Annotated in this window: 48 protein-coding genes (1 of these 48 cut by a window edge); 26 read left to right on the top strand and 22 right to left on the bottom strand. The window is 73.9% G+C overall.

What is annotated here, in order from left to right:
- Together ACFIF2_RS24970 and ACFIF2_RS24965 are read right to left on the bottom strand one after the other, a co-directional pair.
- A protein-coding gene (locus ACFIF2_RS24970) for an AAA family ATPase (RefSeq protein ID WP_395575472.1) crosses the window boundary here: on the bottom strand, positions 1–304 show its 5' portion. Its footprint begins 1562 nt before the window's first position; the window shows 304 of its 1866 coding nt (coding positions 1–304); the start codon lies at positions 302–304; its stop codon lies beyond the left edge, outside the window.
- Positions 305–734: 430 nt separating this feature from the next.
- Complete coding sequence (locus ACFIF2_RS24965) at positions 735–1355, bottom strand: uridine kinase (protein WP_395575471.1); 621 nt, start codon at positions 1353–1355, stop codon at positions 735–737.
- Between the two features lie 290 nt (positions 1356–1645).
- On the opposite strand from ACFIF2_RS24965, the gene ACFIF2_RS24960 reads away from it, so the two are divergent.
- From ACFIF2_RS24960 to ACFIF2_RS24945, 4 genes are all read left to right on the top strand, one after another.
- On the top strand, positions 1646–3025 hold the full coding sequence (locus ACFIF2_RS24960; RefSeq protein ID WP_395575470.1) for a peptidase C39 family protein: 1380 nt from the start codon (positions 1646–1648) through the stop codon (positions 3023–3025).
- A 176-nt stretch (positions 3026–3201) separates the two neighbouring features.
- Positions 3202–3342, top strand: a complete 141-nt coding sequence (locus ACFIF2_RS24955; protein ID WP_395575469.1) for an SCO1431 family membrane protein — start codon at positions 3202–3204, stop codon at positions 3340–3342.
- Between the two features lie 82 nt (positions 3343–3424).
- The gene (locus ACFIF2_RS24950) at positions 3425–4084 is read left to right on the top strand and encodes a TetR/AcrR family transcriptional regulator (RefSeq protein WP_395575468.1); all 660 of its coding nucleotides are present in this window, start codon (positions 3425–3427) and stop codon (positions 4082–4084) included.
- A gap of 333 nt (positions 4085–4417) precedes the next feature.
- A complete protein-coding gene (locus ACFIF2_RS24945) occupies positions 4418–5590 on the top strand; it encodes an acyl-CoA dehydrogenase family protein (protein WP_395575467.1) in 1173 nt (390 codons plus the stop codon).
- On the opposite strand, the gene ACFIF2_RS24940 is transcribed toward ACFIF2_RS24945, so the two are convergent.
- Positions 5553–5834, bottom strand: a complete 282-nt coding sequence (locus ACFIF2_RS24940; RefSeq protein ID WP_395575466.1) for a hypothetical protein — start codon at positions 5832–5834, stop codon at positions 5553–5555. The genes ACFIF2_RS24945 and ACFIF2_RS24940 overlap by 38 nt on opposite strands.
- Positions 5835–6083: 249 nt before the next feature.
- The gene (locus tag ACFIF2_RS24935; protein ID WP_395575465.1) at positions 6084–6521 is read right to left on the bottom strand and encodes a hypothetical protein; all 438 of its coding nucleotides are present in this window, start codon (positions 6519–6521) and stop codon (positions 6084–6086) included.
- A 315-nt stretch (positions 6522–6836) separates the two neighbouring features.
- Here ACFIF2_RS24935 and ACFIF2_RS24930 point away from each other — a divergent pair, with 315 nt between their 5' ends.
- From ACFIF2_RS24930 to fxsA, 4 genes are all read left to right on the top strand, one after another.
- The gene (locus tag ACFIF2_RS24930) at positions 6837–7277 is read left to right on the top strand and encodes an Lrp/AsnC family transcriptional regulator (protein ID WP_030867874.1); all 441 of its coding nucleotides are present in this window, start codon (positions 6837–6839) and stop codon (positions 7275–7277) included.
- A gap of 78 nt (positions 7278–7355) precedes the next feature.
- Positions 7356–8966: an amidohydrolase gene (locus ACFIF2_RS24925; protein WP_395575464.1), complete on the top strand. Its 1611-nt coding sequence runs from the start codon at positions 7356–7358 to the stop codon at positions 8964–8966.
- A 527-nt stretch (positions 8967–9493) separates the two neighbouring features.
- Positions 9494–10357: a polyprenol monophosphomannose synthase gene (locus ACFIF2_RS24920; RefSeq protein WP_395575463.1), complete on the top strand. Its 864-nt coding sequence runs from the start codon at positions 9494–9496 to the stop codon at positions 10355–10357.
- A 46-nt stretch (positions 10358–10403) separates the two neighbouring features.
- A complete protein-coding gene (fxsA, locus tag ACFIF2_RS24915; RefSeq protein WP_395575462.1) occupies positions 10404–10976 on the top strand; it encodes an FxsA family membrane protein in 573 nt (190 codons plus the stop codon).
- A gap of 100 nt (positions 10977–11076) precedes the next feature.
- Here the strand turns inward: fxsA and ACFIF2_RS24910 are convergent, their stop codons facing one another.
- The 4 genes from ACFIF2_RS24910 to ACFIF2_RS24895 all read right to left on the bottom strand — a co-directional run bounded on the left by ACFIF2_RS24910 (position 11077) and on the right by ACFIF2_RS24895 (position 14574).
- On the bottom strand, positions 11077–11451 hold the full coding sequence (locus ACFIF2_RS24910; protein WP_003977404.1) for an RNA polymerase-binding protein RbpA: 375 nt from the start codon (positions 11449–11451) through the stop codon (positions 11077–11079).
- A 277-nt stretch (positions 11452–11728) separates the two neighbouring features.
- Positions 11729–13075, bottom strand: a complete 1347-nt coding sequence (locus ACFIF2_RS24905; protein WP_395575461.1) for an MFS transporter — start codon at positions 13073–13075, stop codon at positions 11729–11731.
- A gap of 72 nt (positions 13076–13147) precedes the next feature.
- On the bottom strand, positions 13148–13915 hold the full coding sequence (locus ACFIF2_RS24900; RefSeq protein ID WP_395575460.1) for a glycerophosphodiester phosphodiesterase: 768 nt from the start codon (positions 13913–13915) through the stop codon (positions 13148–13150).
- Positions 13912–14574, bottom strand: coding sequence for a YitT family protein (locus tag ACFIF2_RS24895; RefSeq protein WP_395575459.1), 663 nt, complete (start codon positions 14572–14574; stop codon positions 13912–13914). The genes ACFIF2_RS24900 and ACFIF2_RS24895 overlap by 4 nt, the downstream gene beginning before the upstream one ends.
- Before the next feature lie 101 nt (positions 14575–14675).
- Here ACFIF2_RS24895 and ACFIF2_RS24890 point away from each other — a divergent pair, with 101 nt between their 5' ends.
- Positions 14676–16175: a PLP-dependent aminotransferase family protein gene (locus tag ACFIF2_RS24890; protein WP_395575458.1), complete on the top strand. Its 1500-nt coding sequence runs from the start codon at positions 14676–14678 to the stop codon at positions 16173–16175.
- Between the two features lie 105 nt (positions 16176–16280).
- Here the strand turns inward: ACFIF2_RS24890 and ACFIF2_RS24885 are convergent, their stop codons facing one another.
- Positions 16281–18119, bottom strand: a complete 1839-nt coding sequence (locus ACFIF2_RS24885; protein ID WP_395575457.1) for a hypothetical protein — start codon at positions 18117–18119, stop codon at positions 16281–16283.
- Between the two features lie 49 nt (positions 18120–18168).
- A complete protein-coding gene (locus ACFIF2_RS24880) occupies positions 18169–18363 on the bottom strand; it encodes a hypothetical protein (RefSeq protein WP_003977410.1) in 195 nt (64 codons plus the stop codon).
- 321 nt (positions 18364–18684) lie between these two features.
- Here ACFIF2_RS24880 and ACFIF2_RS24875 point away from each other — a divergent pair, with 321 nt between their 5' ends.
- From ACFIF2_RS24875 to ACFIF2_RS24855, 5 genes are all read left to right on the top strand, one after another.
- On the top strand, positions 18685–19077 hold the full coding sequence (locus ACFIF2_RS24875; RefSeq protein ID WP_395575456.1) for an ankyrin repeat domain-containing protein: 393 nt from the start codon (positions 18685–18687) through the stop codon (positions 19075–19077).
- Between the two features lie 333 nt (positions 19078–19410).
- Complete coding sequence (locus tag ACFIF2_RS24870; protein WP_395575455.1) at positions 19411–20835, top strand: HEAT repeat domain-containing protein; 1425 nt, start codon at positions 19411–19413, stop codon at positions 20833–20835.
- Positions 20836–21162: 327 nt separating this feature from the next.
- Positions 21163–22290, top strand: a complete 1128-nt coding sequence (locus tag ACFIF2_RS24865) for a glycosyltransferase family 4 protein (protein ID WP_395575454.1) — start codon at positions 21163–21165, stop codon at positions 22288–22290.
- A complete protein-coding gene (locus tag ACFIF2_RS24860; RefSeq protein ID WP_395575453.1) occupies positions 22287–23444 on the top strand; it encodes a glycosyltransferase in 1158 nt (385 codons plus the stop codon). Before ACFIF2_RS24865 ends, ACFIF2_RS24860 begins: the two co-directional genes overlap by 4 nt.
- On the top strand, positions 23441–24289 hold the full coding sequence (locus tag ACFIF2_RS24855) for an SGNH/GDSL hydrolase family protein (RefSeq protein WP_395575452.1): 849 nt from the start codon (positions 23441–23443) through the stop codon (positions 24287–24289). The genes ACFIF2_RS24860 and ACFIF2_RS24855 overlap by 4 nt, the downstream gene beginning before the upstream one ends.
- 166 nt (positions 24290–24455) lie before the next feature.
- Here ACFIF2_RS24855 and ACFIF2_RS24850 read toward each other — a convergent pair whose 3' ends face one another.
- The 5 genes from ACFIF2_RS24850 to ACFIF2_RS24830 are packed head-to-tail and all read right to left on the bottom strand — an operon-like array spanning position 24456 to position 28909.
- Positions 24456–25325, bottom strand: coding sequence for a biotin-dependent carboxyltransferase family protein (locus tag ACFIF2_RS24850; protein ID WP_395575451.1), 870 nt, complete (start codon positions 25323–25325; stop codon positions 24456–24458).
- On the bottom strand, positions 25322–25960 hold the full coding sequence (gene pxpB / locus ACFIF2_RS24845; protein WP_395575450.1) for a 5-oxoprolinase subunit PxpB: 639 nt from the start codon (positions 25958–25960) through the stop codon (positions 25322–25324). The genes ACFIF2_RS24850 and pxpB overlap by 4 nt, the downstream gene beginning before the upstream one ends.
- Positions 25957–26715 (bottom strand): LamB/YcsF family protein, encoded by a 759-nt coding sequence (locus ACFIF2_RS24840; protein ID WP_395575449.1) that lies wholly within the window; start codon positions 26713–26715, stop codon positions 25957–25959. The genes pxpB and ACFIF2_RS24840 overlap by 4 nt, the downstream gene beginning before the upstream one ends.
- 44 nt (positions 26716–26759) lie before the next feature.
- On the bottom strand, positions 26760–27593 hold the full coding sequence (locus ACFIF2_RS24835) for a putative hydro-lyase (protein WP_395575448.1): 834 nt from the start codon (positions 27591–27593) through the stop codon (positions 26760–26762).
- Positions 27590–28909 carry an MFS transporter gene (locus ACFIF2_RS24830; RefSeq protein WP_395575447.1) on the bottom strand — a complete coding sequence of 440 codons (1320 nt, stop codon included), beginning with the start codon at positions 28907–28909 and terminating at the stop codon, positions 27590–27592. The genes ACFIF2_RS24835 and ACFIF2_RS24830 overlap by 4 nt, the downstream gene beginning before the upstream one ends.
- A 174-nt stretch (positions 28910–29083) precedes the next feature.
- On the opposite strand from ACFIF2_RS24830, the gene ACFIF2_RS24825 reads away from it, so the two are divergent.
- The 4 genes from ACFIF2_RS24825 (at position 29084) to ACFIF2_RS24810 (ending at position 37392) form a co-directional block, all read left to right on the top strand.
- The gene (locus tag ACFIF2_RS24825; protein ID WP_395575446.1) at positions 29084–29779 is read left to right on the top strand and encodes a GntR family transcriptional regulator; all 696 of its coding nucleotides are present in this window, start codon (positions 29084–29086) and stop codon (positions 29777–29779) included.
- Between the two features lie 255 nt (positions 29780–30034).
- The gene (locus tag ACFIF2_RS24820; RefSeq protein ID WP_395575445.1) at positions 30035–31561 is read left to right on the top strand and encodes a hypothetical protein; all 1527 of its coding nucleotides are present in this window, start codon (positions 30035–30037) and stop codon (positions 31559–31561) included.
- Positions 31562–31787: 226 nt separating this feature from the next.
- Positions 31788–32669, top strand: coding sequence for a hypothetical protein (locus ACFIF2_RS24815; RefSeq protein WP_395575444.1), 882 nt, complete (start codon positions 31788–31790; stop codon positions 32667–32669).
- Positions 32670–32715: 46 nt separating this feature from the next.
- The gene (locus ACFIF2_RS24810; RefSeq protein WP_395575443.1) at positions 32716–37392 is read left to right on the top strand and encodes a hypothetical protein; all 4677 of its coding nucleotides are present in this window, start codon (positions 32716–32718) and stop codon (positions 37390–37392) included.
- Positions 37393–37474: 82 nt separating this feature from the next.
- Here ACFIF2_RS24810 and ACFIF2_RS24805 read toward each other — a convergent pair whose 3' ends face one another.
- A complete protein-coding gene (locus ACFIF2_RS24805; RefSeq protein WP_395575442.1) occupies positions 37475–38059 on the bottom strand; it encodes a hypothetical protein in 585 nt (194 codons plus the stop codon).
- Positions 38060–38483: 424 nt separating this feature from the next.
- On the opposite strand from ACFIF2_RS24805, the gene ACFIF2_RS24800 reads away from it, so the two are divergent.
- From ACFIF2_RS24800 to ACFIF2_RS24785, 4 genes are all read left to right on the top strand, one after another.
- On the top strand, positions 38484–41402 hold the full coding sequence (locus ACFIF2_RS24800) for a nitrate- and nitrite sensing domain-containing protein (RefSeq protein WP_395575441.1): 2919 nt from the start codon (positions 38484–38486) through the stop codon (positions 41400–41402).
- The gene (locus tag ACFIF2_RS24795; RefSeq protein ID WP_395575440.1) at positions 41399–41833 is read left to right on the top strand and encodes a roadblock/LC7 domain-containing protein; all 435 of its coding nucleotides are present in this window, start codon (positions 41399–41401) and stop codon (positions 41831–41833) included. The genes ACFIF2_RS24800 and ACFIF2_RS24795 overlap by 4 nt, the downstream gene beginning before the upstream one ends.
- A 10-nt stretch (positions 41834–41843) precedes the next feature.
- Entirely contained in the window at positions 41844–42239 is a 396-nt protein-coding gene (locus ACFIF2_RS24790) for a DUF742 domain-containing protein (RefSeq protein WP_395575439.1), read from the top strand.
- 85 nt (positions 42240–42324) lie between these two features.
- Positions 42325–42930 (top strand): GTP-binding protein, encoded by a 606-nt coding sequence (locus ACFIF2_RS24785; RefSeq protein ID WP_395575438.1) that lies wholly within the window; start codon positions 42325–42327, stop codon positions 42928–42930.
- Positions 42931–43024: 94 nt separating this feature from the next.
- Here ACFIF2_RS24785 and glpK read toward each other — a convergent pair whose 3' ends face one another.
- The 3 genes from glpK to ACFIF2_RS24770 form a co-directional block, all read right to left on the bottom strand.
- Positions 43025–44557 carry a glycerol kinase GlpK gene (gene glpK, locus ACFIF2_RS24780; RefSeq protein WP_395575437.1) on the bottom strand — a complete coding sequence of 511 codons (1533 nt, stop codon included), beginning with the start codon at positions 44555–44557 and terminating at the stop codon, positions 43025–43027.
- 72 nt (positions 44558–44629) lie between these two features.
- Positions 44630–45379 (bottom strand): MIP/aquaporin family protein, encoded by a 750-nt coding sequence (locus tag ACFIF2_RS24775; RefSeq protein WP_395575436.1) that lies wholly within the window; start codon positions 45377–45379, stop codon positions 44630–44632.
- Between the two features lie 356 nt (positions 45380–45735).
- Positions 45736–47358, bottom strand: coding sequence for a GGDEF domain-containing protein (locus tag ACFIF2_RS24770; protein ID WP_395575435.1), 1623 nt, complete (start codon positions 47356–47358; stop codon positions 45736–45738).
- Between the two features lie 149 nt (positions 47359–47507).
- On the opposite strand from ACFIF2_RS24770, the gene ACFIF2_RS24765 reads away from it, so the two are divergent.
- Both ACFIF2_RS24765 and ACFIF2_RS24760 read left to right on the top strand, forming a co-directional pair.
- On the top strand, positions 47508–48320 hold the full coding sequence (locus ACFIF2_RS24765; RefSeq protein WP_395575434.1) for a M15 family metallopeptidase: 813 nt from the start codon (positions 47508–47510) through the stop codon (positions 48318–48320).
- A gap of 47 nt (positions 48321–48367) precedes the next feature.
- On the top strand, positions 48368–48904 hold the full coding sequence (locus ACFIF2_RS24760; RefSeq protein ID WP_395575433.1) for an NUDIX domain-containing protein: 537 nt from the start codon (positions 48368–48370) through the stop codon (positions 48902–48904).
- On the opposite strand, the gene ACFIF2_RS24755 is transcribed toward ACFIF2_RS24760, so the two are convergent.
- Positions 48895–51273, bottom strand: a complete 2379-nt coding sequence (locus tag ACFIF2_RS24755; protein ID WP_395575432.1) for a glycoside hydrolase family 31 protein — start codon at positions 51271–51273, stop codon at positions 48895–48897. The genes ACFIF2_RS24760 and ACFIF2_RS24755 overlap by 10 nt on opposite strands.
- Before the next feature lie 213 nt (positions 51274–51486).
- Here ACFIF2_RS24755 and ACFIF2_RS24750 point away from each other — a divergent pair, with 213 nt between their 5' ends.
- Positions 51487–53454 (top strand): acetoacetate--CoA ligase, encoded by a 1968-nt coding sequence (locus ACFIF2_RS24750; protein WP_395575431.1) that lies wholly within the window; start codon positions 51487–51489, stop codon positions 53452–53454.
- 121 nt (positions 53455–53575) lie between these two features.
- Positions 53576–54466: a hypothetical protein gene (locus ACFIF2_RS24745; RefSeq protein ID WP_395575430.1), complete on the top strand. Its 891-nt coding sequence runs from the start codon at positions 53576–53578 to the stop codon at positions 54464–54466.
- An 80-nt stretch (positions 54467–54546) separates the two neighbouring features.
- On the opposite strand, the gene ptsP is transcribed toward ACFIF2_RS24745, so the two are convergent.
- Positions 54547–56217, bottom strand: a complete 1671-nt coding sequence (gene ptsP, locus ACFIF2_RS24740) for a phosphoenolpyruvate--protein phosphotransferase (protein ID WP_395575429.1) — start codon at positions 56215–56217, stop codon at positions 54547–54549.
- A 76-nt stretch (positions 56218–56293) separates the two neighbouring features.
- Positions 56294–56743: a PTS glucose transporter subunit IIA gene (locus ACFIF2_RS24735; protein ID WP_395575428.1), complete on the bottom strand. Its 450-nt coding sequence runs from the start codon at positions 56741–56743 to the stop codon at positions 56294–56296.
- Positions 56744–57064 lie beyond the last annotated feature (321 nt).

Raw genomic sequence — 57064 nt, 5'->3', positions numbered from 1 at the left:
GCGGGTTCTCCAGCACGGGCTGCACCCACCAGCCCAGCCAGTACCAGGAGTTGAGGGTGCGTCGATGCCGGGCGCGCTGCTCGCCGAAGCGCTCCCGGTGCCGGAACATCCTCAGCAGCGCGTTCGTGGTGTCCACGCGCAGCGCGTGCAGCCCCAGCCAGCCGTCGGCCATCGTGGGATCGATGCGCACCGCCGCCCGGAACTCCTCCTCGGCCTGCGGATAGGCCCCCATGGTGTAGGCGTCCACGCCGCGCAGCCAGGCGAGGTCGGCCGGGGCCTGTGGGCCCTGCGTGCCGAAGTCCATCCCGTCCCCCACGTACCGTGCCCCCGTCGGTATGCCGCCGAGCCGTCGCCCGCCGGCCGCCTCGGTCAACGGCTGCGCCGCGGACCGGAGTTGCAAGGTGCGCGGCCATCGCCCGTAGGTCGCACCGAGGGGCATCGTACCCGCGGCGGTCTTTCCTCCGAAGGGTGCCGGGGCATGCCGTTGGAGGCGTCGGGGGCAGGCGGGGGCGCACACCGGACGGTGACCGAGGGTGAGCGGACAGCCCCGCGGAGCAGCCGCAAAACGGGATCGGGGCAGAACGAAGCCCCCGATCACGGGGGAACAACCGGGGGCTTCGCGTCTGCGGGCGGCTCCGAACGGCCGCACATTCAGAACGTAAGACCTGTACGACCCCTGGGTCAAGCGGAGTTGAGGCACTCCAGCCGTGTGCCGGGCGGCGATCTTCACGGGATCAACACATTGCGGAAGGGTCGTCACCCTGCGTGAGGAAAGAGGCCGGGAAGGTGCTTCCCGCGGGCCCCGGAAGCACCTCGTACCCCTTCTCCCTCTGCCGCACCAGAAGATGCGCGAAGGGGCGCGAAGGGTCGGCGGCGAAGTGCGCGCGCTCGGCCGGGACCCATCCGTCCCAGAACGCCCGCTGCTCCGCTCCGTCGCGCGCCCGTCCACGCGCCCACGCCTCCTCGCGCGGCAACTCCATCCAGAGCAGCCGGGCCAGGTGCGGGCGCAGCGCCTCGCGGCCCGCGCCGACGCCCTCCAACAGGACCACCGGGGCGGGCGGCAGCGCGCGGCGGGCGCCGAAGCGCCGGGTCCGCCAGTCGTAGGGGGCGTAGCGCGCGGTGGCGCCGCGCCGCAGGGGCTCGATCACCTCGCTCAGCAGCCGCCCGGTCCAGTCGAACAGCTCGTCGTGGCTGGCGATGTCGTCGAGGTGCAGGACCGGCGCACCGTCCAGCTCGGCGGCCAACCGCCCCGCGAACGTGGACTTCCCGGAGCCGGCGTGCCCGTCGACCCCGATCAGCCGCACGGGCCCGCAGGAGGGCGGAAGGCGGCGGAGCCGGGCTGCGAGGTCGCGCATGACGGGTCCTGGGCGGCGTGGAGGGGCGGACAACCGGACAACGGTGGGAGAGGGTGGCCAGGATGCGATGGAGTTCACCGGCCGGGCGGACATCTTTCGCATCGCACTCTAACCGTGCCCGCGCGTACCCCGGCGCCCCGGCCGTCCCACCCGGCCCGCCACTGGTCGACACCAATATTCATGGCGTGGCGTGCGCAGAAGTGCTGGCAGGAGCGGGCACCTACGGCCATAGTTGGCGCACAACCGTGCAACGGACCCGCCCGACTCGGACACCTGGGGGTCTTCCGCCCATGAGCAGAGCCGAACAGCCCTCCCGCAGAACCGTCCTGGCCGCCGCCGTCGTCGCGGCCGTGGCCGGCGGCGCGATCCCGGCCACCGCCGAAGCCACGCCCGGTGCGGGCGGACGGGCGGCGGGCCCGGGCCGCGCCCCCGCCCGGCAGGTCGACTACCGCGCCTGGACCACGTTCCGCGACTGGCGGAGCGGGACCGCGCAGGGGGCCCGCCCCGTCGCGGGCGCCCGGCCCGGTGTGGCCATCGGTGCCCCGGCCGGCACCGCCGACTACACCGACCCGCACACCGGCAGGACCTCCGCCTGGGAGTACGCGGTCTGGACCTCGCCCGTCCACCGGCTCGCGGTGCCCTCCACGGAGGTCATCGCCTCGTGGAACGCGCACACCCCGAGCGGCACCTGGATCCAGGTGGAGCTGAAGGGCACCTACTCCGACGGCACGGACACGCCCTGGTACGTGCTGGGCCGCTGGACGTCCGGCGACGGCGACCAGGACATCCGGCGCACCTCGGTCGATGACCAGGGCGACGGCAGGAGCAGCGTGTGGACGGACACGTTCGCCATCGACGACGCCTCCACCGGCCTGCGGCTGACCTCCTACCGGCTCAGGCTCACCCTCCACCGCCGTCCCGGCACGCGGGCCACGCCCACCGTCTGGCGGCTCGGCGCGATGGGCTCCGACGTCCCCGACCGCTTCACGGTCCCGGCCTCCACCCCGGGCCTCGCCCAGGAACTGCGCGTCCCGCGCTATTCCCAGGAGATCCACAAGGGCCAGTACCCGGAGTACGACAACGGCGGCGAGGCCTGGTGCAGCCCCACCTCCTCGCAGATGATCATCGAGTACTGGGGCGGCCGGCTCACCGAGGAGCAACTCGCCTGGGTCGACCCGTCCTACGCCGACCCGCAGGTCTGCCACGCGGCCCGCTACACGTACGACTACCAGTACGCCGGCTGCGGCAACTGGCCCTTCAACGCGGCCTACGCGGCCACCTTCAAGGGCCTCCAGGGCGTGGTCACCCGTCTCGGCTCCCTGACCGAGCTGGAGACGCTGATCGCGGCCGGCATCCCGGCCATAACGTCCCAGTCCTTCCTGGAGAAGGAGCTGACCGGCGCCGGTTACGGCACCTCGGGCCACCTGATGACGGTGATCGGCTTCACCGCCGACGGCGACGTGATCGCCAACGACCCGGCCTCGGACGACAACGAGGCCGTGCGCCGTGTCTACAAGCGGCGCGAGTGGGAGAACATCTGGCTCAGGACCAAGCGGTACAACGCGAGCGGCAAGGTCGTCTCCGGCACCGGCGGCGTCTGCTATCTGTACTTCCCGGCCCACCCGAGCCCGCGCCAGCGCATGGCCTTGGCGGCGGTGGGCGTGCGCTGACCCCGCCCAGCACCCCGCCCAGCCCGGCACCACGACGGCCCCCGGTATCTCCCGGGGGCCGTCGCTGTGAGCAAGGTCTCGGCCGCACCCGCCGCTCACGGTGGCATGGTGGACAGGGTCACCGGGCGGGGGAGCCCGCGGGGGAGTCCACCCGACGTCGAGACCAGCGAGAAGCCATGACCGCACACACCGCCACCGCCGCCCGGGTCCGTACCGGCGGCCCCAAGGACGACGGCCCCGAGATCCTCGAGCACATCATGGGCTGGACCCTCGTCGTAGTGATCGCGATGCTCGTGGTGCAGCTGGGCCTGATGTGACGTGACCCTCGTGTGACCTGGCCCACGAACCGACCTGCCATACTGCGGATGTCCCGCCGCCCGTAGGAGACCAGGGTCGAAATTGAATATCAGTCAACAGCGTGCCGACGCCCGTCCCCGGGCGCGCGGCACCGAGCGCTCGCTGGCACGCCGCGCCGAACTCATCGCCATCGGGCGGAGGTTGTTCGCCGACACGTCCTACGACGCGCTCTCGATGGACGACATCGCGCGCCAGGCGCATGTCGCCAAGGGACTGATCTACTACTACTTCCAGTCCAAACGGGGCTACTACCTGGCCATCATCCAGGACTCCGTCGCGGGCCTGGTCACCACGGCGGCGGGCGGCACCGAACTGCCGCAGGTCGACCGGGTCCACCGCACCATCGACGGCTATCTGCGCTACGCCGAGCACAACCAGGCCGCCTATCGAGCGATCGTCAGCGGAGGCGTCGGCTTCGACGCCGAGGTGCACGCCATCCGGGACGGGGTGCGCGAGGCGATCGTCGCCACCATCGCCGAAGGGGCGTACGGCCGCCGTGACATCGGCCCGCTGGCCCGGATGGGCCTGCTCTCCTGGGTGTGCGGCGTCGAGGGCGCCACCCTGGACTGGATCGGCGGCTCCGGACTGCCCCGCGAGACCATGCGCGACCTGCTGGTGAAGTCGCTCGGTGGCACCCTGCGCGCCATCGAGGAACTGGACCCCGCCTGCCCGGCCCCGGCTCCCGCCCGCCGGGACCTCTGAGGTCTGACATCTGACATCTGACGTCGGACGACGGACGTCCGACGTCCGACGGCGAGAAGGAGCGGCGCGGGTCCGAGCCGGCCCCCGCCCCTGTGCCCCTCCCGTGCGGCCGTGTCCGGACAGCGCGGACCGGCTCGGGACCTTTCTTGAAGTAAGCGGTCGTTAACTGGTGACTCCATGCGTCCGATCGGGCATACTCACTGCGCACAGCCGCTGGTCAGGCGCTTCCGCGACCCGGAAGTGCGAGCATCGGCCAGGCCGAGAGACCCGGCGGACCGCCTCCACCCAGGGCGCGCATCCGCCGATGTGCCCGACAGGGAGGAGAGCGTCGCCATGCCCGACCGCGCCCCGCAGCCGGTGGACCGGCAACTGCCCACGGACGAGGCACGGGATCTGATCTCGCTCGTCCGCGACATCGCGCAGCGTGAGATCGTCCCGAGCGCGGCCGAGGAGGAGGACGCCGGGCGCTTCCCGCGCGAAGTGTTCGCCCTGCTCTCCGAGTCCGGCCTGCTCGGCCTGCCCTACGACGCCGAGTACGGCGGCGGCGAGCAGCCCTACGAGGTGTACCTCCAGGTCCTCGAGGAACTGGCCGCGGCCCGGCTCACCGTCGGCCTCGGCGTCAGCGTGCACACCCTCGCGTCCTACGCGCTGGCCGCCCACGGCACCAAGGAGCAGCGGGCCGAGCACCTGCCCGCGATGCTCGGCGGCGGCCTGCTCGGCGCCTACTGCCTCTCCGAACCGGCCTCCGGCTCGGACGCCGCCTCCCTGCGCACCAAGGCCGTGCGCGACGGCGACGACTGGGTGATCACCGGCACCAAGGCCTGGATCACGCACGGTGGCCTCGCCGACTTCTACACCGTCATGGCGCGTACGGGCCAGGAGGGTCCACGCGGCATCACCGCCTTCCTGGTGCCCGGCGACGCCGCGGGGCTGAGCGCCGCGGTGCCGGAGAAGAAGATGGGGCTCAAGGGCTCGCCCACCGCGCAGATCCACCTCGACGGCGTCCGGGTCTCCGACGCCCGGCGCCTCGGCGACGAGGGCGAGGGCTTCGCGATCGCCCTGTCCGCGCTCGACTCCGGACGGCTCGGCATCGCCGCCTGCGCGATCGGTGTGGCCCGGGCGGCACTGGACGAGGCGGTGTCCTACGCGGCCGAGCGGCGGCAGTTCGGCAAGCGGATCGCAGACTTCCAGGGGCTGCGGTTCCTGCTCGCCGACATGGCGACCCAGGTCGAGGCCGGGCGCGCGCTGTACCTCACGGCGGCACGGCTGCGCGACGCCGGACTGCCGTTCGCCAAGCAGGCGGCCATGGCGAAGCTGTACTGCACCGACGCGGCGATGCGGGTCACCACCGACGCCGTGCAGGTCCTCGGCGGGTACGGCTACACCGCGGACTTCCCGGCCGAGCGCTACATGCGCGAGGCGAAGGTGCTGCAGATCGTCGAGGGCACCAACCAGATCCAGCGGATGGTCATCGCCCGTCACCTCGCGGGTCCCGAGGAACGGTGAAGTCGCCGGTGGCGAGGAAGTCACCGGTGGCGAAGAAATCCCCGAGTCCGCGCGGGGGTGCCGCGAGCCGGGCCCACTCCGGGTCGTCGCGCCCCGGCAGGGTGCGGCCCCGGTCGGCCCAGATCCGCATCAGCTCACGGTAGATCGGCGGGTCCGGGAGCTGCGGGGCCGGCGGAACCGGTCCCGCGGGCACCGGGACGAACACGCGGCGCCGAGGCCCGGTCGCCGAGTACGTGGGGGTCATACCCCCGCAACGCGGCGAAGTACGGACAGGTCACCGCCGCGCACAATAGAGCGTGAGTTCGCGGGCGTCCGCCACCGGGCCGCCGTTGCCGCACGAGGCTCGACACGCCGCCGGCCCCCCTGCCCCACCTGCCCAGGAGCACGCACTCCGACCCGCGCCACGGCGGTCCGGATGCCGTGACGCGGGTCGGTGGGAGCGATGCCGGTGTGCCGGGGCGCGACGGCCCCGGACCGGGTGGTGACGGGCGGCTCAGGCGGCCTCGCGCCGCATCGTCGGCACGCGCATCGGGCGGGAGCCCGGGCCGCCCACGTGGGAGAAGGGCTGGGTCCGCCAGTCGAGGCCGTGCGGCAGCGTCAACAGCAGGGCGGTGTCCTGCTCGTGGGGCTCGAAGGACTCGTCCGCGGGACGGGCGTCGCCGGCCCTGCGGCCGGTGCCGGCGCAGACCGTGAGCCCGAAGGGGTTCCACGGCGAGGCGCACAGCGCGTGCTCCGGGAGCACCTCCTCGTCCGCCAGCAGGGCGATGGGCTGCGCGCAGTCCGGGCAGATCACCCGGTACATCTCGAAGGTGTCGTAGGCGTCGAGTTCCTCGTCGTCGAAGGCGTCGGGTTCGACGCCCTCCGGCACGGGCTCGACGACCGGCTGCTGCCGCTTGGGCGCGGTACGACCAGGGCGCTTAAGACTCTGCATGGGATTCTCCCCCTCGGGCTGGGCCGTGACGGCACTGCGGCCTCGACCACAGCAAGCACTTCCCGTCCCCCCTCCGGGGTAATCACGGGACCATCACAGGAAGTGGCCGAGGGGTGTGGTCTTCGTCACATGCCGCTCGCAGGTGCCCTGTGTGGCGGATTTTGTCCCCCGCTCGCTCCCCGCTCGGCCCCCCTCCCGCCGCCCGCCGGCTCCCCGCGACACCGGCCGGCGCCCCGGCCGTCACATCACGAACCGGGCATGACCTGGGCCGCTCGGGTATCCCGGGAGATCAAGCGCACTGTAGGTTCTTGCGCCATGGAGGAGCTGGACCGACAGATCGTGCAGCTGCTCGTCAAGGACGGGCGGATGAGCTACACAGACCTGGGCAAGGCCACGGGCCTGTCCACGTCGGCCGTGCACCAGCGGGTGCGGCGGCTGGAACAGCGTGGCGTCATCCGCGGGTACGCCGCGGTCGTCGACCCGGAGGCCGTCGGGCTGCCGATGACCGCCTTCATCTCGGTGAAACCCTTCGACCCCAGCGCCCCCGACGACATCGCCGACCGCCTCGCCGGCGTCCCGGAGATCGAGGCCTGCCACAGCGTGGCGGGCGACGAGAACTACATCCTCAAGGTGCGCGTGTCCACACCGCACGAGCTGGAGGAACTCCTCGCCCGGGTGCGCTCCCTCGCCGGCGTGTCGACCCGGACCACCGTGGTGCTCTCCACGCCGTACGAGGCCCGTCCGCCGCGGATCTGACCGGCCGGGACGCCCGCGCTCCCGCGCGGCGCCGACCTGCGTGCCGGACCGCCCGCGCGAGGGGCGAGACTGGTGTCCATGAGCGAGCCGTTGTCCCCCGCCCCGTCCACGACCGTCCTGCTGCGCCGCGGTGAGGTCCACAGTCCCGCCGACCCCTTCGCGACCGCCATGGTCGTCGAACGCGGTCAGGTCGCCTGGGTCGGCTCCGAGGGCGCGGCGGACGCCTTCGCGGACGGGGTGGACGAGGTGATCGACCTGGACGGCGCCCTGGTGACCCCCGCGTTCACCGACGCACACGTGCACACCACGTCCACCGGACTCGCCCTCACCGGCCTCGACCTGTCCGGCGCCCCCACCCGGGAGGCGGCCCTCGCCCTCGTACGGGACTTCGCCGCCGCCCGTCCCGGCGACCGGGTCCTGCTCGGTCACGGCTGGGACGCCTCCCGCTGGCCCGACGGCCTGCCCCCGACGCGCGCCGAGCTGGACGCGGCCACCGGCGGCCGGCCCCTCTACCTCAGCCGTATCGACGTCCACTCGGCCGTCGTCACCACCGCCCTGCTCGACCTGGTCACCGGTGACGTCCCCCGCGCGGACGGCCCGCTCACCGCCGACGCCCACCACGCCGTGCGCGCCGCCGCCCTCGGTGCCGTAGCCCCCGCCCAGCGCACCGAGGCGCAGCGCGCCGCCCTCGCGCACGCCGCGTCCCTCGGCATCGGCACCGTTCACGAGTGCGCAGGCCCGGAGATCTCCTCCGAGGACGACCTCACCGGCCTGCTGCGGCTGGCGGCCGAGGAGCACGGGCCGCGCGTGGTCGGCTACTGGGCGGAACAGGACGTGGACAAGGCGAGGGAGCTGGGCGCGGTCGGCGCCGCCGGCGACCTCTTCGTCGACGGCGCCCTCGGCTCCCACACCGCCTGCCTGCACCAGCCCTACACCGACGCCGCCCACACCGGCACCGCCTACCTGGACGCGTCCGACGTCGCCGCCCACGTCGTCGCCTGCACCGAGGCCGGTCTCCAGGCGGGCTTCCACGCCATCGGCGACGCCGCCGTCACCGCCGTGGTGGAGGGCATGCGCGCCGCCGCCGACAAGCTCGGCCTCGCCCGCCTCCGCGCCGCCCGCCACCGCGTCGAGCACGCCGAGATGCTCACCCCCGAGACCGTCGCGGCCTTCGCCGAGCTGGGCCTGACCGCCTCGGTGCAGCCCGCCTTCGACGCGCTGTGGGGCGGCGAGGACGGCATGTACGCCCAGCGCCTGGGGACCGAGCGGGCCCGCACCCTCAACCCCTTCGCGGCCCTGCTGCGCGCCGGCGTCCCGCTCGCCTTCGGCTCGGACAGCCCGGTCACGCCCCTCGACCCGTGGGGGACCGTCCGGGCCGCCGCCTTCCACCGCACCCCGGAGCACCGCGTCTCGGTGCGCGCCGCCTTCACGGCCCACACCCGGGGCGGCTGGCGGGCGATCGGGCGGGACGACGCGGGCGTGCTGGTGCCGGGCGCGCCCGCCGACTACGCCGTGTGGCGTACCGGTGACCTGGTGGTCCAGGCCCCCGACGACCGGGTGGCGCGCTGGTCGACCGACCCGCGCTCCGGCACCCCCGGCCTGCCCGACCTGACCCCGGGCCGTGACCTGCCCATCTGCCTGCGCACGGTGGTGGGCGGACGCAGCGTCTTCGTACGGCCGGGCGAGTGATCTCCACGGCCGACGGGGCGATGATCTTCTCCCGCGTACGACCTGCGCATCCTCCGCGCTGACCTGGGCATTGGCGCGGAAGACGCAGGTGGAACGACTGTTGACAGGCGACGGCGGGGGGCCGGTAGGTTCGGCGGAGTCCACCACCGGACGCCCGACCGGGGAACCTTCCGCGCACGCGTCGCGGCGCCGCTGGGTCAGGGACGGTGTGCCGCACCGGGGCACCGCCACTGGGAGCCAGGCTCAGCGCTCGCGCCGCGACGAGGGAACGTTCCGGAGGTCGGGAGGTGTGACCCGGGTGGGGCCCGGGCGCTCAGTAGACAACGGCTCAGGCCGACCCGCAGCCGGCGGGTCCCGGGCCGGCCCGAAGGGCGCCGGGCCCCCATCCGCAGCGCGGAAACGGTCGCCGAACGCGCATCCTTACCCCGCTCCAGGGGAATCGACACCACGTAACGAACGTCCTGACACGTCACCGCAGGCCGCGGCCATTATGGTGGTCCTCTGCGTACGGACATGAAGGGGCAGCGGTGAACGACGGCGAGGGGACGCCCGCAGCGGCGGGACAGGGGAGGCGGTTCGGGCCCCTGGGCACGGCCTTGGTGATCATCCCGACCTACAACGAGGCGGAGAACATCAAGGCGATCGTCGGCCGCGTGCGCGAGGCGGTCCCCGAGGCGCACGTCCTCGTGGCCGACGACAACAGCCCCGACGGCACCGGCAAGCTCGCCGACGAACTGGCCGCGGAGGACGACCACGTCCAGGTCCTGCACCGCAAGGGCAAGGAGGGGCTGGGCGCCGCTTACCTCGCGGGCTTCCGCTGGGGCCTGGAGCGCGGCTACGGCGTGCTGATCGAGATGGACGCCGACGGCTCCCACCAGCCCGAGGAACTGCCCCGCCTGCTGACCGCCCTCAAGGGCGCCGACCTCGTGCTCGGCTCCCGCTGGGTGCCCGGCGGCCGGGTGGTGAACTGGCCGAAGTCCCGCGAGATCATCTCCCGCGGCGGCAGCATGTACTCGCGCGTCGCGCTCGACCTGCCGCTGCGCGACATCACGGGCGGCTACCGCGCCTTCCGCCGCGAGACCCTGGAGGGGCTCGGCCTCGACGAGGTGGCCTCGCAGGGGTACTGCTTCCAGGTCGACCTCGCCCGCCGGGCGATCAAGGCCGGGTACCACGTCGTCGAGGTGCCGATCACGTTCGTCGAGCGCGAACACGGCGACTCCAAGATGAGCCGCGACATCCTGGTGGAGGCCCTCTGGCGGGTCACCACGTGGGGCGTGGGGGAGCGGGTCGGCAAGGTCCTGGGCCGCGACCGGCAGCCCGGCCCGGCGGCCGGCGACGCGACCGGCGCCCGCACGGCGCCGGACGCGAAGGCACCCGACGAGAAGGCGTGATCGTCCCCTTATGCCGCGCTGAGCCGGGGCCAGGCACACTGGGGGTATGACGACTGGTGCTCAGACCCCCAGTTCCCCCGCCCGGCCCCGGCGCTCCCGGCTGCGCACGTTCCTGCCGCTGGGCGTCGCCGCATGGCTCGTCCTGGAGATCTGGCTGCTGACCGTGGTCGCGGGCGCCGCCGGAGGCTTCCTGGTCTTCCTGCTCCTCGTCGCGGGCGTGGTCCTCGGCTCCGTGGTCATCAAGGCGGCGGGCCGCCGCGCCTTCCGGAACCTGACGGAGACGCTGCAACAGCAGCAGTCCGGCGCACCGCCCGAGACCCGCGCCAACAGCGAGGGCAACGGCCTGATGATGCTGGGCGGGCTGCTCCTGATACTCCCCGGTCTGATATCGGACGCGCTCGGCCTGCTGATGCTGCTGCCCCCGGTGCAGAAGACCGTCAGCCGGTACACGCAGCGAACGGTGGAGCGCAAGCTCCGCGAGGCCGGCCCGGGCACGCTGGGCGACGCCTTCCGCCAGGCCCGCATGCACCAGCCGGACGGCAAGGTCGTCCAGGGCGAGGTCGTCCGGGACCACCCGGACGACGCGCCGCGGGAGCCGCGCCCGCCGCTGGCCCGCTGAGCGACCGGGCCCGGACACACCGAAACCGCGGGTGCCGTACGTGAGACTCACGTACGGCACCCGCGGTTTTTTGTTCGGTTGTGCTGTCTACCGTTTCCGGCTACGCACTCTTGCGGCTGTCTCGCGGATGTACCGCGATGTTCATCGCGCCGGAGCGCAGAACGGCCAGCCGCTCCTCGAGGACCTCTTCGAGTTCCTCGCGGGTGCGCCGCTCCATCAGCATGTCCCAGTGCGTACGCGCGGGCTTGGCCTTCTTCTCCTCAGGGCCGTCGCCGTCAACCAGGAGTGCCTGGGCCCCGCAGACCTTGCACTCCCACTCCGGCGGGATCTCCGCCTCGACCGAGAAGGGCATCTCGAACCGATGCCCCTTCTCGCATGCGTACTCCACGGCCTGGCGCGGGGCCAGGTCGATGCCGCGGTCCGTCTCGTAGCTGGTCACCACGAGGCGCGTGCCGCGAAGAGCTCGCTCACTCATGAATCGTGCCTCCCGGGCTTGTCGCCCACAGGACAGGTGTCGCTGTCGTCGTCATCCGGTCAACGTCCGGGCGGCGGTAAAGATTCCCGTCCCGACTCCCGATCCGGGCCCTGCGTCGCCGTCGCAGCCGCAGCCTTGCAACCAGTGCAGTACCCGCCGACGTCCGGTTTGTCACCTCTGCTAGCAGATGCGACATAGCGTTTCGGCGCCATTGACGCGCAGTAACGGTACGCCTGGCAGGCCAAACGCGTACACTACAGCCCTTTCGCGTCGAGTGCTAAATCCTTTCGGGTACGGGATTGCCCGCGTCGCGGATCGCCCGTCCCACCGGTACCCGCGCGAGCAGCGCGAAACCCAGGACGAAGAAGACCACCAGCGAGATGATCGCGTCCCGGTAGCTCCCGGTGAGCTGGTAGGTGAGGCCGAAGAGCAGGGGCCCGAGCCAGCTCATCCCGCGGTCGCTCAGCTCGTACGCCGAGAAGTACTCGGCCTCCTTGCCGGGCGGGACCAGGTGGGAGAACAGGGACCGGGACAGCGCCTGGCTGCCGCCGAGGACCAGCCCGATCCCGGCGGCCAGCACGAAGAACCACACCGGCTCCCCGGCGGGCAGGAAGTACCCGGCCGCGAGCGTGACCGTCCAGGCGACCAGCGACCCGAGGATCGTGCGCTTGGCCCCGTACGCGCGGGCCAGCCGGCCCAGGGCCAGCGCGCCCGCCACCGCCAGCAGCTGGACCAGCAGGACGGCCACGATGAGCGTGGACTGGCCGAGGCCCAGCTCCTCCGAGCCGTACACCGACGCCTGGGAGATCACCGTCTGGATGCCGTCGTTGTAGACGAGGTACGCCAGCAGGAACGCGAGGGTCAGGGGGCGGCGCCGCATGTCGCGGACGGTCGCCGCGAGCTGCCGGAAGCCGGGGAGGGCCGCCTCCCGCGCGGGGGTGCGGCGGTCGCGCAGGCGGCGCAGCGGGATGAGCGCGAACGCGCCCCACCACAGGCCGGCCGAGGCCAGGCAGACGCGGACCGCCGCGCTCTCGGTCAGCCCGAAGGAGTCGTGGGCGGTGTAGAGGATCAGGTTCGCGACCAGGACCAGGGCCCCGGCCGCGTACCCGAAGGCCCAGCCGCGCGAGGAGACCGCGTCGCGCTCCTCGGGCGGGGCGATCTGGGGCAGGTAGGAGTTGTAAAGCATCATCGCGACGGACTGCGCGGCGTTGGCGACGACCAGGAGCAGACCGCCCAGGAGGTAGCGGTCCCCGTCGAGGAAGAACATGGCGGTCGTGGCCGCGGCCCCGGTGTAGGCGGCGGCGGCCAGCAGCGGCTTCTTGTGTCCGGAGCGGTCGGCCGCGGCACCCACCAGGGGCATCACCAGAACCGCCACGATCACCGACAGGGACACCGAGTACGCGAAGAACGACCCGGCCCGCACGGGTATGCCCAGCGGGTGGACGTAGCCGTCCGGGTCCGCCGCCGACTCGGCGACCGACGTCAGATAGGGGCCCAGGAACACGGTGAGCACGCTCGTCGAGTAGACGGAGCACGCCCAGTCGTAGAAGTACCAGCCGCGCTGCTCGCGACGCCGGTCCTCGGACCCGTCGGCCGCGTCCGTCCGCAGGGTGTCGGTGCCCACCCGTGCCCTCGCTTCCCCGTGCGCGCGCGCCGCCCCGGGTCCGGCCTCGGGGGCCCGGCGGCCCGGACGGGCTCAGACCCAGACGCCGCGGTCCTCCATGACCTTGCGCAGTGTGTCGATGTGATCGGTCATGATGCCATCCACTCCCAGGTCCAGGAGCCGGTGCATGCGATCGGGGTCGTTCACGGTCCAGACGTGCACCTGGAGTCCGCGGGCGTGGGCCGCGCGCAGGAAGCGGTGATCGACCACCTGGATGCCCGACTGGACCTCGGGGACCTGCGCGGCCACCGCCGAGCGGCGCAGCGCGGCCGGGACGCCCCAGGAGCGCAGCCGCAGATTGAGCACGCCCCGGGTGCCGTACGAGGTGGCCAGGCGCGGGCCGGCCAGCCGCTGGGCACGGATCACGCGCGCCTCGGAGAACGAGCCGACGCAGACGCGGTCCCAGGCGTTCGTCCGCTCGATCAGCTCCAGGAGCGGCGTCACCGCGGGTTCGGCCTTCACGTCGATGTTCCAGCGCACCTCGGGGAAGGTCTCCAGGAGTTCCTCGAACAGCGGCACCGGTTCCTCGCCCGCCACGCGCGCGCGGCGCACCTTCTCCCAGGACAGGTCGGCGATCCGGCCGGACCCGTCCGTCACCCGGTCCAGGGTCGGGTCGTGAAAGGCGACGAGCCGCCCGTCCCGCGTGGCGTGTACGTCGGTCTCGATGTACCGGTAGCCCGCCTCGACCGCGCGCCGGAACTGCCGCAGCGTGTTCTCCAGGCCGTCCGCCGCCCCGCCCCGGTGGGCGAAGGCGATGGGGCCGGGGTGGTCGAGGTAGGGGTGGCGTATCCGGGTGCTCACCGACGCAGTATCGCGCGCCGGGGTTGACCGGCGGCAACCACGGTGCTGCCGCCCGGTGCCGGGGGGACGGCGAACACGCGCAGGAACACCTGGGCGAGCGGGCCGATCGACACGGCGTACAGCAGGGTGCCGATCCCGACCGTGCCGCCGAGCGCGAAGCCCGTCGCCACGACGGTGACCTCGACGGCCGTGCGCACCAGGCGCACGGAGAGCCCCGTGCGCTCGTTGAGCCCGGTCATCAGGCCGTCGCGCGGGCCCGGACCGAACCGCGCGGCGATGTAGAGCCCGGTCGCCGCGCCGTTCAGGACGATGCCCGTCACCATCATGGCGATGCGCGGCGTCCAGCCGTGGGCGTCGGGCAGGACGGCCAGCGCCGCGTCCATGGCGGCGCCGATGACCAGCACGTTGGAGACCGTGCCGAGGCCCGGCCGCTGGCGCAGCGGTATCCACAGCAGCAGCACGGCGGCGCCGACGACGGTCAGGACCAGGCCCATCGACAGGCCCGTGCGCTCGGCGAGGCCCTGGTGCAGCACGTTCCACGGCTCCAGACCGAGCCCGGACCTGACCAGCATCGCGGAGCTCACGCCGTAGAGCACGAGACCGCCGTAGAGCTGGGTCAGCCGTCGTGTGAGATGCCGGTGTCCGGTCCGACGGGACAAGATGGGCCCCCTGTGTGGTCGTAGTGGCCTGCCACATGACACCCTGTGGCGGGAGAAGCAGAGCCAACCAGGGCCAATTCGGGGAAGGTGGACTGATTTCCATGGCGCAGTGGACTTCTGCCGTGGGGGCGGGCCAGCTCGCCCGGCTGCTCGGCTCCCAGCAGGACCGCCCGGCCGGGCCAGGCACCCGCCGCCCGCCCGCCTACCGCGCGCTCGCCGACGGCATCCGCCTGCTGGTGCTCGAAGGGCGCGTACCGGTCGCCGCCCGGCTGCCCGCGGAACGGGAGCTGGCCATGGCCCTCACCGTCAGCCGCACGACGGTCGCCGCCGCCTACGAGGCTCTGCGCGCCGAGGGTTTCCTGGAGTCCCGGCGCGGCGCGGGCAGCTGGACCGCCGTACCGGCCGGGAACCCCTTGCCGGCGCGGGGTCTGGAGCCGCTGCCGCCCGAGGCCCTCGGCTCGATGATCGACCTCGGCTGCGCGGCGCTGCCCGCCCCCGAACCGTGGCTCACCCGGGCCGTACAGGGCGCCCTGGAGGAGCTTCCCCCCTACGCGCACACCCACGGCGACTATCCCGCCGGGCTGCCCGCGCTGCGCGCGATGATCGCCGAGCGCTACACCGCGCGGGGGATACCGACCATGCCCGAGCAGATCATGGTGACCACGGGCGCGATGGGCGCGATCGACGCCATCTGCCACCTCTTCGGGGGCCGCGGCGAGCGCATCGCCGTCGAGTCGCCCTCGTACGCCAACATCCTCCAGCTCATGCGCGAGGCCGGGGCCCGGCTGGTCCCCGTGGCGATGGCCGAGGGGCTCACCGGCTGGGACGTGGAGCGCTGGCGCCAGGTGCTGCGCGAGGCCGCCCCCCGCATCGCGTACGTCGTCGCCGACTTCCACAACCCCACCGGCGCGCTCGCCGACGACGACCAGCGGCGACGCCTGGTGGACGCGGCGCGCTCGGCGGGGACGGTGCTCGTGGCCGACGAGACGATGAGCGAGCTGTGGCTGGACGACGGGGTCGAGATGCCGCGCCCCGTGTGCGCCTTCGACCCGGCCGGGTCCACGGTCGTCACCGTCGGCTCCGCCAGCAAGGCTTTCTGGGCCGGGATGCGCATCGGCTGGGTCCGCGCCGCGCCCGACGTGATCCGCAGCCTGGTCGCCGCGCGCGCGTACGCCGACCTGGGCACGCCCGTCCTGGAGCAGCTGGCCGTGAACTGGCTGTTCAGCACCGGCGGCTGGGAGCAGGCCGTCCAGGTGCGGCGCGAGCAGGCCCGCCAGAACCGGGACGAGCTGGTGGCCGCGGTGCGCAGGGAACTGCCCGACTGGGAGTTCGAGGTGCCGCGCGGCGGGCTGACCCTGTGGGTGCGGACCGGGGGCCTGTCGGGCTCGCGGCTGGCCGAGGCGGGGGAGCGCGTGGGCGTACGGGTCCCGTCCGGGCCGCGCTTCGGGGTGGACGGGGCGTTCGAGGGGTATGTCCGGCTGCCGTTCACCGTGGGCGGCGCGGTGGCCGAGGAGGCGGCGGTGCGACTGGCCGCGGCGGCGCGGCTGGTGGAGAAGGGGGGCGTCGGGGGCGGCGAGGCGCCGCGGACGTTCGTGGCGTAGCGGGGACCGGGGACCCGGGGGGCGTGGAGGGGGCGCGGGCCGGAGGTCCGCGGGGTGGCGGTGCCGCCGTCACGGGCCCCTGGCACCGCCACCCCGGTCGAGGTCTCAGGAGGTCTCCGCCGCGACCGCGTCGGCGGTGGGAACGGTCTCCGCGGGGGCCTTGGGTGCCGCGGTCAGCGTCCGCGCCGACCCCAGCACCACGTGCGTCGGCTCGGAGCCGGCCTCGGGCCTCTCCGGTCGCGGCTCGTCCGGTTCCGGCTCGTCCGGCCGCGGCTCGTCCGGATCCGGCTTCCCGGTGTCCTCTTCGCTCGGGTCCTCCGTCTGGGTGCCGGTCTTCCGGGCGTCCGTCTTCCGCGCGTCCGCCTTCTTCACCATGGAGACCTTCCGCTCCACCTCCGCCCCCGGGGGGACGGGCGCCTGCTCGCCGTCCGCGGGTGTCGTGCGCGGCGGGAGCAGGTCGAGGACGGCCTGCCGGTGGGCGTCGCTCGTGGCGTCGTCGTAGGGGTCCGGGGTGGCCGGGACCTGGAGGCGGTGCACGGGACCGGTGCCCAGACGGGCGTAGCCCCGGCCGGGCGGGACCTGGTCGACGGGGGTGGTGTGCGGGGGAGCGCCCAGCACGGCCGTCAGTTCGTCCGTCGTCGCCGGGCCGAGGACGACACGCGCGCGCGTGTGCTGCCGTACGGCGTCGCTGAGGCCGTCCAGGGCGTCCAGCTGGTCGGCGACGACCACCGTCACGTTGGCGGCCCGACCGTGCCGCAGCGGGACCTGGAGCAGGGACTGCGGGTCCCTGCGGCCGTCCGCCGCCGCCAGGTGCGCGAACGCGCTCGGCCGGTCCACGAAGACCCACAGCGGCCGCCTGGTGTCGTCCGGCGGCGCCTGGCCCTCCTGCCGGGCGCGGTTGACGGCGATCAGCCGCCGCTCCGTCTCGGCGGCGGCCCACTCCAGGCTGGTCACGGCCCCCGTGAGGCCGCACTCGACGGCCAGGACCCCGTCCCGGCCGACCAGGCACGCGTACTCGCCGGTGCCGCCGCCGTCGACGATCAGCAGGTCCCCGTGGTGCAGGGCCTGCAGCGCCACCGAGCGCAGCAGGGTGGACGTGCCGGTGCCGGGCCGGCCCAGGACCAGCAGATGCGGCTCGGTCGAGCGGATGCCGGTGCGCCAGACGACCGGCGGCACGTCCCGTCGCTCCTCGCCGTGGGTGAGCGGGAGGGTGCGCTGGACCCGGGTGGGGTCGGTGAAGCCGAGGACGGTCTCGCCGGGCGCGGTCACGAAACGCTGGGCGGCGATGTCGGTGGGCAGCGCCGCGAGCGCGTCGACGGAGAGGTGGTTGGCCTCCTCGTTCCACACGAAGTGGTACTCCCGGCCCCGCCCGGCCTTGGCGGTGACCAGGTGCTCGATCCGGGCCCGGGACTCCGCCTCGCCGTCGGTGAAGTACGCGGGGTAGCGGATCACCAGATGGGAGAAGCGGCCGGTGTCGTCGAACTCGTACGCCGGGAACGCCTTCTCCCACGTGCCGCCGTGGGCGTACAGGGGATCGGGGTCCTCGGCGTTCGAGAAGTACGGGACCAGCGCCTCGTAGAGCGACTGCAGACGCGTGGTCTGGGAGTCGTCCGGCCCCTGCGGCGCCGGCGGGGTGCGGTCCCTGCCCTGCCAGGCCGCCGCCGCCATCAGGGCGACGACGGCGAGCAGAGGTCCGTACGGCACGAGTGCCACGACCAGGACGACCGAGGCCACCAGGAAGAGCAGCGCGCCGCGCCGGTCCTTGGGCGTCTCGGTCCATCTGCGCCGGCCGGCCGCGGCCAGTCGGCGCAGGCCGCGGGCGATCGTGATCAGCGGCTGGAGGACGTCGGTGGCGCTGTCGGCCGCCGTCCGGGCCAGCTCCCGGCTCCGGGCGAGCTGGGCGCCGCCGTTGCTCAGAATGCGGGGGAGGGGCCGCCGGGCCACTGCTGCCTCCTGGGAGTCCGTACGAGGGGGTGGGGGGAGGGGAGGGCCGTCAGAACTTGATTCCGCCGAGCAGGCCCGCCAGGCTCTCGCCGCCCGCCTTGATGCTGGGGGCGATGGCCGTGCTCGCGAGATAGAACCCGAACAGGACCGCGACCAGCGCGTGCGAGGCCTTGAGGCCGTCCTTGCGGAAGAAGATGAAGACGACGATGCCGAGCAGGACCACGCCTGAGATCGAGAGGATCATGTGAGTTCTCCTGGTTCGCGGGGACAGTCACCATGAGTACTTCCAGGCTCACAGGATGTATCCATACGATAAAAGGTGCAAATGGGGGAAATTCGGCGAATTTGCCCCAGGTGGCGGAGTGTCGGCGGGGCCGGTTGAGCAGCGCGGTTGCGCCCGGCCGGGTTGGTGCCGATCTTCGCCTCGGGCACGTCGGCCCGGGTGCGGCGCGAGCCAGTACCCTGGCGATTCACTCGTACGGCCGCACCGCTCGCGGCCGTGCGCACCCGCAGTCCCCAACGTTCGTCACGCGCGAAGCGTTCGTAGTGAGAGGTGGTCCGGCCGATGAGTGAAGCCCCCGACCCCGAGGTCGTGGAGCTGGCGACCAAGATCTTCGATCTGGCCCGGCAGGGGCGGACCGAGGAACTGGCGGCCTATGTGGACGCCGGCGTCCCGGCCAACCTCACCAACGACCGCGGCGACTCGCTCGTCATGCTCGCCGCCTACCACGGCCACGCCGACGCGGTCCGCGCCCTGCTGGCACGCGGCGCCGAGGCCGACCGCGTCAACGACCGGGGTCAGACGCCACTCGCCGGTGCCGCCTTCAAGGGTGAGACGGAAGTGACGAGGGCGCTCCTGGAGGCCGGCGCGGACCCCTCCGCGGGTACTCCGTCGGCCGTCGAGACGGCGCGGATGTTCGCCCGGACCGAGCTGCTGGAGCTGTTCGGCGCCCGGTGACCGGACGCCGGTCCGGAGCGGCTCCGCGCCGGCGTCGTCCTTTCTGACCAGCGAAAACATCAATAACGGGGGAGGCGGTATCCGGCCGCCGAAATTTCGGTCGCGGCAGATGTGACCGCCGGGTCATCATGACGACGTGGTTCACGGACGTGATGGCTGGGCAGATCTTGCCGCACCGCGCGGGCCGTGACACGGCCCGCAAGGGCCACCGACGAGAGGCAGAGAACATGGTCTTCGGCAAGCAAGAGACGGCGGGCGCTCCGACGTGTTGGCGCACGGCCAGGTAACGCGTGCTCCCCGGTTGCGTCGACGCTTGATGTGAGGCTGTTTCCCATGTTCGATCCGGTCATAGCGCCCAGCGGTACGCTGCTCGGCCTGCTTCAGCGGGGTCGCGGCGACGGCACGCTGCACGCGCTCACCGCTCCACGCCCCGAAGCGCTCGCGGCACTGAACCACTGTGTGCTGCACGACCCCCGCCACGACTGGCAGGTCGAGAACCGCTCCCTCTACTACGCCCGCCTCTACCTCGACCTGAACGGCGAACTGGACGCGATCGAGGCCCACCTCTTCGACCCCGAGGACGTCCTGGACGCCGACGAGTCGCGCACGGGCCTGGCACTGGCGGTCCTCGGCCACCTCGCCTCCTACGGCAGACTCGACGCGCTCGCCCTGTTGCGCAGGTACGCCGCCCACGGCGTCAACTGGGCCTGGGCCCTGGACGAGCTGGCGCTGCGCGACGACGACTCCGGTCTGCGCGCCCTGGCCGCGCCGGTCCTGGCCCGCTTCCCCCGCGATGCCGAGGGCGACGCCGAGCTGGCCGTGGCCGTGCGGGACGCCTTCGAGCCCCGGCCCTGGCGCCTGTGGGCCGACGATCCGCGCGAGTCGATCGCCACGCGGGTGCGTGCCGCCCGGGAAAGGGGCTGCTTCGACCGCTGGCAGCGGCAGATGAACCCCACCGGGCCGCGTCCCGGCTGGAGCGTGCGTGCCGTCTTCGAGTGGGCCGAGCAGGGCGTCGAGCGCGGCGCCGCGCTCCACGTGCCCGCCGCGCGGTGCCTCACCGCCGTCGCCGGACCCGAGGACCGGGCCGAGATCGTCGAGGCGGCGCGGTCCGGCGCCGAGGGCGCCCGCTGCACCGCCCTGCGCTATCTCGCCGACAGCGACGACCCGTACGCCCTCGACCTGATCGAGGGTGCCGTGGCCACCGGCTCGACGCCGGTGGTGGAGGCCGCGGTCGCCTCCTTCGAGCGCATGCGCTCCGTCGCCGCGGTCGACCGCGCGCGCGCCTGGGTCCACCGGCCCGACGCCCTCGGCGCCGCCGCCGGCCGTGTACTGGCCTGCCGGGGCGGAGCGCGGGACCGCGACCTCGTCCTCGCCGCGCTGCGGGAGGCGGTCCGCGGCGAAGGGCCCGACGCGCCGACGCTGTGGACCCTCGTCGACGGCACCGGACGGCTCGGCATCGCCTGCGCGGCCCCCGTACTGCGGCACGTCTACCGCGAGACCGCCTCCTCCCACCTGCGTGGCCGGGCCGCCCGCGCGCTGGCCGCCACCGACCCCTCCTTCGCAGCCGGGTTCGCCATCGAGTGCCTGTGGGACTGCGAGGAGACCACCCGCGAGATCGCCGCCCGCCACGCCGAGACCGGTGACAACCGCGTCGTCGAACGGCTGCGCAGGCTCGCCGCCGACCCGGCCGAGGAGGACGAGGTCCAGACGGCCGTACGCAGCCGGTTCGGGCCGGACGCGGACGCGCCCGCCGTGTGAACCGAGGGACCACCGCGCCGACGTGCCGGGCCCGGCCCCGCGGCGGGCACGGTGATTGCGCGGGGGCGGACGGGGGCCCGCCGTCGTCCGAGCGGGCGAGCCGGTGTCCGAGGCCCGTGCCGCCGCACCAGGACCCCTCCCCGCGCGGCGCGCGACCCCGCTTCACCGCCCAAAACCCCTCCGCGTGAACGACGCGTGGCCCGCGGGCACGGCGGGTGTGGCCGGGGGCTGACCCGCTCGGGTGGGCGGGTCAACGCTCATGGGACGTTCCCCGGCCGGAAAGATCGACGTTGACGCGAGCACGTCCAGTCCGGCGACAACACCGGTATGCGTGTCGTCATCGTGACCGAATCCTTTCCCCCCGATGTGAACGGCGTGGCCCACTGCGCGCTCCAGACCGCCCGGCACCTCGTCGATCGCGGTCACGACTGCGTCGTCGTCGCCCCGGCCGCCGCCCCCGGTGACGAGGCGGACGGCTCCGCCCCCTGCCCCCTCGTCCGGATCCCGTCCCTTCCGCTCCCCGGCTACCCCCAGGTCCGCGTCGCCCTCCCCAGCCGGCGCGTGGCCGCCGCGATCGCCGACCACCGCGCCGACGTCGTCCACCTGGCCAGCCCTTTCGTTCTCGGCGTCCGGGGCATGGCCGCCGCCGCGCGCCTCGGCGTCCCGGCCGTGGCCGTCTACCAGACCGACCTCGCCGGATACGCCCGTACGTACATGGGAGCGGGCGAGGCGGCCGCCTGGCGGCGCATCCGCTCCGTGCACTCCGCCGCCGACCTCACCCTCGCCCCGTCCGGCGCGGCCCTGCGCGACCTGCGGGCGCACGGCGTGCCCCGGGTCAGCCTGTGGCCGCGCGGGGTGGACACCGTCCGCTTCCGGCCCGGCCGGCGCGACGAGGCGCTGCGCCGGGAACTCGCCCCGAACGGTGAGCTGATCGTCGGCTACGTCGGACGGCTCGCCCCCGAGAAGCAGGTGGAACTGTTGTCCGGAGTCTGCGCCCTGGACGGCGTGCGCGTCGTGGTCGTCGGCGACGGGCCCAGCCGGCCCGGCCTGGAACAGGCGCTGCCGGGCGCCGTCTTCCTCGGCCGCCGCACCGGCGACGCGCTCGCCCGGGTCTTCGCCTCGCTGGACGTCTTCGCGCACACCGGCCCGTTCGAGACCTTCTGCCAGACCGTGCAGGAGGCCATGGCCAGCGGCGTCCCCGTCGTCGCGCCCGCCGCGGGCGGCCCCTTGGACCTCGTCGCCCACGGGCGTACGGGGCTGCTGGTGCCGCCGCGCGACGCCGCGGCCGTACGGGACGCCGTGTGGTCCCTGTCCGCCGACCCCGCGCTGCGGGCGGCGTACGGGGCGGCCGGGCGGGCGGCCGTCGAGGAGCGCACCTGGGCCGCCGTCGGCGACCGGCTGATCGGGCACTACACGGACGTGCTCACCGCGCGGAAGGCGGTGCTGGCCGCATGAACGCGCTGCGAATCGTCCGGCTGGCCAACTTCGTCGCCCCCGCGTCCGGCGGCCTGCGCACCGCGCTGCGCGAGCTGGGCAAGGGCTACCGCGCGGCCGGACACGACCCCGTCCTCGTCGTCCCCGGCGAGCGGGCCGACGACCGGGAGACCGCACAGGGCCGGGTGATCACCCTCCCGGGTCCGCTGCTGCCCGGCACCGGCGGCTACCGGGTCCTCACCGACAGGCGACGCGTGGCCGCGCTGCTGGAGGAGCTGGCCCCCGACCGCCTGGAGGTGTCCGACCGCACCACGCTGCGCTGGACCGGCAAGTGGGCGCGGCGGGCCAGGGTCCCCGCCGTGATGGTCTCCCACGAGACCGCCGACGGGGTGCTGCGCACCTGGGGCCTGCCGGAAGGGGCGGCCCGCCGCGCCGCCGACACTCTCAACATCCGTACGGCGCACACCTACGCGCGCGTGGTGTGCACGACGGAGTTCGCCGAGCGGGAGTTCGTCCGCATCGGGGCCCGCAACGTCGTACGCGCTCCGCTCGGCGTCGACCTGGCGGGACGGCACCCGGCGCTGCGTGATCCGGGGCTGCGGGCCCGGCACGCGCGCGCGGAGGAGACGCTGCTGGTGATGTGCTCCCGGCTGTCCGTGGAGAAGCGGCCCGGCACGGCGCTGGACGCGCTGGCGGCGCTGCGGCGGCGCGGGGAGCGGGCGGTGCTGGTGGTGGCCGGGGACGGGCCGCTGCGTCCACGGCTGGCACAGCGGGCGCGGGAGCGCGGGCTGCCGGTGGCGTTCCTCGGCCACGTCGCCGACCGGGGGCTGCTGGGTGCCCTCCAGGCGTCCGCCGACGTGTGCCTGGCGCCCGGGCCGGCCGAGACCTTCGGACTGGCCGCGCTGGAGGCGATGGCGTGCGGCACGCCCGTGGTGGCCAGCGCGTCGTCGGCGCTGCCGGAGGTGATCGGCTCCGCCGGTGCCGTCGCCGCCGACCACGGGGAGGCGTTCGCGGACGCCGTGGGGCTGCTCCTCGGGCGCGGGGAGGCGGACCGGCGGGCGGCGGCACGCGCGCGTGCCGAGTGTTTCGGCTGGGACGCCGCGGTCGCCGCGTTCCTCGCCGCGCACGACGCGCCCGTCCCCACGCGCCCGGTGCTGCCGGAGGCCGTGTCATGAGACGCGTCCGCTTCGTCGCCCTCGGCGACTCGCTCACCGAGGGCGTGGGGGACCCGGTGGGCGGCGGGTGGCGGGGCTGGGCCGCGCTGCTCGCCGCCGGGCTCACCGAGGAGCCCGCCGAGTTCACCAACCTCGCCCTCAGCGGGGCGCAGACCCGTGACGTGGCCGAGCGGCAACTGCCCGCCGGCCTGGCCCTGCGGCCCGACGTGGTGTCCGTCGTCGTCGGCGTCAACGACACCCTGCGCTGCACCTTCGACCTCGACGCCGTCGCCGCCCGGCTCGACACGGTGTACGGCGCGTTCACCGCGCGGGGCGCGCTGCTGCTCACGGCGTGTCTCCCGGACCCCGGGACGATGCTCGGGCTGCCCGGAGTGCTGGCCCGGCCGCTGGCCCGGCGGCAACGGGCGGTCAACGCCGTGGTGCACGCCCTGTCCGACCGGTACGGGGCCGTGCACCTGCACGCGTGCGAGGGCGACTGGATCACCGACCGCGCGATGTGGAGCGCGGACCGGCTGCACCCCGGCGAGCGGGGGCACCGGCAGCTGGCCCTGCGCTTCCACGCCCTGCTCGCCGCACGCGGAGCGGCCACCGGGCCCGCGCCCTCGCCCGAGAACGAGTTCCCCGCGCCCACCCGATCGGCGAGCCTGTGGTGGCTGGCCACCGCGGGCACCGGCTGGGTGGCCCGGCGCTGCACCGACCTCCTGCCCCAGCTGCTCACCCTGGCCGCCGACGAACTGCGCCACCACGCGCGCGGCACGAGCGCCCGGCTCGACCTGCGCACGTCCGCCGCCGTGTCCGCCGCCCTCGCGGCGCTGTCGGCGACGGAGCGGGCGGAGGCGGCGTGAGGGGCGGTACCGGTGCGGTGGCCGGGGCCGGGGCCGGGGCCGGGGCCGGGGCCGGGGCCGGGGCACGGTGCCGGGCGCCGGCTCGCGGCTCCCGGCGCGGAGGGCGCCGGAGGCCGGCCCGGACACGGTCGTACGGCGGACGTCGCCCGCACGCGGTACCGCCGTGTCAGCGTCCGCGTACGGCCACGAAGCGCACCGGCGTCCCCGGTACCGCCTGGGCCGCCGCCGGGAGGTCGGCGCCGCGGACGACGCCGATCACCGGGTAGCCGCCGGTGGTCGGGTGGTCGGCGAGGAACACGACCGGCCTGCCGTCGGGCGGCACCTGTACGGCGCCCAGGACCATGCCCTCGCTGGGGAGTTCGCCCGGACGGGCGCGCCGGAGCGCGGGTCCGTCCAGACGGAGGCCGATGCGGTTGCTCGCGGAGGAGACCCGGTAGGCGGCGGAGGTGAACACCCGCGTCGCCTCCGGTGTGAACCAGCCGGCACGCGGACCCGGCGTCACCCGCAGGACCAGTTCCGCCGGCGGCGCGGGCTGCGGGGTGAAGTCCACGCGCGTGTGCCGTCCGCGCGGTCGCCCCAGGGGCAGTACCGCGCCGTCCGTGAGGGGCGGCGGCCCGAGGCCGGACAGCAGGTCGGTGGAGCGGCTGCCGAGGACCGGCTCGACGAGGACGCCGCCGGCGAGGGCCACGTAGGCGCGGACGCCGGAGCAGGCCGGGCCGACGTCCAGCAGCGCACCGGCCGGCACGTCGACCGGCGCGCCCCAGGACACCGGCCGCCCGTCCACCGTCACCGGGCAGGGGGCCCCGCCGACCGCCACCGTCACCGCGCACCGCGGGCGCAGGGCGCAGCCGGTGAGTGTGGTCTCCAGGACGGCGGCGTCGGGCGGGTTGCCGACCAGCCGGTTGACCAGCGCCGCCGCCGGCGCGTCGAGCGCCCCCGAGCGGGGGACGCCGAGGTGCGCGTGGCCGGCCCGGCCCCGGTCCTGCACGGTGGTCAGGGCACCGGCCCGGACGACGGCGAGCGCACGGTCGGTCATGTACCCCCCTGGTCTCCGCGCGGGTCCGCGCGACGGACGAACCGCACGCGCGTGCCCGGCGACAGCAGCGCCGCCGGTACGCGCGTGTGGTCCCACAGCACGGCGTCCGTGCTGCCGATCAGCTGCCAGCCACCGGGCGACGAGCGCGGGTACACGCCCGTGTACGGCCCCGCGAGCGCCACCGAACCGGCGGGCACGGCCGTGCGCGGGGTGTCCCGGCGCGGGACGTCATAGCGCGCGGGCAGCCCGGTCAGGTAGCCGAAGCCGGGCGCGAACCCGCAGAAGGCGACCCGGAACTCGGTGCCCGAGTGGACCCGCGCCACCTCCTCCTCCGCGACGCCCCAGTGCGCGGCGACGTCGGCGAGGTCCGGACCGTCGTAACGGACCGGGATCTCGACGACGCGCCCCGCGCGCGCGGGCGCGGGCGGGACGTCGGCGGCGGCCAGTTCGGACGCCAGCCGGGCCGCGTCGGCGACACCGTCGAGGAGGACGGTGCGGGCCGCCGGAACGATCTCCCGGGCCGCCAGCGTGCCCTCCGCGCGGCGCCGCGACAGCTCCGCGTGGAGGGCCGCGGCCTCGTCGCCCGAGGCCACTTCGACGAGCAGGGCGTCGTCGCCGACCGGCAGGACGTTCATGCGAACGCCTCCACGCGGACGCCCGACGCCTCCAGCCGCTGCCGGACCCGGCGGGCCAGCTCCACCGCGCCGGGCGTGTCGCCGTGCACGCACAGGGAACGGGCCCGCACCCCGATCCGCGCCCCGGAGCGCGCGGTGACCGTGCCGGAGACGGCCAGCCCCACCGAACGCTCCAGGACGGTGTCCGGATCGGTGACCACGGCGCCCTCCCGGCCGCGCGGGACGAGCGTCCCCTCGTCGGTGTACGCCCGGTCCGCGAACGCCTCCGTGACGACCGGCAGCCCCGCCCGTCCGGCCAGCTCCAGCACGCGTGAGCCGGGCAGTCCGAGCACGGGCAGCGCACCGCCCGCGAGGAGGACGCCGTCGACGACGGCCGCGGCCTGCTCCTCGTCCCGCACCACCCGGTTGTACAGGGCGCCGTGCGGCTTGACGTACGCCACACGCGTGCCGGCCGCGCGCGCGAAGACCTCCAGGGCGCCGATCTGGTAGGCCACCTCGGCCGCCAGCTCGGCGGCCGGCACGTCCATCGCGCGCCGGCCGAAACCGGCCAGGTCCCGGTACGAGACCTGGGCGCCGATCGTCACGCCCCGCGCGGCCGCCGTCTCGCACACCCGCCGCATGGTGGCCGGATCCCCGGCGTGGAAGCCGCACGCCACGTTGGCGCTGGTGACGACCCCCAGGAGGCCCTCGTCGTCGGTGAGCCGCCAGCGGCCGAAACCCTCGCCGAGGTCGGCGTTGAGATCGATCGAGGTCATGTCTCCAGTGTCTCCGGTCTCCGGCCCCGTCGGGGCACGGCGGGTCAGGCCACGCGGTACTGCTCGTCCCGCGCGTCGGTGAGGAACATCTGCCCCGGGGCGTGGGTGAGGGCGAACGGCGGCCGCGAGGCCATGACCGCCGCCTGCGGCGTCACCCCGCACGCCCAGAACACCGGGATGTCGTCCGGTTCCCTGGCGACCGGGTCGCCGAAGTCCGGCCGGTCCAGGTCGGCGATGCCGAGCGCCGACGGGTCGCCGCAGTGCACCGGGCTGCCGTGCACGGCGGGCAGCAGACTCGTCTCGCGGATCGCCGCCGACAGGTGCGCGGGCGGCACCGGCCGCATGGACACCACCATCGGCCCGCGCAGCCGCCCGGCCGGACGGCACTGCCGGGTGGTGACGTACATCGGGACGTTGCGGCCCTGCTCGACGTGGCGGACCGGGACGCCGGCCGCCGTCAGCGCCCACTCGAAGGTGAAGCTGCACCCGATCAGGAACGACACCAGGTCGTCGCGCCAGTACGCGCGCACGTCCGTCGGCTCGTCCACCAGTTCGCCGTCCCGCCACACCCGGTAGCGCGGCAGATCGGTGCGCAGGTCGGCGCCGTCGGCGAGGGCGGTGGTCCACGACCCGGCGTCCGTGACGTCGAGGACGGGGCAGGGCTTCGGGTTGCGCGTGCAGAAGAGGAGCATGTCGTAGGCCCAGTCGGCGGGTACCGAGATCAGATTGGCCTGCGTGTGACCGGCCGCGACCCCGGCCGTGGGGCCGGTCAGCCCGTCCCGGAAGCGGGACCGGGCCGCCTTCGCGCTCCACGCGCGCGCGTGCTCGTCGACGAGGGCGATCGGACGGCCCCCGGTCACGTCGTGAGAGTGCTTCACGCCAGTTCCCTTCCGCGCGTCTCCGGCAGCCCCAGCAGAGCCAGCGCCGCGATGCCGTAACCGATGGCGCCGAAGACCAGCGCGCCGCCCACACCCCAGCTGTCGGCCAGGAACCCGACCGTGGTCGGGAAGACGGCGCCCACGGCGCGTCCGGTGTTGTACGTGAACCCCTGCCCCGCGCCCCGTACCGCCGTCGGGTACAGCTCGCTCAGGTACGAGCCGAAGCCGCTGAAGATGGCCGACATGCAGAAGCCGAGCGGGAAACCGAGCACCAGGAGCAGGGTGTTGGCGCCGCTGGGGATGTTCGCGTACGCCAGGATGCAGACCGCCGACAGCAGGGCGAAGAGCCAGATGTTGCGCCTGCGGCCCAGGAGGTCGGTGAGATAGCCGCCGGTCAGGTAGCCCAGGAAGGCGCCCGAGATCAGGAACGTCAGGTAACCGCCGGTGCCCACGACCGACAGGTCGCGCTCGTCCTTGAGGTACGTCGGCACCCAGGTCGCGAGGGTGTAGTAGCCGCCCTGGACACCGGTGGAGAGCAGACTCGCGAAGAGCGTGACGCGCAGCAGGCCCGGTGCGCCGGCGGTGCTCGGCTTGAAGATCGCCGCGAACGATCCCTTTGTCGCACCCTTCTCACGGACCTCGACGGCCCTGGGCGCGTCGTGGACGCTGCGCCGCACCCAGACCACCAGCAGCGCGGGCAGGGCGCCCGTCCAGAACATGACGCGCCAGGCCAGATCGTCGCCGACCAGGGAGAACACCAGCGTGTAGACGACCACCGCGAGGCCCCAGCCCACGGCCCAGGAGCTCTGGATCGCGCCGAGGGTGCGCCCCCGGTGCCGGGCGCTCGCGTACTCGGCGACCAGGATCGCGCCGACCGCCCACTCACCGCCGAAGCCGAGGCCCTGGAGGGCACGGAAGACCAGCAGCGTCTCGTAGTTGGGCGCGAAACCGCAGGCCACCGTGAACACGGCGTAGGTGATCACGGTGAGCAGCAGTGCCCTGACCCGGCCGATGCGGTCCGCCAACACGCCCGCGAGGGCGCCGCCGACCGCGGAGACGACCAGCGTCACCGTCGTGAGCAGGCCGGTCTGGCCGCTGTCCAGGTTGAAGTACGCGGCCAGCGCGACCATGGTCAGCGGCAGGGTGAAGTAGTCGTACGAGTCGAGCGCGTAGCCGCCGAACGCGCCGCCGAAGGCGCGGCGGCCTCGCGGGCCCAGGGCCCGCAGCCAGCCGAACGGACCGTCGTCCGGGGCGTGTTCACCCGGGCCCGGACGGGCCTCGGTGGACAGGGCCCGGGGTGGAGGGGGCGTGCTCATGGGGCACCTCGCAGGGGGAGGACGGAGGGTGCTTGTCGAGTGAGCCGGTCGGTGCGGGCGGCGCGCCGAGCGGAACGGGCGCCGTGTCCGCCGTGATGGCACCGTAGAGGATCGTTCAACGATCCCTCAATACCCCTGTTGTTTCGTTCCGGTGTCTGCGGTTGAATTCCGGGCATGGCAGAGCAGTTGGCGGGACTGGCGGACGACCGTGCCCTCCTCGGGCGCACCAGCACCGCCGAGCGCGTCTCGGACATCCTCAGGAGCCGCATCGCCGAGGGCTACTTCCCGCCCGGCACCCGGCTGTCGGAGGACAGCATCGGCGGTGCGCTCGGGGTCTCCCGCAACACGCTGCGCGAGTCGTTCCGGCTGCTCACCCACGAACGCCTGCTCGTCCACGAGTTGAACCGGGGCGTCTTCGTCCGGGTCCTCACCGTCGACGACGTGGAGGACATCTACCGCACCCGGTCGCTCGTCGAGTGCGCCGTCGTACGGGGCCTCGGCGAGCCCCCGTACCCCGTGGACGGACTCGCCGAGGCCGTCGCGGACGGGCGGCGGGCGGCCCGTGAAGGTGACTGGAAAGGCGTGGGTACGGCCAACATCCACTTCCACCGGGAACTGGTGGCGCTCGCCGGCAGCGAACGCACGGACGAGTTGATGCGCAGCGTCTTCGCCGAACTGCGCCTCGCCTTCCACGTCGTGGACGACCCGAGAAGCCTGCACGAGCCGTACATCGCGCGGAACGCGGAGATCCTGGAGGCGCTGGAGGCGGGCGAGCGGGAGACGGCGGAGCGGTTGCTCGCGGTCTACCTGGAGAACTCGCTGAAGCGGGTCGTGGAGGTCTACCAGCGGCGGGTCGGCGACGACGGATAGGCGGGCGGCGGGCGTCGGGGGAGGCGTCCGTCGGTGTCGGGAGGCGTCGGGGGAGGCGTCCGTCGGTGTCGGGAGGCGTCGGGGGAGGCGTCGGTGGGTGTTGGCGGGCGCGGGCGGGCATCCGCGCGCGTCGGTGGACACGGGCGGGTGCCCGCGCGCACCCGCGGGCTCGGCGAGGGGGCGGGTGCCCCGTCGCATCGGGGCCCATCTGCGTCGTTTGGGTCGTTGTCAGACCGAGGACCTAGTCTGTGCACCGTGACTTCGCCTGCATCGACGGACAGCGTTCCGCCCCAGCTCAGCGCGGGGCCGCGCCCTGCCCCGGGCCCGGCCGCCGACGAGGGACTGGCGCGGCGGCTGCGCGCGCTCGCCTGCACGGCGCCGCTGCACGACCTCGACGCGCGCAAGGCCAACCTCGCGGGCGAGTACTCGGTGTACGGCATGGCGGAGGTCGCCCTGGCCGCCATCGACCTCGTCACCCTGAACATGGACTTCGACACGGGCGCCGACCACGACCAGATAGTGGCCCGGCTGATCCCGCGCGTCGCCGCCCAGGCCCCGGCCCGGCCCGCCGCCGAGCACGAGCGGGTGGCCCGCTGGGTGCTGGAGAACCTGATCAACGTCGGCAGCGTGGACCGCGGGTTCCGCGCGGTGTACGGCACCTTCGGGCCGGACGGTACGTACGTGCGCCGGGACTACGACTTCAAGCTGCTCGAAGAGGTCCCCGGCCCGGGCGGCACCGTCTACCTGCGCACCACGGACGAGGCGGTCAACGTCCTCGTCGGCGCCCTGGACACGGACGTCACCAGCGCGCAGATCGCCGCCGAGGTCAAGCTGGAGGTCCTGATCAGCCGGGGCCGGCTCGCCGACGCCCAGCTCGCCGCCGAGCAGGCCCGGTACCGGACCGTGCAGTACTCGGAGACGCTGCGCAAAGCCCTGGACGCCACCCGGCGCAACGTGCGCGCGGTGGACTGGCTGAGCGCCGTCCCCGACATGATCGCCGAGGCCCTGGACCACGTCGCCGACCGGTACCGCCACGAGAACGCGATCCTCACCAACATCCGCAAGGCCCGCGACGAGTCCGAGGACCCCGAGCACAAGCGTCGCGCGGCGGAGCTGGTCGACATCGTCAAGGACTGCATCCGCCGTCACACCCAGCTCCAGTCCCGGCTCCTGGAGGCCGGCCCGCTCTTCCGCGCCGAGCAGGACCGGCAGGCCTTCGCCGCCCCCATGACGACCTCCGGCCTGGACCTGTACGGCCACCTCGTCGCCCCCGTCCTGCCGCTGCCCCTGGAGCGGGCGTTGCGCGTCACCGACGCCTTCTTCGCGCGCGGCACCGGCCTGCGCACGCCCGTCTCCGTCCGGGTCGGCGACCTCGTCGACATACTGCTGACCCCGCCGGTGGAGCGGGAGCACCTGGGCGCCGAGATGCCGGAGCCCGACCTGATCGCCACCCCGGACGACAGCCGCTTCAGCGAGGAGCAGCTGGCGGCGGCCACGCACCTGCTGGACCTGCCGCACGACGCCCCGCGCCGGCTGTCCGGCCTGCTGGCCGACGCCCGCGCCCAGGACCCCGAGCTGCCGTACCTCGTCGCGCTGCTCGCCGTCCACGCGGCCAGCCCGCCGGTCGGCACCGCGTACCGGCAGGGCGAGCCGAAGCTGCTGTTCGCCGTGGACGACGGCACCGAACTGGACGATCCGGAGTTCGGCGGCGCCGACCTCATCGTCGGCACGGCACTTCTGGACGCGGCCGGGATGGCCGCGGACCGGACGGAGGCGGCATGAGCACGCGCCGACCGCGCCGCCACCGGCGCCTCGAGCGATCCGGGTGCCCGCAACCCCGCCCGTACCCGTCCCCCGGGGGCGGTCGGCGCCCGCCGCGCCCGTACTCGTCCCCCGAGGGCGGTCGGCGCCCGCCGCGGCCGCACCCGTCCCCTGAGCGGTACCGGCCCGCCCCCGCGCACCGGCCCCGTGAGCAACACCCGCACCAGCACAGCGAGGAGTACCGACCGTGACCGAGCACGTCGACCGGAGCGAACCGGAGGCGGGTGCCACGCCGGCCACCGCGGCCGTCACGCCCGCCGACGCCGCCGACGCGGCGCGGCTCGTCTCCTTCGGCCTCCAGCCCAAGCTGCTGCCCGCCCGCGACCAGGAGTACGCCGACCTCCTGCGCCGCTACCGCGAGGACCCGCCCTTCGCCCGGCTCGCCGACGCCGTCGCGGCCGGCCTCGGGCTGATCGTCCTGGAGGTGTCCCCGCGCGCGGGGATGGCCGTGGCCGCCGCCGACGACTCGGTGTTCGCCGTACGCATGGGCGACTACGCGCGCCGCGCCGCCACCGACTCCGGTGACCGCTTCCTGCACGGCCTCGCCCACCTCGCCGTCGCCGCCATGGCCTACCCGCGTCCCGAGGACCTCGCCGACGACGGCTACATCGGCCGGGTCACGGTCAACGGCGTGGACGCCTTCGTCCGCCAGGCGTGCCGGCGGCTGGAGGAGCGCGCGGAGGAACAGGGCGAGAACACCGACCCGGCCACCGACGCCCCGGGTCTGGAGGCCGCCTGGCGGATCTGGGCCAGACGCAGCGCGACCGGCGCCACCAAGGACGCGCGCCGGCTCCCGGGTTCCACCACGGGCATCGTCGGCAAGGCCGCCGCGTTCCTCACGGAGTCCGGCTTCCTCCAGCGCACCGGCGACGACAACGGCGGCACGTACCGCACGACGGCCCGCTACCAGCTCCAGGTACGCGACATGGCGGGCAGCGCCGCCATGGCCGAGCTGCTGGACCTGGGCGTCGTCCCGGTCACCGACGGCACGGCGACGCTGCTGCCCGCCGAGGAGACGGACGACCTGGAGCTGGTAGCCGACGCCGGTCTGCCGTTCCACTCCGCCTGACACCGCCCACGCCCCCCGCTTTCACGAAGACTTACGAGAGTCCGCCATGTACGAGCTGTCCCGGGTCCGCCTCTACTCCATCGGGCCCGCCGGTGCGCGCTACGCCGACACCGTGCTTGACCTGCGCGGTGTGGGGGAACCCGTGCCCGACCCCGCGCCCACGCAGGCGGAGTTCTTCGAGGAGGAGCCCGTCGGCCCACCCCGCCGGCCCGCGCCCGCGGGCGTGCTCTTCCTGGAGAACGGAGGCGGCAAGTCCGTACTCCTCAAGCTGATCTTCTCCGTCATGCTCCCGGGCCACCGCAACACCCTGGGCGGCGCCAGCTCCGGCGTCCTGCGCAAGTTCCTGCTCGCCGACGACTGCGGACACGTCGCCCTGGAGTGGCAGCACGTGCAGACCGGCGAGTGCGTCGTCGTCGGCAAGGCCAGCGAGTGGCGCGGCCGTCAGGTCTCCAACGACCCGCGCAAGTTCGCCGAGGCGTGGTACTCCTTCCGGCCCGGCCCCGGACTGACCCTGGACAACCTGCCCGTCGCCGAGGCCACCGCCGTCCGCCCGCCCGTCGAGGGCGTCTCCGGTGCCCAGGGCAGGCGGCGCACCATGAAGGGCTTCCGGGACGCGATCACCGAGGCCGGCAAGGCCTACCCGCACCTGGAGGTGCACTGGGAGGAGATCCACGACCGCTGGATCGAGCACCTCGGCGACCTCGGCCTCGACCCCGAACTCTTCCGCTACCAGCGCGAGATGAACGCCGACGAGGGCGAGGCCGCCGGTCTCTTCGCGGTCAAGAAGGACTCCGACTTCACCGACCTCCTCCTGCGCGCCGTCACCGACACCCGCGACACCGACGGACTCGCCGACCTGGTCAGCGGCTTCGGCAACAAGCTGGGCCGGCGCGCCGAGCTGATCGCGGAACGGGACTTCACCGCCGGGTCCGTCGACCTCCTCGGCCGGATCGTCGAGGCCACCGACGCCCGAGCCCGTGCCCGGGACATCCACACCGCCGCCGAACGCCGGACCAGGACCCTGGCACGCCGGCTCTCCGCCCGCGGTGCCCGGGAGCGGGTCCGGGCCGGTGACCTCGCCCAGCGGGTCACCGCCGCCGCCCACGCCGTCACGCACGCCGAGTCGGCCCGCGACCGCAGCGCCCTCATCGCCGCCGAACTCGCCTACCGGCACGCCTCGCTGGCCCTGACCGCCGCCGAGAAGTCGGCCGCCGCGCAGAAGCGTGAACTCGCCGACGCGCGCACCCTGCACTCCGCCTGGCAGGCCGCCGAGGCCGTCCTGCGCCACCGCGCCGCCACCGACCGCGTGACGCGCGTGTCCGCCGCCATCCAGGAGGCCGAACGGGACGCGGCGCCCGCGCTCGCGGCCCGCGCCGAGGCCGCCGTCGACCTCGTCCGCGCCCTGCACGCCGCGGCCGGAAAGGCCGAGCGGCACGCCAACGAGGAGGAGGAGCGGTCCGCCGCCCTCCAGGAGGTCAGCGACACCGCCCACCGGGACTCCACCACCGCCGCCACCGAGGCGCAGCGGGCCCGCAGCGAGGTCGGCCACCTGCGCCAGCGCCTGACCGAGGTCGAGCAGGAGACCGCCGAGGCGGTCCGCGCCGGCTGGCTCGACGACAGCGCCCCGGACGCCGACCCGGCCCGGGCCGCGCTCGCCGCCAGCGACGCCGAGAAGACGACCGTCGCGGCCTGGGACACCGCGCGTGAGGCGGCACGCCGGGCCACCGAGCACGCGCGCGAGGCGGCCGCCGCCGAGAGCCGGGCCGAGCTGACGGCGGCCCGCGCGGCCGACGCGGCCACCGCGGCCGAACGCGCCCACGAATCCGAACGCCGCACGGCGCAAGCGCTGGCGGCCGAGGAACGTCTCGCCGAACTGCTCGGGCTGTCCGCCGGCACCCGCCCCGGCATCCCGCAGCCCCGCCAGGACACCGACCGCGACCGGGCGGCCGATCCCGGGGTGTCGGAGGAAGGGACCCTGACCCCCGAGGAGCTCGACCGCTTCGCCGACGAACTGCGCGAGCTGCTCGACACCACCGTCACCTCGGCCGAACGCCAGCTCTTCGACCTGCGCACCGCAGCGGCCGACGACGCCCGCATCCTCGGAGCCCTCGGCGACGGCGGACTGCTGCCACCCGGACCCGACGTCCTGGCCACCGTGGAGTTCCTCGGCGAGCACGGCATCCCCGCCCTGCCCGGCTGGCGCTACCTCGCCCAGGCCGTCGACCCCGCCGACCACGCGCGCGTGCTGGCCGCCCGGCCCGAGCTGGTCGACGGCGTGATCATCACCGACCCCGACTCGCACACCCGCGCCCGGGACGTCCTCGGCGACGCGGCCCTGCTGCCGCGCTCCGCCGTCGCCGTCGGCACGGCCGCCGCCCTGCTCGCCCCCACCCCGGCCCCCGGCTCCGGGACCGGGGACGTCTTCCTCGTACCGCCGAACCCGGCCATGCACGACGAGCACGCCGCCGACGAGGAACGGCAGACCCTGCGCGCGCGGGCGACGGAGCGGGACGAGGAGATCCGCACCCTCGCCGCCCGGCTCGGCAAGGACCGCGAGCTGGCCGCCCGGCTCGCCTCCTGGCGTACCGGCTGCCCCGCGGGCCGCCTCGCCGAACTGGCGCGGACCGCCGAGGAGGCCCGCGCCTTCGCCGAGGAGACCGAGGCCGAGCTGGCCGAGGCGCGAACCGTGCGGGCCGAGGCCGAGGAGAGCGCCGCCGAGGCCGTACGGATGCGGGACGAGCGGCAGGAGGCGGCGCAGAAGGCCCGCCGCGCCGCCGACGCCCTCGCCGGGCTCGCCTTCCGGCTGCGCGAGCGGGCCGGCTGGCAGGTCAGAGTGCGTGAACTGGCCGACGAGGGCGCCGAGGCCGAGGCCCGTGCCCAGGCCTGCCTGGAGCGGGCCCGCGCCGCCGACGAGGACCGCCGTGCCGCCCAGCGGGCCGCCGACGACGCCCGCCGCACCGCCCGCGCGCTGCGCGCCGAACGCTCCGAGATCGCCGGCGCCCCCGACGACGTACCGGAGGACACCCCCGGGGACGTGCCCGGCACGGACGCGCCGAAGGCGTCCCTGCCCGCACTCCGCGAGGCCTACCGCGCCGCCTCCCAGCTGTACGAGCAGGTCGGCGTGGGCGCCGACCTGCGCGCCGAGCAGGCCCGCGCGGAGAGCGACGAGAGCGCGGCCCGCGCGGAGCTCGACCGGCTCAGCAACAAGGTGCGGACCCGGGCCGGGCAGCTCCTGGAGTCGCCCGACGGTTCCGACGGGCCCTCCCGGCAGGCCGCCGCCGCCCGGGCCGAGGAGCTGGTGCAGCTCCTGGAGGCACGCATGTCGAGCGCGAGTGAACAGCTCGGCCGGCTCCGCGGCGAGGCCGAACGGCACGCGCCCGAGGACGGCGACGCCCACACCGAACTCCCCGAGGACCTCCTCCCGCGCGACGCCGAGCACGCCCAGACGCTGCTGCGCACGGCGACCACCGAACTCGCCACCGGCAACGAGGCACTGACCCGCACCCGCGAGGCCCATGCGGAGCTGCTCGACGCGCACCGCGCCGCCGAGGACGCGGCCGGCGGCTTCGACGAGGTCGCCGCCATGCTCCGCGACCTGCTGCGCGAGCACCCGCCGGAGGAGGATCAGGAGGAGCCCGAGCCCTACCCGGGCGGGCTCGAGGAGGCCCGCCAGTCCGCCGCCGAGGCCCGCCGCTCCCTGCGCGGCTGCGCCGCCGACCTGTCCGCCGCCGAGGCCGCCGTCCGCGAGGCGAGCGACATCCTCGTCCGGCACGCCAACTCCACCCGCTACGAGCAGGTCCGCACCCCCGCCCGGCAGCAGATCCGTGAACTGCCCGCCTCCGCGTTGCCCGAGCACGCCGCCAAGTGGGCGGACGCCTTCGCACCGCGGCTGCGCGTGCTCACCGACGAGCTGGCCCAGCTGGAACGCAACCGCGACTCGATCGTGGACCGGCTGCGCGGCCTGGTCGAGTCGGCCCTCGCCACCCTCCGCTCCGCCCAGCGGCTCTCCCGGCTGCCGGAGGGCCTCGGCGAGTGGTCGGGGCAGGAGTTCCTGCGGATCCGTTTCGAGGAACCCGACCAGGCCACCCTCACCGAGCGGCTCGGCGAGGTCGTCGACGAGGCCACCCGCGCGGCCGTGAAGAAGAACTCCGACCTGCGCCGCGACGGCATGTCCCTGCTGCTGCGGGGTGTCGCCGCCGCCCTCCAGCCCAAGGGCGTCGCCGTCGAGATCCTCAAGCCCGACGCCGTGCTGCGCGCCGAACGCGTCCCCGTCGGTCAGATGGGCGACGTCTTCTCCGGCGGTCAGCTGCTTACCGCGGCGATCGCCCTGTACTGCACGATGGCGGCGCTCCGCAGCAACGACCGGGGCCGTGACCGGCACCGCCACGCCGGCACCCTGTTCCTCGACAACCCCATCGGCCGTGCCAACGCGACCTACCTGCTGGAGCTCCAGCGGGCCGTGTCCGACGCGCTCGGCGTGCAGCTCCTGTACACCACCGGCCTGTTCGACACCACGGCGCTGGCCGAGTTCCCGCTGGTCATCCGGCTGCGCAACGACGCCGACCTCAGGGCCGGGCTGAAGTACATCAGCGTGGAGGAACACCTGCGGCCGGGTCTGCCCCAGCCGACCCCGGCCGGTGAGGGCGAGGGCGAGGGCGAGACGGTGCACAGCGAGATCACGGCGACCCGGATGTTCAAACGCCCCGCGCAGTCGCCCGCCTAGGCCGCCCGCCTAGGCCGCGCGGCGTACCGGTGACCCGTCGGTCGGCCCAGGCGCTCGACGGCTCACCGGGCCCGGCAGGAGTTCAGGGGTGGGACAACTGCCCCGCGCCGCCCCGCCGGGGTATCCGCTCCTGGCGCCGCTCCGCGGTCCGGAGCTGCCGCCTGGCCCGGCGCCGCTCGCGACGCATGGCGCGCGCGGTGCTGCTCGGTACCGACACCACACCGTGCCGCTGGTTCCAGACCTGACGGGTGACCCAGACGTCCAGCACGCCCCAGGTGGCCACCACCGTGCCCGCCACGCTGCCGATCACCATCGGGAACGCCAGCCAGGACTCCGCCATCGTGCACAGGAAGGCCACCATCGCGAGTATCAGCGTCACCGCGACGACGAGTACCGCGCGCACGGCCGCCGTACGCACCGGATCCGGCAGACGACGCCGCCGCGCGGGCTCCTCGGTCCACAACGGCCGGTAGGCCGACTGCTGCTCGGGCTCCTCCCGCCGGCGCGGTCGCTCCGGCACACCACGCTCCGCGGCACCACGCTCCGGCTGGTCCGGCCCAGCCGCCGGAATGTCGCGATCCGGCGCCCCGCGGACCGAGCGCGCCGCCAACTCGGCCGCACCGCCGTCCTCGGGCGCCCCGCGCCGCTCCGCCGTGCTCATCGACATGTCACTCCCCACCGCCTGCAGACAGCTCGCCCGTGCCCCGAAGACACGGCTCCCCTCTGGCTGCCCGGCTTGCGCTGCTTTACGCCGCCCGGGGGCGGGATGCGGCTCCTGCGGCCGATTCCGCCTCCATTTCCCGTAGTGAAGGACGAGCGACGCGCCCTCAAGATTCCCGGAAATCCCGCCCAGTCGAAAAATTTCGGCCAATCCACCCGCCACGCCGGAAGGACACGTCTCCCCGCCACCCACCGGATCCGAGGACGCAATCTCCCGCAATGAGCCGACAACTGACCATCACGAGCCGCCGGTGCGGAAGTTCGCCCTCCGGACGGGTCTTCGAGTTACCTGTGCGTCAGTAGTAGGCTCGCGCCGTTTGTTGACGTACATGTGTACCCCCCTGCCGGTGGGGGTCCAGCTGGGGGAGGACATGCGCTTTCGCGGGAAGTCGATCCGCCGGAAGATCGTGGCGCTGCTTCTCGTGCCGCTGGTGTCCCTGACCGCGATCTGGGCCTTCGCCACGGTGCTCACGGGACGCGAGGCGAGCCGCCTGTTCAGCGTCACGACCGTCGTCGAGGAGATCGGCTACCCGGTCGAGGACACGGTCCGCGTCCTCCAGCAGGAGCGCCGCCAGACCCTCGTCCACCTCGCCGACCCGCGCGCCTCCGACGGGCTCTCCGCGCTCCAGCGCAGCCGCGCCGCCACCGACGAGGCCATCACCGTGATCCGCCGCAACGCCGCGGACACCGACGTACGCGACGCCATGGGCCAGGCCGAGAAGGAGCGTCTCACCGCCGTACTGGACGCCTTCGACGGCATCGGCTCGCTGCGCCGCAGCGTCGAGGACGGCACCGTCGACCGCGCGCAGGCACTCGGGCTCTACAACCGCCTGGTCGACCCCTGCCACGAACTCCTCGCCAACCTCCACGTGGTCGACGACGTGGGCCTCGACAAGCAGTACCGCGCCCTCGTGAACATCTCCCGCGCGCGCGAACTGCTCTCCCGCGAGGACGCTCTGCTCGGCTCCGCCCTGGTCGCGGGACGGCTCACCCGGGGCGAGGCGCGGGAGGTCTCCGACCTCGTGGCCCAGCGCACCATGATGTACGACATCAACCTCCCGTTGCTGCCCGCCGCCGACCGCGGGCGGTACCAGCGCTTCTGGAAGAACGCGGCCTCCGCCCCCCTGCGCGTGGCCGAGGAGGCGGCCGTCGCCGCTGAGGGCGGCACGCCGCGCGGTGTCACCGCCAAGAACTGGGACACCGCCGCCGGCGGCGTCCTCGACGAACTCGGCACCCTGGACGACCACGCCGCCGACCGCTACCAGGACCGGGTCGACCCGGTCGCGATGAACACCATCGCCAAGGTGGTCGTCGCCGGCGCCCTCGGCCTGATCGCCCTGCTCTTCTCCCTCTTCCTGTCGGTACGCGTCGGCCGGTCCCTCGTCCGTGACCTCAGGCAGCTGCGCCTGGAGGCCCACGAGGCGTCCGGCGTCCGGCTGCCCAGCGTGATGCGCCGCCTCTCCGCGGGCGAACAGGTGGACGTGGAGACCGAGGTGCCGCGCCTGGAGTACGACAGGAACGAGATGGGCGAGGTGGGCCAGGCCCTCAACACCCTTCAGCGCGCCGCCGTGGAGGCCGCCGTCAAGCAGGCCGAACTCCGCGCCGGTGTCTCCGAGGTCTTCGTCAACCTCGCCCGCCGCAGCCAGGTGCTGCTGCACAAGCAGCTCACCCTGCTCGACACCATGGAGCGCCGCACCGAGGACACCGAGGAACTCGCCGACCTCTTCCGCCTCGACCACCTGACGACCCGCATGCGCCGGCACGCCGAGGGCCTGGTCATCCTGTCCGGAGCCGCTCCGTCCAGGCAGTGGCGCAAGCCCGTCCAGCTCATGGACGTGGTACGGGCCGCGGTCGCCGAGGTCGAGGACTACGAGCGCATCGAGGTCCGCCGACTGCCCCGCATCGCCGTCACCGGACCGGCCGTCGCCGACCTCACCCACCTCGTGGCCGAACTCCTGGAGAACGCCACGGTGTTCTCCCCGCCGCACACCGCCGTGCAGGTCCTCGGCGAGCGCGTCGCCAACGGCTTCACCCTGGAGATCCACGACCGCGGCCTCGGCATGGCGGCCGACGCCCTCCTGGACGCCAATCTCCGGCTCGCCGAGACCCCGGAGTTCGAGCTGTCGGACACCGACCGGCTCGGGCTGTTCGTCGTCAGCCGACTGGCCCAGCGCCAGAACGTCAGGGTGTCCCTGCAGCCCTCCCCGTACGGCGGCACCACCGCGGTCGTCTTCGTCCCCGACGCGCTGCTCACGGACGACGCGCCGGACACCAACGGCGTCGGCTTCCGCCTCGACCGTCCCCAGCGGGCCAAGGAGAAGGAGCGGGAGGGGAGCCGCCGTTCCCCCCTGGCCCACGTCCCCGCCCGGCTGCCGGCCCGGCCGTCCCCGCTGCTGGACGGGCCGGTGGAACTCGAGGCGCCCGTGGACTTCGAGGCGCCCGTCGAACTGGGCGGATCCGTCGAGCTCGGGGGGTCCGTCGATCTGGACGCCCTGGACGACCTGCCCGGTGCGCTCGGGGACCAGGACAGCGAACGCGGTGGCCTGTTCCGCCCGCGCCGTTCCCTCGCCGCGGCGGACGACGCCCAGGCGGCCCGCCGGACCGAACGCCGCCGTCAGGGGCCGGGCCACGACGGCGACTTGACCCAGGGCGACCACGGCTCGGACGCGCCCGTCGCGCTGCCCCGCCGGCGGACCCCCAAACTGGTCAGTTCGCACGGGCGCCCGGTCTCTGAACGGGACGCCCGGGACAGCGCGGACGAGACGCCCGAGACGGCCCCGGACCGGACGCGGGGCCGGTCGGCACCGAAGGAACGGTCCGGCGAGCCGCCCGCGCTGCCGACCCGCCGCCGTCGCGAGAACCGCGCGGACGACGGCACCACCCTCCCCGCCGACCGCGGGGACCTCCCCGCCGAGCCCACGGACCTCCCCGCCAAGCCCGCGAACCACTCCGCCGAGCCCGCGAACGACCGATCCGCAGCGCGCTCCGACACCCACGCGGACGGTCCCGGCGGCGACCGCGACCCCGGCCCCACGCCGCCCGGGCCCGGCGGGCTGCCCCGGCGCGTACGGCAGGCCAGCCTGGCCCCCCAGCTCAAGCAGAGCGCCGAGCGTCCCGCCGAGGACGCCTCCGCCCCCGCCGACCGGGACGCCGAGGAAGTACGCAGCCGCATGGCCTCGCTCCAGCGCGGCTGGCAGCGCGGCCGCGAGGAGAACGCCGCCGGTGACGACGTCCCCGACGGCACAGCACCACAAGCACCACGAGGAACGACTAAGGGGGACGGTCGATGACCGCACCGAAGGCGACCGGCCACACCGCGACCGGGTCCGGGGAGCTGAACTGGCTCCTCGACGACCTGGTGGACCGGGTCGCGAGCATCCGCAAAGCCGTCGTCCTGTCCGGCGACGGCCTGGCCACCGGCGCGTCCAAGGACCTGACCAGGGAGGACAGTGAGCACCTGGCCGCCGTGGCGTCCGGTTTCCACAGCCTCGCCAAGGGCGTCGGCCGGCACTTCGAGGCGGGCAGCGTCCGGCAGACGGTCGTCGAACTGGACGACGCCTTCCTGTTCGTCACCGCCGCCGGCGACGGCAGCTGCCTCGCCGTCCTGTCCGCGGCCGACTCCGACGTCGGACAGGTCGCCTACGAGATGACCCTCCTCGTCAAGCGGGTCGGCGTGCACCTGGGCACCGCTCCGCGCACCGATCTGCCCGCGGGCGGGTAAGTGGGATGACATGAGCGCAGACGGTCAGGGAAGGAACCACTGGTTCGACGACGAGGCCGGCCCCGTCGTCCGTCCGTACGCCATGACGCGCGGCCGCACCTCCAGTGCGGCCCAGCACCGCCTCGACCTCATCGCGGTGGTCGTCACGGAACCCCACGCGGACGATCCGGAGGCGAACGTCACGCTCGCCCCGGAGCACGTGGACATCGTCGGCCTGTGCCGGCGGGCCCCGCAGTCGGTCGCGGAACTCGCCGCCGAACTCGACCTGCCCATCGGGGTCGTACGGGTCCTGGTCGGGGACCTCGTCGACCTCGAACTCGTCCATGTGAACCGGCCCGTGCCCCCGGCCGAACTGCCGGACGAGAACATCCTGCGCGACGTGATCAGCGGACTGAGGGCACTGTGAACCGGCCTGAAGGCGCCGTGAACCCGCCCCAGGGCTCGGCGAGCGGCGGCACGTCGGCACGTGGCACGTTAAGGAGAAGAGATCGATGATCTTCGGGCGTTCTCAGCGCGGCAAGCCGCCGGTCGAGCCCGTCACGCTCAAGATCCTGGTGGCCGGCGGCTTCGGCGTCGGCAAGACCACCCTCGTCGGCGCCGTGAGCGAGATCAGGCCGCTGCGCACCGAGGAACTGCTCACCGAGGCGGGGCGGCCCGTCGACGACGTCAGCGGCGTGGAGGGCAAGCACACCACCACGGTGGCCATGGACTTCGGCCGGATCACGCTGCGTGAGGACCTGGTGCTGTACCTCTTCGGCACGCCCGGCCAGGAGCGGTTCTGGTTCATGTGGGACGAGCTGTCCGAGGGCGCGCTCGGCGCCGTCGTGCTGGCCGACACCCGCCGCCTGGAGGACTGCTTCGCCGCCGTCGACTACTTCGAACGGCGCTCCATCCCCTTCCTGGTCGGCGTCAACTGCTTCGAGGGGTCGTCCCGCTACCCGGCCGAGACCGTCCGTCAGGCCCTCGACCTCGACGCCGACGTGCCCCTGGTGATGTGCGACGCGCGCGACCGGGAGTCGGTCAAGGAGGTCCTCATCGGCGTGGTCGAGCACGCCATGGCCCAGGCCGCGGACCGCCGCCGGGCCGTCCCGACCTGACGGCGGCACCCGGGGCACGACAAGGCCCTCCGCGCGCGCGTGCCCCGAGTCCACCTCCACGCGCGCGTGCGCCCCGATTCCGTCCCGGCCCCGCCTATCCGGCGCTGTCGTCGTCGTCCTCCTCCATCCAGCCGAAGCTCTTCTCCACCGCCCTGCGCCAGTTGCGGTACTCGCGGTCCCGTACGGAGGACTCCATGGCGGGCGCCCAAGCGGCGTCCTCCCGCCAGTGCGCCTTGAGTTCGTCCAGGCCGTTCCACACGCCCGTGGCCAGCCCGGCCGCGTACGCGGCGCCCAGGCAGGTCGTCTCGGACACTCGCGGCCGGATCACGGGCACGCCGAGCACATCCGCCTGGTGCTGCATCAGCAGACCGTTCCTCGTCATGCCGCCGTCGACCTTCAGGGTCGTGATCCGCACCCCGGAGTCCTGGTACATGGCGTCCACGACCTCGCGCGTCTGCCAGCTCGTGGCCTCGAGCACCGCGCGCGCGAGGTGCGCTTTCGTGACGTACCGGGTGAGTCCCGTGACGACCCCGCGCGCGTCCGAGCGCCAGTAGGGCGCGAACAGCCCGGAGAACGCGGGCACGATGTACGCGCCGCCGTTGTCCTCGACGCTCGCGGCCAGCGGCTCGATCTCGTCGGCGCCGCGGATGATGCCGAGCTGGTCGCGGAACCACTGCACCAGTGCGCCCGTGATGGCGATCGCCCCCTCCAGGCAGTAGACGGGCGCCTCGTCGCCGATCTTGTAGCCCACCGTCGTCAGCAGCCCGTTCTTCGACGGCACCGGCCGGTCCCCGGTGTTGAGCAGCAGGAAGCTGCCCGTTCCGTAGGTGTTCTTCGCCGAGCCCACGTCGTAGCAGGCCTGCCCGAACACGGCCGCCTGCTGGTCGCCCAGGGCGGAGGCCACGGGAACGCCGGCGAGCTGGCCGACGGCGGTGCCGTACACCTCGGCGGAGGACCTGATCTCGGGGAGCACGGCCTCGGGGATGTTCATGGCCGACAGGATCGACGGGTCCCACTGGAGGGTGCGGAGGTCCATCAGCATGGTGCGTCCGGCGTTGGTCACGTCGGTGACGTGCCGCCCGCCGTCGGTGCCGCCGGTGAGGTTCCAGATCAGCCAGGAGTCGACGGTGCCGAAGGCGATCTCTCCGCGCTCGGCGCGGGCCCTCAGGCCGGGCACGTTGTCGAGGAGCCAGGCCGCCTTGGGCCCGGAGAAGTAGCTCGCCAACGGCAGACCGGTCTGCTCGCGGAAACGGTCCTGCCCGTCGGTGCCGCCCAACTGGCGGCACAGTGCGGACGTACGGGTGTCCTGCCACACGATGGCGTTGTGCACGGGCTTGCCGGTCGCGCGGTCCCACAGGACCGTCGTCTCGCGCTGGTTGGTGATCCCCAGCGCGCTGAGCCGGTCCGCGCGCAGCCCGGCCTTGGCGAGCGCTCCCGCGACCACGGCCTGCACCTTGGACCAGATCTCGGTGGCGTCGTGCTCCACCCAGCCGGGCTTGGGGAAGATCTGGCGGTGCTCGCGCTGGTCGACGGCGACGATCGCGCCGTCGTCGTCGAAAATGATGCAGCGGCTCGAGGTGGTGCCCTGGTCGATCGCGGCGACGTACTTCGCGGAGTGGTCCGTCATGGCTGCCCCTTGGGCTGGGTTCGGAGGAGACTGGTGGCCGGCTGCCGAGATGGGCTCCCGCGCGGGGGCGGCTCAGAAGGCCGCGTTGTAGACGAGCCCCGCGATCGCGCCGCCGATCAGCGGGCCGACCACGGGGACCCAGGCGTACCCCCAGTCGGAGGTGCCCTTGTTCGGGATCGGCAGGAACGTGTGCACGACGCGCGGGCCGAGGTCACGCGCGGGGTTGATGGCGTAGCCGGTCGGCCCGCCGAGGGAGAGGCCGATACCGACGACGAGCAGGGAGACGATCAGCACCTGGGTCCCGGACTCGCCGAGTCCCTCGGTCAGCCCGAAGGCGAGAATCGGCAGGACGAGACCGACGGTCGCGATGATCTCCGTCAGCAGGTTGGCGACCGGATTCCGGATCTCCGGGATGGTGGAGAAGACGCCGAGCGTCGGAACCGGTTCGTCCGCCGTTCCCTCGGTGGTGCCGGACTTGCGGACGTTGGCCTGGAACTGGGCGAAGTACGTGAGATAGGCCAGGGCGGCGCCGATCATCGCGCCGACGAACTGTCCCAGCACGTAGACCCAGACCTTGCCCCACTCACCCGTGTCCACGGCGATCCCGAGCGTGACGGCGGGGTTCAGATGCCCGCCGGAGAGCGGCGCGGCCGTGTACGCGCCGGCCAGCACGCCGAACCCCCAGCCGAACGCGATCACCACCCACCCCGACGCCCGCGCCTTGCTGTACCGCAGTGTCACGGCGGCGCAGACACCCGCGCCGAAGAGGATGAGAATCGCCGTTCCGATGATCTCGCCGACGAAGATGTCTCCGTTGCTCATGGCGGCTCCTAGGCCCTGGCCCGGGACGATCGGCCCCGGTCCTCACGTGCGGGGTGCGTTTCCCACGGCGGCGTGGCGCCGCGGGGCGTGAGTGACGAGCGTGCCGTAGCAGCCGAACCGCCCGTGGGGGAGTGGCCTCGAAGCGCAGGAGAGCCCGCGCGACGCAGTGCCGGAATACGCCGAGATGTACGGCGATGTCGACTGACACCGGAAGTGTTCACCGGCGCCCAGGGAGCGTCAAGGTGGCCGACCGCAACGTTTCGAAGCCCTCCGGCCGTCGGGGTGCGCGAACACCGACCGACGACGACGCCCGAGTGGTCACTCCCCGCTGCCCCCGGCCGTCCAGCCGGTCCCGGTCACCCCGCCGTCGCCGTGGCCCGGTGTGAGCCGCGCAGCACCTCGTGCCCCGGCGCGCCGGCCCGCCCCAGCACCCAACTCGCCCCGCGGAGCCCCTTCGCGGCCTTCTTCAGCGGCGCGAGGCAGGCCGCCACCTGCCGGTGGTCGGGCACGCTGCCGGGCGGGCACAGGACCGTCGCCAGGGAGAGCGTCACCGGCCTCCCGCCGGCCGACCACGGCACGTCCAGCACGGACGCCGCCAACGGATCCAGCCCATCCGGATCGGTGAGCACCAGGAAGTCGTCACCGCCGATGTGCCCCACACGCGTGGACCCGGACGCCGCCTCGAGCAGCGCCCGTCCCACCGCCCGGATCAGTTCGTCGCCCGCCGCGAACCCGGCCCCGTCGTTGACCTGCTTGAAGTGGTCCACGTCCAGCCAGCTCAGCGCGAACGGCCGCCCGTCCGTGATCCGCCGGTCCACCTCGCCCGTGATCGCGTCCGAACCGGGCAGCCGGGTCAGCGGATTCAGCCCGGCCGCCTCCTCGACCCGGCTGTCGGCCAGCGCCCGCACGAGATCCGCGAGCCGTACGACGCCCACACAGCGCCCGTACGCGTCGACCACGGCCACGTCGTCCGACGTACGGTCCCGGCCGCCGACCGCCACGACGTCCAGCACCTCCCAGGCCGTCGCGTCGACCCCGACCGTCCGCGGCGGATCACCGAGCTTGGCGGCGGGCCGGTCGGCGTACAGGGCGTGGCCGTAGCGCCCCGACATCGACAGCAGGAAGCGCGACCGGTGCACCGACCGCACCGGGACACCGTCCCGGTCCACGAGCAGCACCCCGGACACGTCGGGCGACCCGGTCAGCAGCGCCCTCACCCGCCCCGCCGACACGGTCGCGGGCAGCAGGGCGGCCGGCCGCACGAACTGCCGTACCGACGGCCCCGACGGCGGCGCCGGCACGCCGGAGTAGCCCGGCGGAACGTACACGTCCGCCGTCGGCAGCCGCGCGGGCGGCGCGAACAGCTCACCCTGCGCCAGTTGCGCTCCCGCCGACCGCGCGGCGGCGCACTGCAACTCCGTCTCCACGCCCTCGACGGACAGCAGCGCCCCCAGCTCGTCGCACAGCACCCGCATCGCCCGTACGGCCGCCGGCCGGGCCAGCAGGGAGGCGTCGAGCTTCACCAGCTCCGGCACCAGGTCGGTGAGCAGCCGCAGCGGCGCGTCCCCGTCACCGACCCCGTCCGCGCAGATCCGGAAACCCTGGTCCCGAAGCGCCGTGACCGCCTCCAGGAGCGCCCGGCGCGGCACGTGGGCGTACGGCGGACAGACGTCCAGCGTCACCTCCCAGGGCATCCGCCCCGCCTCACGCACGGCGTCGTGCAAGGGCTGCAGGCCACCCAGGTCGGCGAGGGTGCCCGCGAACACGTTGACGTGCAGCGGCAGCAGCGTCTCCTTGCGCACCGCCGCGCGGAACGCCGACACGGCCAGCCGGCCGTCGAGTTCGGGGTCGCGGCGGGCCTCGGCCAGGATGTCGCCGGTCTCCGGGCGGGCGAGTATCTCCAGCGCCGCGACCCCGCCGGTCATCAGGTTGACCACCGGTTGGAAGGCGAAGCGGAGAGTATCCGTCCAGGAGGGCACGGGAGCAGGATGGCGCCGCCGACGGCCGCCCGGGCCCAGTTCACGCGACGTTCACGCAGCATTCCGCCCCGCTCACGGAGCGTACGGACGGAGCGTCACTCACGCGGCCACTTCCCCTGCGGAACCTCCACCTGATAGATGCAGGGGACATGACACGAATCTCCACCGCGCTCCGCGGTCTGGTCACCGGCCTCGCCGCTCTGCTCACCGTCACGGCGGTCCACGCCACCGCCCGGGCGGCGTCCCCCGAACCGAGGGCCCCGGAGGGCTTCGTGGCCCTGCGCGACGTCGACCCCACGATCATCCAGGAGATGCGCTACACCACCGCGCACAACTTCGTCGGCGAGCGCGTCGACGGCTACCGGCAGCCCCTGTGCATCCTCACCCGCCCTGCCGCCGAGGCCCTCCACCGCGCCCAGACCCGCCTGCTGCGCCAGGGCTACTCCCTCAAGGTGTACGACTGCTACCGCCCGCAGCGCGCCGTGGACCACTTCGTCCGCTGGGCCGAGGGCCTCGACGACCAGAGGATGAAGGCCGAGTTCTACCCGGAGGTCGACAAGACCCGCCTGTTCGCGGACGGCTACATCGCGGAGAAGTCCGGCCACAGCCGCGGCTCGACCGTGGACCTCACCCTCGTGAGACTCCCCGCGAAGCCGACCCGGCCGTACCACCCCGGACAGCCCCTGGTGGCCTGTTACGCCCCCCAGGACGAGCGCTTCCCCGACAACTCCGTCGACATGGGCACCGGTTACGACTGCTTCGACACCCTCTCCCACACCCTCGACCCGCGCGTCCAGGGCACCCAGCGCGCCAACAGGCTGCTCCTCAAGAGCACCTTGGAGGACGTCGGGCTGGTGAACCTCCCGGAGGAGTGGTGGCACTACACGTACAAGCCGGAGCCCTACCCGGACACCTACTTCGACTTCCCGGTCTCCATGAAGTCGCTCGCCGGCCGCCGCTGAACGGCCTGCCGGAGCCGCTCCCTCCGCGATCGGATACAGTCCGCCGCGTGTCCGAGTATCAGACCTCCGTTCCCAACTCCGCGCCGGACTCCCACTGTTCGAGCTGCGGCACGCCCTACGGAGAGGGCGTCTCCGGCTGGCCCCGCACCTGCCCGGCTTGCGGCACCACGGCCTACCGCAACCCGCTGCCGGTCGCGGTGGCCCTCCAGCCCGTGTACGACACCCAGGGCACCGCCCTGGTCGTCATCACCCGCACCGTGGCCCCCGCGCGCGGGGGCGTCGCACTGCCCGGCGGTTTCATCGACGACCGCGAGGACTGGCGGCAGGCCGTCGTCCGCGAACTCAAGGAGGAGACGGGCATCGCCGCGGCGAGCCGCGACGTGCGCCTCGCCGACGCCATGAGCTCACCCGACGGGCACCTGCTGCTCTTCGGCCTCCTCCCCGAGCGGCCGGCCGAAGGGCTCCCCCCGTCCGCGGCCACGGACGAGACCGAGGGGTGGCACCTGCTGCGCCGGGCGGAGGAACTCGCCTTCCCCCTTCACACCAGGGCCGTACGGGCCTGGTTCGAGGGCCGCTACATCTGAGCCGAGCGCCCGGCGAGCCCACGGACGCGCACCGGCCAGGACGGCGCTCCCACGCCGTCCTGGCCCTCCCGCTCCACGACCACCCGCTCACCCTCCCAGCGCGAGACGTACCGCTCGATCTCCGGTTCCACCCAGCCGTCGCCCGCGTCCGGCACGACCAGCCCACCGCCGGTCCGCCCCCGCGCGGGCGCCCACACCTCCAGCTCCGGCCCGCCCTCCTCCCCGCGCACCGCAAGCACGGCTCCCGCGCGCGCGAACACCGGAATCCGCTCCGGCGGAGCGTCGACCAGAACCTGCGCGGGCCCCTCGTACGCCCGTTCCGTCGCCACGTCGTACCACCACCCGCGCGGCAACTGCACCGCCCGCCGGTCCGCCCCAGGGTCCAGGACCGGCGCCACCAGCAGGCAGTCACCCAGCAGAAAGGCGTCCTCGCAGTCCCGCAACGCCCGTTCCTCCGGCGTCGACCACCACAGCGGCCGCACGTACGGCGCGCCCGTACGCCGGGCCAGATGCGCCAGCGTCACGAAGTACGGCAGCAGCCGCCGCCGTTCGACGAGCGCCGCGCGCGCGTGTTCCAGCACCTGCGCGTCGAACTCCCACGGCGTCCCGCCGCCCGTGCGCAGGCCCCCGCGGGTACGGAACAGCGGCAGATACGCGGCCAGCTGCAACCACCGCAGATACAGCTCCGGTGACAGACCCCCGCCTGCCCCGCCCACGTCCGCCCCCGCGTACGGCACCCCGCACAGGCCGAGCCCCAGCACCCGCGCCAGCGACGCCCGCAGGCCGGGCCAGCCGGTGGCCACGTCCGCCGACCACGCGCCGCCGTAGCGCTGCATGCCGGCCCACCCCGAGCGCGAGACGAAAAACGGCCGCTCCCGCGGCGTCAGGGTCCGCAGGCCTTCGTAACCGGCCCGGGCCATGCACAACGCGTACACGTTGTGCGCCTCCCTGTGGTCCCCGCCCCGCCCCTCCAGGAGGTGCCGGGCCGAACGCGGCAGCGTCGTCTCCCCGAACGCCGCGAACGACGTGGGCTCGTCCAGGTCGTGCCAGAACCCGGCGAAGCCCTGCCGGAGCCGCTCCTCGTAGAGCCCGCCCCACCACGCCCGCACGCGCGCGTGGGTGAAGTCCGGAAAGACCACGTCCCCGGGCCACCCCGCACCCCGGAACACCGCCCCCGAGGCGTCCCGCACGAACACGTCCTCGCCCGTCCCGCTGCCGTGCACGGCGTCGCCGGGCAGGGCCGGTACCCCGGGGCCGACCACCGACACCAGCCGGATCCCGTCCCGGCGCAGTTCCTCGGCGAGGACGGGCAGCTTGGGGAACCTCTCCTCGTCCACGGTGAACACCCGGTGGCCGTCGAGATGACCGACGTCCAGGTGCACGGCGTCGAGCGGCAGACCGCGCTCCTGGTGGTCCGCCACGACCCGCCGCAGCTCCTGCTCGTCCCCGGACCCCGAACGCACGTGGTGATGACCCAGCGCCCACGCCGGCGGCAGAGCGGGCGCCCCGGTGAGCGACGCCCAGGCGAGCAGCACGCGCGCGGGAGTGCCCACCGTCACCCAGCACCGCAAGGGCCCCCCGTCCATCCGCAGCACGCTCCGCCCCGGCCGGTCGTGCCCGGACCCCGCCCCCTCCTCGCCCTCCCGCAACGTCACCGTGCCGTCCCACGTACTGTCGTGGAACACCAGGTGCGTCCCCGCGTCGGCCACCACCAACTGCACCGGCATCGTCACGGACGACGGATCGTCACCCAAGGCGGACGACGGGCCCGCGGACGCGTTCCACAGCCGGTACGTGCCCCGACGCAGCCGCGGCCCCGCGGCGCGCCCGCCGAGACCGAAGAACCGGGCGTCCGCCGCCACCTCCGACCGCTGCGTCCAGCGCGCCGGACCACCACCGGCCGGCTCCCACCAGCGGGGCGGCAGCTCCCGCCGCAGGACCACGCTCCCGGGCGTACGGACCTCGATCGCGCCGTGCCGGGAGACGGCCACCGTCACCCGCTCGGCGACCACCCGCCACCCACCGTCCTTGTCCGGCTCCAGCACCGCCCGCGGGTCCGGCTCCGGACAGCGGCCCGCGACCGCGTACGACGGCTGCGGCCCCGCCCCGTCCCAGCCCCAGAACACGGCCCCGTTCACGGCGACGAGGACACGCAGCTCCGAACGGTCGAACCGGACGACACCGCCCCCCGGCCCGGGCTCCACCTCCCGCACGGCCCCTGGCACCCGCGCGCGCTCCGCACCCCGCGCCGCCAGCCCGACGGCGTCGGCACGCCGCCTGCGCCACGCCGCACGTACGGTACGCAACCCCTGCGCCGCCCCCGCAGAACCGACCGCCTTCATCGAACGCACCAGGTCACGACCGTCCATGCTGCTCACCCTGCCATTCGCAGACCTCCACACGGGTCGCGTTCAACTGCCGTTCACCCGTGACGGGACCACATCTTCATCTCACCGACTATGTGGGGCGCGCCCTGGTGCTGATGTCGATCACATGGCATCGTCCGTGGCAGCCGCGTCACGCGCACACCCCAGCCCGTGCGCGCAGGACGCACACGACGCGCACAGTCCGGGAGCCGCCCCATGTCGACCGAGAACCCCCAGCCGCTCTGGCAGCCCGATGAGCAGCGCATCGCCCAGGCACGCATCACCGCGTTCCAGGCCTGGGCGGCCGAGCACCACGGCGCCCCCGCCGAAGGCGGATACGCCGCCCTGCACCGCTGGTCCGTCGACGAGCTGGACACCTTCTGGAAAGCCGTCACCGAGTGGTTCGACGTACGCTTCTCCACCCCCCACGCGCGCGTGCTGGGCGACCGCTCCATGCCCGGCGCCCAGTGGTTCCCCGGCGCCACCCTCAACTACGCCGAACACGCCCTGCGCGCGGCGGCCACCCGCGCGGACGAACCGGCCCTCCTCCACGTCGACGAGACCCACGAACCCACCCCCGTCACCTGGGCCGAACTGCGCCGCCAGGTCGGCTCGCTCGCCGCCGAACTGCGCGCCCTCGGCGTACGCCCCGGCGACCGCGTCAGCGGCTACCTCCCGAACATCCCGCAGGCCGTCGTCGCCCTCCTCGCCACCGCCGCCGTGGGCGCCGTCTGGACCTCGTGCGCCCCCGACTTCGGCGCCCGCAGCGTCCTCGACCGCTTCCAGCAGGTGGAACCCGTCGTCCTGTTCACCGTCGACGGCTACCGCTACGGCGGCAAGGAACACGACCGCCGCGACACCGTCGCCGAACTGCGCCGCGAACTGCCCACCCTGCGCGCCGTCGTCCACATCCCCCTCCTCGGCACCGACACCCCTAAGGGCGCGCTCGCCTGGGAGACCCTGACCTCCGCCGACACGGACCCCCTCTTCGAACAGGTCCCCTTCGACCACCCCCTGTGGGTGCTCTACTCCTCCGGCACCACCGGTCTGCCCAAGGCCATCGTCCAGTCCCAGGGCGGCATCCTCGTCGAGCACCTCAAGCAACTCGGCCTGCACTGCGACCTCGGCCCCGAGGACCGCTTCTTCTGGTACACCTCGACCGGCTGGATGATGTGGAACTTCCTCGTCTCCGGTCTGCTCACCGGCACCACGATCGTTCTCTACGACGGCAGCCCCGGCCACCCCGACACCGGCGCCCAGTGGCGCATCGCCGAACGCACCGGCGCCACGCTCTTCGGCACCTCCGCCGCCTACGTCATGGCCTGCCGCAAGGCCGGCGTGCACCCTGGACGGGACCACGACCTCTCCACCGTCCGGTGCGTCGCCACCACGGGCTCACCCCTCCCTCCCGACGGCTTCCGCTGGCTGAGCGACGAGGTCCGCGAGGACCTGTGGATCGCCTCCGTCAGCGGCGGCACCGACGTCTGCTCCTGCTTCGCGGGCGCCGTCCCCACGCTCCCGGTGTACATCGGCGAACTCCAGGCCCCCGGCCTGGGCACCGACCTGCAGTCCTGGGACCCCAGCGGCGCCCCCCTCATCGACGAGGTCGGCGAACTCGTCGTCACCAACCCGATGCCCTCCATGCCGGTCCGCTTCTGGAACGACCCCGACGGCAGCCGCTACCACGGCAGCTACTTCGACACCTACCCCGGCGTCTGGCGGCACGGCGACTGGATCACCCTCACCTCCCGCGGATCCGTCGTCATCCACGGCCGCTCGGACAGCACCCTCAACCGGCAGGGCGTCCGCATGGGCTCGGCCGACATCTACGAGGCCGTCGAGCGCCTCCCCGAGATCCGGGAATCCCTCGTCATCGGCGTCGAACAACCCGACGGCGGCTACTGGATGCCCCTGTTCGTGCACCTGACCCCCGGCGCCGTCCTCGACGAACCCCTGCTGACCCGCATCAAGCACACCATCCGCGAACAGCTCTCCCCGCGCCACGTCCCCGACGAGGTCATCGAGGTCCCCGGAATCCCGCACACGCTCACCGGCAAGCGCATCGAGGTCCCGGTCAAGCGCCTCCTCCAGGGCACCCCGCTGGAGAAGGCCGTCAACCCCGGTTCCATCGACGACCTCGACCTGCTGCACTTCTACGAGGAACTCGCCCGCAAGCGCGGCTGACCAGGCATTCCACAGCCGGCCACCCCTCGGGGTGGCCGGCTCCCGCACCTCGCCCCGACGCCGTTGTCAGTGCCGCCGGTTACTGTGAGTGAGCATTGATCGACTGCGCACAGGGGGAAACATGGCGCACACCGACCAGACCACACGACGCGTCCTGCGCCGGGAAATCGCCGGCACCATCGGACTGCTCACCGACGAACACGACTTCCGCGCCATGCGGCGCTACCGCACCTTCACCTTCGACGACCACGCCGCCTACCTCCGCCAGGTGGAGGCCGTGCTCAGGGCCCGCGCGTCACAGGGCACCCACACCACCGTCGCCCTCTTCGACCCCGAGGACTACGCCGACTTCTGCTCGGCCGCCGGCCTCGACCCCGACGCCCCCGCCAGCCGCAGCCGGTTCACCGCCGAACTCGCGGCCCTCGGCCCCACCGTCCCGTACGAGGGCCAGCCCCTCGCCGACCTTGTCCCGACCCTCGTCGACGAGGCCGTCCGCCAGGCCACCTGGGAGTACGCGTCCACCCTGCTCGCCCGCCTCGGCCAGTGCTCCACCTGCGGCGAGGACCTCGGCCGAGCCGCCTTCGGCCGGGCCTCACGCCTCCTCCTGCGGATCCTCGAAACGGCCCCACCGGGCAACCGGCACCTGGTCTGCACCGTCTCGGGCTCCCCGGAAACCCTCACCTCGGTGCTCCACGCCGACGAGGACCTCGACGGCACCCCGCATATCGACGAGGCCGAAGCCCTCGAGTTCACCGGCGTCCTGGCCCTCGGCCTCGCCACCCACAGCCCGGGCGGCCTCGTCATGCGCATCAGCACCCCCACAGGCCCCGACCGCATCCACGGCTGGCGCCTGCGCGGATACGGCCTCGAGCCCCTCACCGCCGGTGAGGTCTTCGACGCCTACTGCACCGACGTCGACTCCGGCGACCTCATCTCCCCGGAATCCAACGTCGACTACTGCGCGCCGCCCGCGATCGACGACGACCACCTGCCACCCGGACACGCCCACTGAACGCGTGCGGGGCGCCCCACCACAAGGTGGAACGCCCCGCACCGCAACCCAACCCTGGCGGGCAGCCTCGTTTCCGGCCGCTACTCGCCGGACAGCACCGCCTGAGCGGCGTTGCGCGCCTCATCGGCGCTGTCCGCCGCCCGGGCGGCCGCCGCGGCACGCTCGCACTGCGCCAGCGTGAACGTCGCCAGCGTCGCCCGCACGTAGGGCAGCGATGCCGCACCCATGGACAGGGAGGTGACACCCAGACCGGTCAGCACACAGGCCAGCAGCGGATCCGACGCGGCCTCACCGCAGACACCGCAGCTCTTGCCCTCGGCCTTCGCCGCCTCGGCGGCCAGCGCGACCAGGTCGAGCAGGGCCGGCTGCCACGGGTCCTGCAACCGGGACACCGCGCCCACCTGCCGGTCGGCGGCGAAGGTGTACTGCGCGAGGTCGTTCGTCCCCAGCGACAGGAACTCGACCTCCTGCAGCACCGAGCGCGCCCGCAGCGCGGCCGACGGGATCTCGACCATCGCGCCGAACTTCGCCCGCAGCCCCGCCTCGCGGCACGCGTCCGCGAACGCCTTGGCGTCGGCACGGTCCGCCACCATCGGGGCCATGACCTCGAGGTAGACGGGCAGGCCCTCCGCGGCCTTCGCCAACGCGGTCAGCTGCGTGCGCAGCACGTCCGGGTGATCGAGCAGTGTCCGCAGCCCGCGCACACCCAGCGCCGGGTTCGGTTCGTCTCCCGGCGTCAGGAAGTCCAGCGGCTTGTCGGCGCCCGCGTCCAGGACCCGGACCACGACCCGGCCCTCGGGGAAGGCCTCCAGCACCTGCCGGTACGCGGCTACCTGCTTCTCCTCCGACGGCGCGTTCTTGCTGTCGTCGAGGAAGAGGAACTCGGTGCGGAAGAGACCGACACCCTCGGCTCCGGCCTCCACCGCCGCGGGCACGTCCGCGGGACCGCCGATGTTGGCGAGCAGCGGCACCTTGTGCCCGTCGGACGTCGCACCCGGCCCCGACGAGGCTGCCAGCGCCGCCTTGCGCTCGGCGGCCTCGGCCGCCATCCGTGCCTTCTTCTCCTCGCTGGGGTTCACGAAGATCTCACCGGTGCTGCCGTCCACGGCGACGACCGTGCCCTCGGGCAGCTCCCCGGCCCCCGGCAGCGCCACCACGGCCGGCACGCCCAGCGCCCGCGCGAGAATCGCGCTGTGGCTGGTCGGCCCGCCCTCCTCGGTGACGAACCCGAGGACCAGCGTCGGGTCCAGCAGCGCCGTGTCCGCCGGCGCCAGATCCCGCGCGATGAGAACGTACGGCTGGTCGCTGTCCGGAACACCCGGCATCGGCACCCCGAGCAGACGGGCGACGATACGATTCCGCACGTCGTCGAGGTCGGCCACCCGGCCGGCCAGGTACTCACCCGCTCCGGCCAGCAGGGCCCGGTAGGCGGCGAACGCGTCGTACACCGCGCGCTCGGCCGTGCTGCCGACGGCGATCCGCCGCTCCACGTCCGCCATAAGCTCGGGATCCTGGGCCATCATGGCCTGCGCCTCGAGGACGGCCTGGGCTTCGCCCCCCGCCAGATTGCCGCGCGCCATCAGGTCGGCAGCCACAGCCTCCACGGCCTTGCGGGCGCGGCCCTGCTCGCGCTCCGCGTCCTCGGCCGGAATCTGCTTGGCCGGCGGCTCGAGCACCGCCGTCCCCATGTGCCGTACCTCGCCGATCGCCACGCCGTGACTCACACCGACGCCTCGCAGCGTTGTCTCCATCTCACCCGTCCCGATAGTGCGGCGGGCCCCGCCGCCGCGGTGGTTGAACTGCCAGCCGTCATTGACGGCGCCGACGTCACTTCCAGAGGAAGAGACTGTCGCCGGCCCTCACCTCGCCGTCCTCACGCAGCTCGGTGAGGGCCTCGGCGGTCGCCTCCAGCGCGACGACCGGGCAGACCGGCGACTTGCCCGCGGCCTCCACGGCGGCCGGGTGCCAGCGCACCACGCTCTGACCACGCGCGACGGTGTCGCCCTTGTTCACGAGCAGCTCGAAGCCCTCACCGTTGAGCTGCACGGTGTCGATACCGAGGTGCGTCAGCACGCCGTGGCCACTGTCGTCGACCACGACGAACGCGTGCGGGTGCAGGGAGACGATGACCCCGTCCACGGGAGAGACCGCCTCGGAAGGCTCCCGTACCGGGTCGATGGCGGTACCCGGGCCGACCATGGCCCCGGAGAAGACGGGGTCGGGCACTGCGGCCAGTCCGATGGCACGTCCTGCGAGCGGGGACGAGACGGTGGTCATGGGAAGCCTCCCAGGGGCGGGGATGTGTACGGGCCGTCACTGCCTGTCCCGGACGGCGCACTGTGCAGCAGCGTATGTCATAGGAAGTACCGGTTCCGCATGAGTGTTCCGTTTAGAGGTCTAGACCACAGTCCCCACGGATTTGCACCTGTTCCACGGCCCCGTGTAGAGTCGTAACTCCTGCCTGAGGTTGAGCGATGCGAAGCGTCCCCGCCTCGGCAGCATCCAACACGTCAGATCAGATCCTAACGCTGGATCGCCTTCCGCATGCCTGCGGGACGGTGGTCGGGAGCACCGGGAAAGCCTGGTAGTGTTGGAAAC

This window comes from Streptomyces sp. BK79, assembly GCF_044142145.1.
Taxonomy (GTDB): Bacteria; Actinomycetota; Actinomycetes; order Streptomycetales; family Streptomycetaceae; genus Streptomyces.
Note: the sequence above shows the minus strand (reverse complement) of the source record. Positions and strands in the feature narration are given on the sequence as shown.

Excerpts from the sequence above, each read along its gene's own strand:
- ACFIF2_RS24850 (WP_395575451.1), bottom strand. The coding sequence starts at position 25,325 with ATGACCGACCGTGCGCTCGCCGTCGTCCGGGCCGGTGCCCTGACCACC.
- ACFIF2_RS24795 (WP_395575440.1), top strand. The coding sequence starts at position 41,399 with ATGACCGCACCGAAGGCGACCGGCCACACCGCGACCGGGTCCGGGGAG.
- ACFIF2_RS24840 (WP_395575449.1), bottom strand. The coding sequence starts at position 26,715 with ATGACCTCGATCGATCTCAACGCCGACCTCGGCGAGGGTTTCGGCCGC.
- ACFIF2_RS24930 (WP_030867874.1), top strand. The coding sequence starts at position 6,837 with ATGGAGGAGCTGGACCGACAGATCGTGCAGCTGCTCGTCAAGGACGGG.
- ACFIF2_RS24790 (WP_395575439.1), top strand. The coding sequence starts at position 41,844 with ATGAGCGCAGACGGTCAGGGAAGGAACCACTGGTTCGACGACGAGGCC.
- ACFIF2_RS24755 (WP_395575432.1), bottom strand. The coding sequence starts at position 51,273 with ATGGACGGTCGTGACCTGGTGCGTTCGATGAAGGCGGTCGGTTCTGCG.
- ACFIF2_RS24945 (WP_395575467.1), top strand. The coding sequence starts at position 4,418 with ATGCCCGACCGCGCCCCGCAGCCGGTGGACCGGCAACTGCCCACGGAC.
- ACFIF2_RS24805 (WP_395575442.1), bottom strand. The coding sequence starts at position 38,059 with ATGTCGATGAGCACGGCGGAGCGGCGCGGGGCGCCCGAGGACGGCGGT.
- ACFIF2_RS24955 (WP_395575469.1), top strand. The coding sequence starts at position 3,202 with ATGACCGCACACACCGCCACCGCCGCCCGGGTCCGTACCGGCGGCCCC.
- ACFIF2_RS24865 (WP_395575454.1), top strand. The coding sequence starts at position 21,163 with ATGCGTGTCGTCATCGTGACCGAATCCTTTCCCCCCGATGTGAACGGC.
- fxsA (WP_395575462.1), top strand. The coding sequence starts at position 10,404 with ATGACGACTGGTGCTCAGACCCCCAGTTCCCCCGCCCGGCCCCGGCGC.
- ACFIF2_RS24910 (WP_003977404.1), bottom strand. The coding sequence starts at position 11,451 with ATGAGTGAGCGAGCTCTTCGCGGCACGCGCCTCGTGGTGACCAGCTAC.
- ACFIF2_RS24750 (WP_395575431.1), top strand. The coding sequence starts at position 51,487 with ATGTCGACCGAGAACCCCCAGCCGCTCTGGCAGCCCGATGAGCAGCGC.
- ACFIF2_RS24830 (WP_395575447.1), bottom strand. The coding sequence starts at position 28,909 with ATGAGCACGCCCCCTCCACCCCGGGCCCTGTCCACCGAGGCCCGTCCG.
- ACFIF2_RS24735 (WP_395575428.1), bottom strand. The coding sequence starts at position 56,743 with ATGACCACCGTCTCGTCCCCGCTCGCAGGACGTGCCATCGGACTGGCC.
- ACFIF2_RS24810 (WP_395575443.1), top strand. The coding sequence starts at position 32,716 with ATGTACGAGCTGTCCCGGGTCCGCCTCTACTCCATCGGGCCCGCCGGT.
- ACFIF2_RS24965 (WP_395575471.1), bottom strand. The coding sequence starts at position 1,355 with ATGCGCGACCTCGCAGCCCGGCTCCGCCGCCTTCCGCCCTCCTGCGGG.
- ACFIF2_RS24745 (WP_395575430.1), top strand. The coding sequence starts at position 53,576 with ATGGCGCACACCGACCAGACCACACGACGCGTCCTGCGCCGGGAAATC.
- ACFIF2_RS24875 (WP_395575456.1), top strand. The coding sequence starts at position 18,685 with ATGAGTGAAGCCCCCGACCCCGAGGTCGTGGAGCTGGCGACCAAGATC.
- ptsP (WP_395575429.1), bottom strand. The coding sequence starts at position 56,217 with ATGGAGACAACGCTGCGAGGCGTCGGTGTGAGTCACGGCGTGGCGATC.
- ACFIF2_RS24825 (WP_395575446.1), top strand. The coding sequence starts at position 29,084 with ATGGCAGAGCAGTTGGCGGGACTGGCGGACGACCGTGCCCTCCTCGGG.
- ACFIF2_RS24860 (WP_395575453.1), top strand. The coding sequence starts at position 22,287 with ATGAACGCGCTGCGAATCGTCCGGCTGGCCAACTTCGTCGCCCCCGCG.
- ACFIF2_RS24935 (WP_395575465.1), bottom strand. The coding sequence starts at position 6,521 with ATGCAGAGTCTTAAGCGCCCTGGTCGTACCGCGCCCAAGCGGCAGCAG.
- ACFIF2_RS24785 (WP_395575438.1), top strand. The coding sequence starts at position 42,325 with ATGATCTTCGGGCGTTCTCAGCGCGGCAAGCCGCCGGTCGAGCCCGTC.
- ACFIF2_RS24765 (WP_395575434.1), top strand. The coding sequence starts at position 47,508 with ATGACACGAATCTCCACCGCGCTCCGCGGTCTGGTCACCGGCCTCGCC.
- ACFIF2_RS24800 (WP_395575441.1), top strand. The coding sequence starts at position 38,484 with ATGCGCTTTCGCGGGAAGTCGATCCGCCGGAAGATCGTGGCGCTGCTT.
- ACFIF2_RS24870 (WP_395575455.1), top strand. The coding sequence starts at position 19,411 with ATGTTCGATCCGGTCATAGCGCCCAGCGGTACGCTGCTCGGCCTGCTT.
- ACFIF2_RS24940 (WP_395575466.1), bottom strand. The coding sequence starts at position 5,834 with ATGACCCCCACGTACTCGGCGACCGGGCCTCGGCGCCGCGTGTTCGTC.
- ACFIF2_RS24925 (WP_395575464.1), top strand. The coding sequence starts at position 7,356 with ATGAGCGAGCCGTTGTCCCCCGCCCCGTCCACGACCGTCCTGCTGCGC.
- pxpB (WP_395575450.1), bottom strand. The coding sequence starts at position 25,960 with ATGAACGTCCTGCCGGTCGGCGACGACGCCCTGCTCGTCGAAGTGGCC.
- ACFIF2_RS24960 (WP_395575470.1), top strand. The coding sequence starts at position 1,646 with ATGAGCAGAGCCGAACAGCCCTCCCGCAGAACCGTCCTGGCCGCCGCC.
- ACFIF2_RS24855 (WP_395575452.1), top strand. The coding sequence starts at position 23,441 with ATGAGACGCGTCCGCTTCGTCGCCCTCGGCGACTCGCTCACCGAGGGC.
- ACFIF2_RS24890 (WP_395575458.1), top strand. The coding sequence starts at position 14,676 with ATGGCGCAGTGGACTTCTGCCGTGGGGGCGGGCCAGCTCGCCCGGCTG.
- glpK (WP_395575437.1), bottom strand. The coding sequence starts at position 44,557 with ATGACGGACCACTCCGCGAAGTACGTCGCCGCGATCGACCAGGGCACC.
- ACFIF2_RS24880 (WP_003977410.1), bottom strand. The coding sequence starts at position 18,363 with ATGATCCTCTCGATCTCAGGCGTGGTCCTGCTCGGCATCGTCGTCTTC.
- ACFIF2_RS24775 (WP_395575436.1), bottom strand. The coding sequence starts at position 45,379 with ATGAGCAACGGAGACATCTTCGTCGGCGAGATCATCGGAACGGCGATT.